The sequence below is a fragment of the Ruminococcus flavefaciens ND2009 genome (assembly GCF_000621785.1).
GTDB classification, from domain to species: domain Bacteria; phylum Bacillota; class Clostridia; order Oscillospirales; family Ruminococcaceae; genus Ruminococcus; species Ruminococcus flavefaciens_C.
Genome location: NZ_JHXI01000019.1, coordinates 1 through 44,612, shown reverse-complemented (window position 1 = coordinate 44,612; position 44,612 = coordinate 1). Strand labels below are relative to the sequence as shown.

37 protein-coding genes, 1 other RNA gene and 1 pseudogene are annotated in these 44,612 nt (G+C 40.6%); 25 read left to right on the top strand and 14 right to left on the bottom strand.

Annotation, left to right across the window (positions count from 1 at the left end; translation table 11 throughout):
• Positions 1 to 743, bottom strand: a 743-nt coding sequence (locus tag T488_RS0106350) for a cohesin domain-containing protein (RefSeq protein ID WP_028520063.1), incomplete at its 3' end; no start/stop codon positions are given.
• A gap of 12 nt (positions 744 to 755) precedes the next feature.
• On the bottom strand, positions 756 to 4,019 hold the full coding sequence (locus tag T488_RS0106345; RefSeq protein ID WP_028520062.1) for a BspA family leucine-rich repeat surface protein: 3,264 nt from the start codon (positions 4,017 to 4,019) through the stop codon (positions 756 to 758).
• Positions 4,020 to 4,710: 691 nt separating this feature from the next.
• On the opposite strand from T488_RS0106345, the gene ssrA reads away from it, so the two are divergent.
• Positions 4,711 to 5,080: a transfer-messenger RNA gene (gene ssrA / locus T488_RS19265) on the top strand.
• Positions 5,081 to 5,222: 142 nt separating this feature from the next.
• On the opposite strand, the gene T488_RS19560 is transcribed toward ssrA, so the two are convergent.
• From T488_RS19560 to T488_RS17155, 11 genes are all read right to left on the bottom strand, one after another.
• Entirely contained in the window at positions 5,223 to 5,378 is a 156-nt protein-coding gene (locus T488_RS19560) for a hypothetical protein (protein ID WP_155267172.1), read from the bottom strand.
• 17 nt (positions 5,379 to 5,395) lie between these two features.
• On the bottom strand, positions 5,396 to 5,935 hold the full coding sequence (locus T488_RS0106335) for a dockerin type I repeat-containing protein (protein ID WP_028520061.1): 540 nt from the start codon (positions 5,933 to 5,935) through the stop codon (positions 5,396 to 5,398).
• Positions 5,898 to 6,173: a hypothetical protein gene (locus T488_RS0106330; protein WP_028520060.1), complete on the bottom strand. Its 276-nt coding sequence runs from the start codon at positions 6,171 to 6,173 to the stop codon at positions 5,898 to 5,900. The genes T488_RS0106335 and T488_RS0106330 overlap by 38 nt, the downstream gene beginning before the upstream one ends.
• A gap of 209 nt (positions 6,174 to 6,382) precedes the next feature.
• On the bottom strand, positions 6,383 to 6,538 hold the full coding sequence (locus tag T488_RS19825) for a hypothetical protein (RefSeq protein WP_196243278.1): 156 nt from the start codon (positions 6,536 to 6,538) through the stop codon (positions 6,383 to 6,385).
• A gap of 17 nt (positions 6,539 to 6,555) precedes the next feature.
• Positions 6,556 to 8,430 (bottom strand): ribosomal protein L7/L12, encoded by a 1,875-nt coding sequence (locus T488_RS18665; protein ID WP_051536375.1) that lies wholly within the window; start codon positions 8,428 to 8,430, stop codon positions 6,556 to 6,558.
• Between the two features lie 203 nt (positions 8,431 to 8,633).
• Positions 8,634 to 9,905 carry a tyrosine-type recombinase/integrase gene (locus T488_RS17170; RefSeq protein WP_082320454.1) on the bottom strand — a complete coding sequence of 424 codons (1,272 nt, stop codon included), beginning with the start codon at positions 9,903 to 9,905 and terminating at the stop codon, positions 8,634 to 8,636.
• Between the two features lie 101 nt (positions 9,906 to 10,006).
• Positions 10,007 to 10,201, bottom strand: a complete 195-nt coding sequence (locus tag T488_RS0106315) for a helix-turn-helix domain-containing protein (RefSeq protein WP_028518167.1) — start codon at positions 10,199 to 10,201, stop codon at positions 10,007 to 10,009.
• A 160-nt stretch (positions 10,202 to 10,361) separates the two neighbouring features.
• The gene (locus tag T488_RS20240; protein ID WP_278245068.1) at positions 10,362 to 10,496 is read right to left on the bottom strand and encodes a hypothetical protein; all 135 of its coding nucleotides are present in this window, start codon (positions 10,494 to 10,496) and stop codon (positions 10,362 to 10,364) included.
• 258 nt (positions 10,497 to 10,754) lie between these two features.
• Complete coding sequence (locus T488_RS18660; RefSeq protein WP_051536374.1) at positions 10,755 to 12,083, bottom strand: relaxase/mobilization nuclease domain-containing protein; 1,329 nt, start codon at positions 12,081 to 12,083, stop codon at positions 10,755 to 10,757.
• Positions 12,083 to 12,394 carry a plasmid mobilization protein gene (locus T488_RS17160; RefSeq protein ID WP_051536373.1) on the bottom strand — a complete coding sequence of 104 codons (312 nt, stop codon included), beginning with the start codon at positions 12,392 to 12,394 and terminating at the stop codon, positions 12,083 to 12,085. Before T488_RS17160 ends, T488_RS18660 begins: the two co-directional genes overlap by 1 nt.
• A gap of 350 nt (positions 12,395 to 12,744) precedes the next feature.
• On the bottom strand, positions 12,745 to 13,788 hold the full coding sequence (locus T488_RS17155; RefSeq protein ID WP_051536372.1) for an AAA family ATPase: 1,044 nt from the start codon (positions 13,786 to 13,788) through the stop codon (positions 12,745 to 12,747).
• A gap of 295 nt (positions 13,789 to 14,083) precedes the next feature.
• Here T488_RS17155 and T488_RS0106290 point away from each other — a divergent pair, with 295 nt between their 5' ends.
• From T488_RS0106290 to T488_RS0106185, 24 genes and pseudogenes are all read left to right on the top strand, one after another.
• Positions 14,084 to 15,262, top strand: a complete 1,179-nt coding sequence (locus tag T488_RS0106290; protein ID WP_028520059.1) for a DUF6076 domain-containing protein — start codon at positions 14,084 to 14,086, stop codon at positions 15,260 to 15,262.
• Positions 15,255 to 16,091: a sigma-70 family RNA polymerase sigma factor gene (locus T488_RS0106285; protein ID WP_028520058.1), complete on the top strand. Its 837-nt coding sequence runs from the start codon at positions 15,255 to 15,257 to the stop codon at positions 16,089 to 16,091. The genes T488_RS0106290 and T488_RS0106285 overlap by 8 nt, the downstream gene beginning before the upstream one ends.
• 529 nt (positions 16,092 to 16,620) lie before the next feature.
• Positions 16,621 to 17,109, top strand: a complete 489-nt coding sequence (locus T488_RS18655; protein ID WP_028520057.1) for a sugar transferase — start codon at positions 16,621 to 16,623, stop codon at positions 17,107 to 17,109.
• 367 nt (positions 17,110 to 17,476) lie between these two features.
• Positions 17,477 to 18,019 (top strand): PglB, encoded by a 543-nt coding sequence (locus T488_RS17145; RefSeq protein ID WP_082320452.1) that lies wholly within the window; start codon positions 17,477 to 17,479, stop codon positions 18,017 to 18,019.
• 78 nt (positions 18,020 to 18,097) lie between these two features.
• Positions 18,098 to 19,033 carry a sugar transferase gene (locus T488_RS17140; RefSeq protein WP_242838305.1) on the top strand — a complete coding sequence of 312 codons (936 nt, stop codon included), beginning with the start codon at positions 18,098 to 18,100 and terminating at the stop codon, positions 19,031 to 19,033.
• Entirely contained in the window at positions 19,030 to 19,905 is an 876-nt protein-coding gene (locus T488_RS0106265; protein ID WP_028520056.1) for an NAD-dependent epimerase/dehydratase family protein, read from the top strand. Before T488_RS17140 ends, T488_RS0106265 begins: the two co-directional genes overlap by 4 nt.
• Entirely contained in the window at positions 19,905 to 21,107 is a 1,203-nt protein-coding gene (locus tag T488_RS0106260; RefSeq protein WP_028520055.1) for a glycosyltransferase family 4 protein, read from the top strand. Before T488_RS0106265 ends, T488_RS0106260 begins: the two co-directional genes overlap by 1 nt.
• A gap of 5 nt (positions 21,108 to 21,112) precedes the next feature.
• Positions 21,113 to 21,922, top strand: coding sequence for a glycosyltransferase family 2 protein (locus T488_RS0106255; RefSeq protein WP_028520054.1), 810 nt, complete (start codon positions 21,113 to 21,115; stop codon positions 21,920 to 21,922).
• On the top strand, positions 21,919 to 23,058 hold the full coding sequence (locus T488_RS0106250) for a glycosyltransferase family 4 protein (RefSeq protein WP_028520053.1): 1,140 nt from the start codon (positions 21,919 to 21,921) through the stop codon (positions 23,056 to 23,058). The genes T488_RS0106255 and T488_RS0106250 overlap by 4 nt, the downstream gene beginning before the upstream one ends.
• Before the next feature lie 52 nt (positions 23,059 to 23,110).
• Positions 23,111 to 23,488: a glycosyltransferase gene (locus T488_RS0106245; protein ID WP_082320451.1), complete on the top strand. Its 378-nt coding sequence runs from the start codon at positions 23,111 to 23,113 to the stop codon at positions 23,486 to 23,488.
• Between the two features lie 9 nt (positions 23,489 to 23,497).
• On the top strand, positions 23,498 to 24,424 hold the full coding sequence (locus T488_RS17135; protein WP_051536371.1) for a glycosyltransferase: 927 nt from the start codon (positions 23,498 to 23,500) through the stop codon (positions 24,422 to 24,424).
• Positions 24,412 to 25,692, top strand: coding sequence for an O-antigen ligase family protein (locus T488_RS0106235; RefSeq protein ID WP_028520051.1), 1,281 nt, complete (start codon positions 24,412 to 24,414; stop codon positions 25,690 to 25,692). The genes T488_RS17135 and T488_RS0106235 overlap by 13 nt, the downstream gene beginning before the upstream one ends.
• Positions 25,676 to 26,677, top strand: coding sequence for a glycosyltransferase family 2 protein (locus T488_RS0106230; protein WP_028520050.1), 1,002 nt, complete (start codon positions 25,676 to 25,678; stop codon positions 26,675 to 26,677). Before T488_RS0106235 ends, T488_RS0106230 begins: the two co-directional genes overlap by 17 nt.
• Positions 26,678 to 26,720: 43 nt before the next feature.
• Entirely contained in the window at positions 26,721 to 27,869 is a 1,149-nt protein-coding gene (locus tag T488_RS0106225) for a polysaccharide pyruvyl transferase family protein (RefSeq protein ID WP_028520049.1), read from the top strand.
• Positions 27,866 to 30,112, top strand: coding sequence for a polysaccharide pyruvyl transferase family protein (locus T488_RS18650; protein ID WP_051536369.1), 2,247 nt, complete (start codon positions 27,866 to 27,868; stop codon positions 30,110 to 30,112). The genes T488_RS0106225 and T488_RS18650 overlap by 4 nt, the downstream gene beginning before the upstream one ends.
• A complete protein-coding gene (locus tag T488_RS0106215) occupies positions 30,109 to 31,566 on the top strand; it encodes a lipopolysaccharide biosynthesis protein (RefSeq protein ID WP_028520048.1) in 1,458 nt (485 codons plus the stop codon). The genes T488_RS18650 and T488_RS0106215 overlap by 4 nt, the downstream gene beginning before the upstream one ends.
• Before the next feature lie 33 nt (positions 31,567 to 31,599).
• A complete protein-coding gene (locus T488_RS0106210; protein WP_028520047.1) occupies positions 31,600 to 32,643 on the top strand; it encodes a polysaccharide biosynthesis protein in 1,044 nt (347 codons plus the stop codon).
• A 1-nt stretch (position 32,644) separates the two neighbouring features.
• Positions 32,645 to 33,814 (top strand): non-hydrolyzing UDP-N-acetylglucosamine 2-epimerase, encoded by a 1,170-nt coding sequence (gene wecB, locus T488_RS0106205; protein ID WP_028520046.1) that lies wholly within the window; start codon positions 32,645 to 32,647, stop codon positions 33,812 to 33,814.
• Complete coding sequence (locus T488_RS0106200; RefSeq protein WP_028520045.1) at positions 33,811 to 35,010, top strand: NAD-dependent epimerase/dehydratase family protein; 1,200 nt, start codon at positions 33,811 to 33,813, stop codon at positions 35,008 to 35,010. Before wecB ends, T488_RS0106200 begins: the two co-directional genes overlap by 4 nt.
• 33 nt (positions 35,011 to 35,043) lie before the next feature.
• On the top strand, positions 35,044 to 35,232 hold the full coding sequence (locus tag T488_RS0106195; protein ID WP_028520044.1) for a plasmid mobilization protein: 189 nt from the start codon (positions 35,044 to 35,046) through the stop codon (positions 35,230 to 35,232).
• 365 nt (positions 35,233 to 35,597) lie between these two features.
• Positions 35,598 to 35,864, top strand: a complete 267-nt coding sequence (locus T488_RS20335) for a hypothetical protein (protein WP_196243279.1) — start codon at positions 35,598 to 35,600, stop codon at positions 35,862 to 35,864.
• A gap of 15 nt (positions 35,865 to 35,879) precedes the next feature.
• Complete coding sequence (locus T488_RS0106190) at positions 35,880 to 36,983, top strand: hypothetical protein (protein ID WP_028520043.1); 1,104 nt, start codon at positions 35,880 to 35,882, stop codon at positions 36,981 to 36,983.
• An 880-nt stretch (positions 36,984 to 37,863) separates the two neighbouring features.
• Positions 37,864 to 38,310, top strand: a pseudogene (locus T488_RS20330) (prealbumin-like fold domain-containing protein); the annotation flags it as partial.
• A 177-nt stretch (positions 38,311 to 38,487) separates the two neighbouring features.
• Positions 38,488 to 43,935: an MSCRAMM family protein gene (locus T488_RS0106185; protein WP_196243277.1), complete on the top strand. Its 5,448-nt coding sequence runs from the start codon at positions 38,488 to 38,490 to the stop codon at positions 43,933 to 43,935.
• Between the two features lie 465 nt (positions 43,936 to 44,400).
• Here the strand turns inward: T488_RS0106185 and T488_RS17125 are convergent.
• Positions 44,401 to 44,612 (bottom strand): transposase (locus T488_RS17125; RefSeq protein ID WP_037297317.1); only part of this gene is annotated, 212 nt, incomplete at its 5' end.

Genomic DNA, 44,612 nt, shown 5'->3' with positions numbered 1-44,612 from the left:
TCTGCCTCAGCCAGATTGTTTCCGAAGGCTATACGATAGCTTCCGCCGCCGATCACATCTGCCGAGCCGTTATCGGGAGCAAGGGAAGTATATTCGATCTTTTTGAGAGTAAGAGCATCAGCATTCCACTTCAGATCTGCTGTACCCGAAACAAATCCGGGGTTCTGCTTTGCAGTTACGGGAACCCTGATCTCTCCGTCACCTTTTACAGGTGCATTTACACTGCCTATCTCTAAAAGCAGGTCATTCTCTGAAGTCTCGCCTGTAAGTGTTACATTTGCAGAGCCCAGCGATACAGACAATGCTTTCAGGTCTGTATTATATATAACTGCATTTTCAAGTGCTACAAGATGGTCTCCTGCTTTAGCCGTTTCCGTTACAGTAAATGTCAGGGTAAAGAATTCGCCTGAGCCTGTAAAGTTTTCGGTCTTTAAATTCTCTCCGAATGATACCCTGTATCTGCCCTGTGAGATCTCTGCCGAGCCGTTATCGGGAGCATTATCCGTATACGCTACGGATCTGAGCTTCAGAACCGTCCTGTCCCATACTATATCCACCGTTCCCGCTATATATCCGCTGTTCACTTCTGCTGTGACAGGGATACTTATTTCTGTTCCCGGCTTGCATTCTGCTGTGACACTTTCTGCGGAAAGCATCATATCAGAAGCCGCAAATACGGCTGTCGGAAGCAGGCAAAGCGATAGTACGGCAGAGAGGAGCACTGATATGATTCTTTTTATCATGATGCTTTCTCCTTATTTTTCTATCTCTGCTATGTATGTATCATAGCCGTCCCACGCTGCAACTGCACGGGAAAGAATAATTGAATCTCTTACATCGACTGTACCGTCACGGTCAAGGTCCGCTGCATCAAGGTCTATCTCGATACCTTCCCAGCCGTTTACATAGCGTGCTATGAGTTCTGCATCCAGTGTTGTTACCGAGCCGTCGCCGTCAACATCACCGACAAGGAGCTTTTCCTTGACTTCTTCGCTCCAGAGGGCTTTCACAACTGTATCGGCTGTGATCTTCAGTGTATCGCCCGCATTATAGGTCTTGTCGCCGATCTGCCAGCCTGCAAAAACCTTGCCGTCAGGGGCAGTGAAGGAACAGGACGGGAAGGCGAATGTGCAGCCCGAAAGCAGTACAGAGTCGGCTATGCTTCCGTCGCCGCCGTTTGCATCGAACTTTACGGATACTATGCTGTAATCCCACATTGCGTAAAGGGTAATATCCTCAGTTACCGTGATCTTTTCGCCCGCCTGTCTGATCTCACCGTTGATGAACCAGCCTGCGAACTCCTTGCCCTCGGGAGCAGTGAAGCCGCACTCAGGCAGAGCAAATTCCGCAAATGCTGTAACAGAGGCATCTTCCATTGTACCGCTGCCTCCGTCGGGGGCAAATGATACTGTGATCTTATTAGTTCCCGTTGCTGTGAACTGATATGTGACTATTATAGACTTTCCGTCCTCCATAGGCTGTATCCCTGCGGGCTTGCCGTTTACTGTGGCAGTTATGTCGGTGAGATCATCAGGGAATACATATCCGTCCTCAGCCGAAACAAGCACACGGACTGTATATTTATTGCCTGCCAGGAATTTAGCCCCCGGAGGCATTACATCGCCCGAAACGTCATCATCTGCCCAGTTCATGCCGTCTGTGCCGTAGTCCGCTATATCTGAGTCAGTACAGAGGACAGCGCCCTCGCCCGAAACTGTTGCGGTTTTTACGGGGAGCTCCGGCGCATTTGGTGCGACTACATCTGTGATGTCGACCCTGTAGATAGGCTCTGCCTCCTCACTTGCGGGAGTCTTTACAGTCTTGGTATAGAATGGCTTGCGCTCACCTTTTACGAGGACATATACCGTATACTCCGTATCTGATCTGAGCTTACCGATACCTACGCCGTTTATCTCGGCAAAGGTATACCAGTTCTCCTGATCCAGGCTGTAATAGTAAGTCGGAGCGACTGTGGGCTCCTGCCACAATGCATTATACATATCCTTTATCAGAACAGTATGTGCATCAGGGGCGCTGACGCCAAGATCATTCAGATAATGTGCCGCAGCTTTACGTCCGTCGGGTGCCTCATAGCTGTAGAAAGCCGATGACTTCCTGTAATTGGAAATATAGGCTAAAAATTCAAGCGAACCGTCTTCGAGGAGCCGGGCTGTGTTCTTTTCTGCCTCACAGAATACAGTTTTACCGTCAAAGCCGTAAATATCTGTATAAGCAAGAGCATCTTCCGTGGGCTCGGCAAAAACGTAATTCTCGTTGGGTCTCAGACGTACAGAGAGTAAGTATGCTCCGCCGTACACGAAAACATCATCACCGCTCAGTTTTTTTCCTGTAACGGCGTCTATCCAGTATGTGTTACTCATGTCTACCGTGTATTCATTACTCATAGCTTTAAGGTCTGAGAGCGAATCCCATGCCGTTGTACCCGGTGTAGGGAAAGTAAGATATTTAAGGTTATAATTCTCGGCTTTTATCAGATTTCTCTTATAATAAGCAGCAGAGCCGGAGGTGGTTTTGCTTATCTCAGCAAATTCTCCGCTTCCGCTTATCTTATCTCCCTTGCCGTTGAGCCAGCCGCCACCGTTGGGAAGCCTATGAGCTGCGACAACATCGCCGAATTTTGAGCTGAGATACAGCTTGCTGAGTGACTCACAGCCGGCAAAGAAGCTGTTCATATTTTCAGCATTGACTGTATCAAGACTTCTCAGATCAAGCTCCTTTAATGCCGTACAGCCGCTGAACATACTGGCTAAGTCAGTGCAGTCTGATGATGCGAAAGCCGTACCGCTGATAGATTCGAGGGCTTCACAGCCGCCGAACATTCCAGCCATTGTCATGACCTTTTCAAAGCTGAACTTTCCGAGATCAATTTTTTTCAGAGACTGACAGCCATAGAACATATACTCCATTGTTGTGACATTCGTTGTGTCAAATCCGCTGAGATCAATGTTTTCCAGAGCTGAACAGATACCAAATGTGTAATCCATACTGTCTACCTTGCTTGTATCCACACCTGTCAGATCAAGATTTATCAATGAATAGCAGCCATAGAACATATTCGACATTGACGTCATCCTGCTTGTATCCACATTGGAAAGGTCTATATCTGTACAGTTTGTATACCCATCAAACATACATGAACAGCTGTCTACGAATTTAGTGCCTTCCTGAGCGGCTATCTTTTTTACAGAGGTTTTCTTCTCAAAGCGTCTTATTGTTTCCCTGTCAACAACGTTTTTCAGCGTCAGGAGACCTGTTGTGCTGTTGTATGTGTAACAATCCGTTGCAGGCATGAGAGCATAGTCCCTGATATAGGTGTTTTTGCCGCTGTTTGAGATAACAGCATAGGTGTCCGTTCCGCTGATTATAGTATCCGGAGCCATGACGTTTGACCAGCCAAACTCACCTTGCTGTAAGCGGGAATCAGAAGTCAATCCTGAACAGCCTTTTCCCAAAGTCAGTTTTTTAAGAGAACTACATCCATAAAACATAGCACTTTGAAAATCTGTGCCTGATTTTATGGTAAAGCTGCTCAGATCAAGCTCCTCAAGAGATTTACAGGAATCGAACATCTGCTGCATATTTACAGCACTACCGGTATCCCAGCCCAAAAGGTCAAGCTTTTTCAGAGAAGTGCAATTATTGAACATCGCTCCAAACCTCTCGCAGGAGCTCACATCAGCCTTTGAAAGATCCATTTCGGTACAATTTACAAAACTATCAAACAGAAAAGAGCCTTGAGTTATCTTCGTCCCCTCTTCTGCAACTACTTTTTTGACCTTACTTTTGTCTTTGTAATTTAAAATCTCCGATCTGACATTTAGGTTGATCAAACCTTTCAGCGAAAGCACACCCGTGCTTTCGTCAAATGTATATGCGTCCGCTGCATATACATTTGCAGGCTTTTGCAGGAACCCTCCGCCGAACCGGGGCGGCGCTGCCCCCGTCGTCAGTGCCGCTGCTATCGCCAAAGCAGCAGCCCTTTTGATGATCTTCTTCATTTTTCGTCCTCCTTTAAAAAAATAAAAACGTACACAGAACAGAATTATCCCGTGTACGAATCAAACAATGTGAATATCCGCTGTAAAGCCGTTGCTTACATAGACTGAATATGATTTACACATATGAACTGCCCCCATAATTTCACGCCATATCATGTAAAAACTATTTGATTTATTATAGCATTTTTAACATGAATTGTCAAGAATGAGTTTATATTTCCGATATGTGTAAGTTTGTATATTTGACTATTACTAAAAAGATGGACCTATGATCGCTTTCCTCTCTTTTGTATGTTTGTTTCTGCTCATATCAGCAATTTTCCGGTGATCAGCCATCTCTCTATTGACAAAGTCAATAAAATATGATATTCGGTACATCCATATCAATCGTTACATAGACGTGGACAACGGCACATATAAGCGATTGTCTGAGCTTGTAAAGGACAAGGAATACACTGCACTATGGTCAAAGTTTTTTAACACGGACTGCACATACTCTGTAATGTGAACTCCGCTCATGAACTAACGGAATGGTACTCCCCTGGCGAACTATACCTGCATTGACGCAAACAAACAGGAAATATCTCTGCTTTTACAAATAACGACACCATTTGCAGTTGACAAACGGCTGAAAACAGTGTATAATGTTATTCGGAGCATTTCGGCTCCCCACCTCACTCCCTCATTATATGGGGGCGTAAAGGTTTCGACGGGGGTCTTGAAGTGTGATAAGCGAGCGGAGAATGGCGTGATCTCCATAACCTGCGCCACGTTTAAATATAAACGCAAGAAATAACATTACAGTTTCTAGAAATAGCGAACTGGTAGCTGCTTAAGTCAGCTTCTGTCCACCGAGGGAGTACCGCGGCTCTCGCTTGGGCATCGATCAGCGGTGAACGACTGACGGAAGTGTCCGTGTCCGCCAGTTGTATACGGACTACCTGCACCCGCAGCCCGTTTATCGGCGGCTCGTACAGGGAATCATAATAGGTAAAATACGCTCGTAGAAAGTTGCATGAACGGACTTTCGGACAGGGGTTCAATTCCCCTCGCCTCCACCAGAAGCAAGGCTCGCAAACGGCTTAGAATAGCCATTTTGCGAGCTCATTTTTTTTAAAAGTGCTCCCAACCACTTATTGACCACTTATTTTTTTATTTAACAATATCAGACGCTCCGCAGAGTTTTGTCTCTGCGGAGTATTTTTATGCCATAGTCTGCTCCATATTTTCTTCTTCAAGCTCGTCCTCATCTTCGTCAATATCCGGCTCAGCTTCCTTCATAATAAGATTAACGGCTCTGAAATTGCTTTCAGAGCCGTGATATGTTCCCTTTACAGAACTTTTATTTTTGACACACATCTGTCCAGATGGCGGTATCAGTTTTTCGTTACGGTAACAGTTGCTCCTGCACCTTCAAGGTCGGCAACGAGCTGATCTGCTTCTGCTTTTGTTGCTGAATCTGTTATTTTAACAGGTGCTGCAGCGACCCTATCCCTTGCTTCTACCAGACTGCATTCCAAATACTGATGAATAATAAAAGCGACTGATGTAGGTTTCTTTCCAGCATCTTCAAGGCGTATGGTATAGGTATCTTTCTGCTCGATTATCATTTGCTTTAACAGGCAGAGGTCGAAGACATCGAGTTTATCATCTTTGCACAGATCAGCATTCTGCCAGTAAGAGAGCTGAGTATCCGGAACAGCAAGCAGCCATTTTTGCAGCAGAACAGCATCAGCTATTGTGACCTCTCCGTCACAGTTGACATCACCAGGTGGACAATCGAAATATATCTTTACCTTTTCGATCGTACAGTATGTATCACCGGTGCAGCCTGTAAGTATAACTGAATCGGCATTTAGATCAGTTATTTCAAAAACATCATCGGATAAGGCAAATTTTACCGAGACTGGTATCACTAGCTTCTACAGCAAAATGAACCCCACTAAAGTTATGCACTTCGGGTAGATATGTGATTACCAATGTTTCGGAATCATATATATATGTTTGGTAAGTTGTTGCAATTGTTTCCACTGTTTCCTTAGCGTGTGCAGTAAGCTGATAGGTAGTTCTGTCAGTAATGGCGGTGTCAGCCAGTATGACACCAATAAGTAACACAGTTGACAATACCGTTGATATAATTCTTTTGATCTTCATAGAAAAACCTCCTTTTATATCATTGTATCCGCATATATAGGGATTCTCCCCTATATTATCGCCATTATATCATATTATTTGTGGAAAGTCAACTAAACAGAAGAGCATGCCTCGTCTCTACCAGAAGCAAGGCTCGCTAATGACTTAGAACAGTCATTTTGCGAGCTCGTTCTTTTTAAAAAGTGCTCTTGATCTTGACCGCTTATTTTTTATGCCATAGTCTGCCCCATATTTTCTTCTTCAAGCTCGTCCTCATCTTCGTCAATATCCGGTTCAGCTTCCTTCCTAATAAGATTAACGGCTCTGAAATTGCTTTCAGAGCCGTGATATGTTCCCTTTACAGAACTTTTATTTTTGACACACATCTGTGCAGAGAGCGTTATCAGTTTTTGGTGACAGAAACAGTTGCTCCTGCGCCCTCAAGGTCGGCAACGAGCTGATCTGCATCTGCTTTTGTTGCTGAATCTGTTATAGTAACGGGGGCTGAATTGACAATATTCTTTGCCTCTCCAAGACCGCATCCCAGATACTTATTGATTATCGAAATGGTCGAAGTTAAGGATGTTATATCCTCTCCGACTTTTTCAAGGCGTATGGTATAGGTATCTTTCTGCTCGATTATCTGCTGCCTTAACAGGCAGAGATCAAACCCATCAAGTCTGCCATCTTCGCACAAATCAGCGTTTTTCCAGTATGGTATCTGCGTACCTGGAATGGCAAGCAGCCATTTCTGAAGCCGCACAACATCGGCTACTGTGATATCTCCGTCACAGTTGACATCGCCTTTTTTATCAAAGCCATACTGGACGTAAGTGCCGCCTGTATTCTTAAATTCGGCAAATTCTGCACTGCCGCTGATGACAGTTGAAGAGTCACTTGCATTCACCCAGCCGTTTCCGTTTGGCAGCTCATGCCCCACGGCAATATCGCCGAAATTCTTTCCAAGCGTTAATACGGAAAGGTCTGTACAGTATCGGAACATTGAATCTGCACTTTCAACGTTGCTTGTATCGAAGCTGCTCAGATCAAGTGTAGTCAGGGAAGAACAATCATAAAACATATGTCTCATATTCGTCACATTGCTAGTGTCGAAGCTGCTAAGATCAAGAGCAGTCAATCTACAACAATCTCGAAACATATCATTCATTGACTGCACATTGCTTGTTTCGAAGCTGCTAAGATCAAGCTCAGTCAATCTAGAGCAATTATAGAACATATAAGACATAAGCGTCACATTGCTTGTGTTAAAGCTGCTAAGATCAAGAGAAGTCAATCCAGAGCAACCAGAGAACATTTGATCCATATCTGTCACATTGCTTGTGTCGAAGCTACTAAGATCAAGAGCAGTCAATCCAGAGCAACCAGAGAACATATAAGCCATATCTGCCACATTGCTTGTGTCAAAGCTGCTAAAATCAAGTACAGTCAGTCCAGAACAGGAACAGAACATCAAACGCATATCCGTAACATTGCTTGTGTTAAATCTGCTCAGATCAAGTGAAGTCAGCTCAGAGCACTCAGAGAACATATAACCCATGGACGTTGCATTGCTTGTGTCAAAGCTGCTCAGATCAAGTGTCTTCAGTGAAGAACATTTTTCAAACATACTGTCAAATCTTTTCACATTGTGTGTATCGAATCCACTAAGATCAACTGATCTCAGAGATGAGCATTTCCAGAACATCTGCTGCATATTTGTTACATTGCTTGTATCACAGCCGCTCATATCTACAGATGTAAGAGCAGGACACATAGCAAACATGTAATACATTTCAGTTACATTGCTTGTATCAAAACAGCTCAGATCAACTGATGTCAGCGCAGAACATTCGGCAAACATTGATTCCATGCTCGTAACTTTGTTCTCAGCAAAGCAGCTCAGATCGACAGAAGTCAGTGCTTTGCACCCAAGGAACATCTGACTTGTTCTGGTCACATTCGAGGCATCAGCATTCGAAAGATCAACTTGTGTGCAGCTGTCCAACCCGCCAAAAAGATTGGAACAGTCTGCCGGAAGGATCGTTCCTTCCGCCGCCCTTATAGTTTTGATATCATCATAGTGTGCAAAGTCCCAGAGTTCAATGCGATCCACATTGCCTTTCAGTGTCAGCGTCTGCGTGGTGCTGTTATAGGAATAGCACTCGCCGGCAGCATCCGCTGTAATGGAATAGTCACTGACCTCCGGTGATGCGAATGTGAATGCTCCGCCCACCATGCACAGCGATAACGCCGCCGCTATTATTCTTTTGATCTTCATAGAAAAACCTCCTTTTATATCATTGTATCCGCACATATAGGGATTCTCCCCTATATTATCGCCATTATATCATATTATTTGTGGAAAGTCAACTAAAGCAGAAGAGCGTGCCTCGTCTCTACCAGAAGCAAGGCTCGCAAATGGCTTAGAATAGTCATTTTGCGAGCTCATCCTTTTTAAAAGTGCTCTTGACCGCTTATTTTTTATGCCATAGTCTGCCCCATAGTTTCTTCTTCAAGCTCGTCCTCATCTTCGTCAATGTCGGGTTCAGCCTCCTTTGCGGACTTAGGTTTAGCGTTATTCCCCTCTCGGGTAAACCTAAGTGCATTGGTTATGGCATCGCAGTTTCTCGCTCTCGCCTCCTGGAACATATGGGAGTACAGGTTCAAGGTAGTTCCTACGATACTGTGTCCCATATCCGCCGACACTGCTACTACGTCTATGCCCTCGTAGATGAGAAGCGATGCGTGAAGGTGTCTCAGTGAATGTATGCCGCGGAAGGGTATGTCAATCTTCTCGCAGTAGCTTTTCAGGTACTTGTACGGCATTTCGGGATACATGGGTGAGCCGTTCCACTTGGTGAACAGCCTGTCGTTATCCTCCCACTTCGTTCCCAGCCGACGGGCTTCTTTTCTCTGCTCCTTGCGGTATTTCTTCAGCATATCCATTACGTCCTCGGGGAATTTTGCTACTCGCTGAGACTTCTTCGTTTTCGTAGTATCGGTGTAGATGCCCTTCGCAGGTGTGTAATGTGAAGTTCTGCGAACTCTTATGGTGTTGTAGTCAAAGTCGATGTCCTTCCACTCCAGTCCCAGCATTTCGCTCCTTCGGAAGCCGCTGTATATCGCCAGTGTTATGTAGACCTGAAACCACATTGGCTCATAGCCCAGATCTTCAAACAGCTTCTTCACTTCATCAAGGGTGTATATCTCCTTTTCCTTCTGCTCCAGCTTGGGTATCACAACTCTGCTGCACGGATTGTCCGTCAGCATTCCCATACGGATAGCGTAGCTGAATATGTCACTGATGAAGCTCAGGTGATGTATAGCAGTTTTTCGTGACAGCGGCTTGCCTGTGACCATGTGCCTGCCGTTTACGATAAGGTCGGTGATGAACATTTGTATGTCTCGGGACGTTATCTTGTCCATACGCTTGTGTCCGATTGCAGCGTAGATACGCTTGGTGACCTGCCGCATTTTTGAGAATGTGGTCGGTCTCAGGTTGACCTTTGCATACTCATCAAACCACTGCTCGGCGAATGTCTCAAACTTGACCGCCGATGTTATCTGACCTTTCTTGCACTCCTCCTCGAACAGCACCGCCTGTTTGTTGACTTCTTTGTCGATCTGACGAGGTGTCATGCCGGGTTCGGGATAATAGCTCTTGTACTGATTATGCTGTCTTCCGTAAATATCGTAGCCGCATGATACCTTTATCTCGAATGAACCATTCGGTCTTTTTCTTATAGTCGCCATATATTTTCCCTCCTTCATAAATATGGCGCGTTTTTGCCAACGACATCATACCACAACTCGGTGCGGAAGTCCAGAAAAAACGCGCCATTTCCACTATTTTTTTACGCGGTCTCTCCGCGCAGATATTTCAGGAATAATTCCTTGTTGATAAGATATTTATTGCCAGCCATGATGTGCGGCACCTGACCGCTCAGGCACATCTGGCGGACTCTGTACTCGGTCAGTCCCTCTACAAGAGCTGCCGCCTGCTTTATGGTAAGCATTACGATTTTAGTCTCTGTTTTGTTTTCAGCCATTCGATCATACTCCTTCTCATTGTCTTTATCTCGTTTCCTATGTGATTTGAATTGTTCATTTTACATTTCTCCTTTAAACAAAATAGCACTTATGACTAACATAAATGTAGGTCATAAGTGCTTTTGAGAATAAGAAAACCGCCTGAGCAATCAAGCGGTTTTATATTGACATTTTTTCTTCCCAGTTTTTTCGGGTTTCTTCGTCCCACTCTTTATCTGTCCCATCGTCTGCCCATGGCTGAGCAATAAGCTCCTGCTTTTTCATTTCCCAGTATTCTTTTTCTTCCTCAGTCATTACTAATCACCTTCTAATAAATTGAATATCCTGAACTCTGTATAAATACAATTGAGTAGCAGTGCTTTGTTTTGTGTACTCCCTTAAAATACATTATAACCTTTAGCAACTCATTTGTCAACACTCTCGTATGGGACGCCCCTTGCTGAGCCTGCGATTTGCCGACTCAGGTACCGCTTCGGTAGTTGAGCTCTGAATGATAACTCACGGACGTTTTGCCCCTGAGTCATGTGACTCCCTGTATCAGGGAGTCATTGATTATCCCATATGCATACCGAGTTCTTCCTTTTTTCTGAGCTCCTTCGCGAGTGCCTTCCTGTCAATGTGCTCCCGAGCGTACTCGGTATCGTCGGCAGGCTCAGGCTCATCCTCGATTATCGAAGCCATAGCAGCAATGCCACCGACGATATCAGGTGCAGCAATTCTATCAGCACCACCAGTCGGAGCAGTCTGAAGCCGTGACTTCTGCTCTGCTCGTCTGAGCATTTCAGCTGCGATAAGGTCTGCTCGTTCAGCCTCCCAGCCTGTGATACGAGGTTCTTCGCCGTCTGATCCAGCTTCGATACCTCTGCCGTCACGTTTTGTGACGTCTGCTCCTGTATCTCCTTTCCCTGTTCCAGCAGCTGATTGTATATCGTCCGCTGATTTTGCAGGTACTGTTTCATCTGTGCATATGTCATTGTCTCGTCTGTCTGAGCCTTGACATCGAACAGCGTATCTGTCAGAAGTTTCAGCTGTGATATCAGCGCCAGCCAGTTGTGTTCCTGTACGCAGACCATAGTTGGTATGTCCTGTGTCTCCTGCATATTCTGCTTGGAGGCTTCTTTCGCTTCTTCGTATTTCGAATTCATATTCCATATTCTCCTTCCTATATTTCGCTTCGTGCAATTTATTGTCGCGGCATCTTCTGCCATTTGGGCAGGTGTATGTGATGTACTTTCGGCTGTCCTCCCACCGAACATCATAACCCATTTGCTTCATGTAGAAGCGGAATTGTTTCTTGCTCTTGGCTCTTTTCATTACCACGTCAATGGTATTGGAGAGAGCCATTTTCCAACTCTCACATCGCATTGCAACTCGATACTCGCCGTTAGTGATTCCATTACTCTGCTTGTGAATCTCAGGTTTGCTGAGCGTTGTCACTCCGTACTTTTGACAGATTTCATCGCTGAGCTGTCGCAGATCTTGCAGTGTGAACTTGTTTGAGTGGTACTTCAAACCTGTGTTAGCGTTGACTGCGTTGAGTATGAAGTGCGAGTGTATATGGTCGACATCAGTGTGAGTTGCCACTACAACTTCGTGTCCCGGGAAAGCTCTCTTCGCGAACTCAACTGCTATCTTGTGAGCAAGTGCAGGCTCAATCTTGTAGCCACTTGGGTGTGACTGGACGAAATGATAGTAGCGTATTCCGTCAGTCTTGTTGTACATCTCACGGGTATTCTTAAATTCCTGATAGGCGGTGGGCAGCGAACAATTGAGAGCAGTCACATATTTTTTGCCATCGGTCTTGTCATCGCGGCAGATGTAGTCCAGACTTTTCTTTCCGCCGCCACCGCCTTTCGTGCTTATCGCTGTGACCGTCGCCACTATTTCACCTCCCGAAGCAGCTGACCTATCAGCTCCGTGACCTTCCTGTGCTCGTCGAGGAGCGGCTGAAAATTCACGACGGTCAGCCTGTCCATGTTTGCAAGTGTAGCAATCTGGTTGAGATTACGTCCGATAGCTTTCTGCTGCCGGACTATCTCATCGATGCCGTTGGCGACAACGATTTTCTTACCGAGAGCGCACCGCAAAATGAAGTCGTTGAGCTTCAAACCATGCCTCTCAGCCTGTTCATGGATATGTCTGCTTTCTTCCTCTGTACAGCGTATCGCTATGGTCGTGTTTCGTTTTCTCATGTTATCATCCTCCTTTTTTCTATGCCAATTAAAGTGGGTTCGGGCTTCTGCCCGACAAGCAAGGCGGCAGGCGGAATGCCAGCTGCTATGCTTGCCGGCTTTTCTGAGCCGATTTCTTGGGTACCGCCACTGCTTCTGTCCTCTGCGAATAATTCCGTAACGTTTCGTTACTGTTTTATTCGCCACACTCGCTCCACGTTGCACCACAATCGCTTTTGTGGGTGCAGTTGGGATAACTACCCGATTTCTATATTGGTGGCAAATATGGGCGTTTTTGTGCGTGACAGTAACTCAGCCGTGACGGTAACTCTACCGACACGAAAAACTACTGACACGCCCCGCAGATGAAGCTATATAGACGTTTGTGAACTGTCAGGCAGTGCCTGCGTGACGGTAACATTTCTACCGTCACTACTGTCACGCTCGCCGTTGTAGTGAAGAATAATAACTCGACCTTTGTGAACTCTTTCGTACCTGAATTCAATTCCGTACTTGCTGAGCTCATATCCGTTCTGGACTAAGTCGCGGGTTACTCTGTTCGGATAAATGACTTCATCTGTAACTGTTTTCAGCTCAGCGACTAACTCAGTTGCAGTACCTTCAAAGTGGATTCGCACCTTGATGAAAAGATAAACAGCAGAGAGAACAATATTGTCGCGGCTCTTCTGTGTCGCAGGTTCATTTTCAACTATCCAACGCATGACATCAGTATCGAAATGCATTCGCAGTTCAGTGTATTCAATGTCACGCCCCTGACAATACATAATAGCTTTTCCTGAGCCGCACTTTGTTTCCTTGAGCGCAAAGTTTCCGTCAGTAGCTCCGCCGATACCTGTACTGCCTGTCATCATATTGAACGGATTATCGTCCTTAGCTTTTCGCATATGATGTATCAGCAGTATGCAGATGTTCAAGTGATACGCAAGCTGTTTGAGAGCGATCAGTTCTACGTAGTCAGCGCCATAACTTGACTCAACATTGCTGCGCACCATTTGCATTACGTCAACGACAACTATTTTCAAATCGCTGTGTTCTTTCTTGAAAGCTTCTATCTGCTCTTCAAGACCGCTGCCTATTTTGTCAGCAACTGTTGCAAAGTGAAGATTCTCAATCGGTTCGGCATTCATCTTAAACAATCTGCGCTGTAGTCGCTGATAGTTATCCTCGAGACAAAGATACAAAGCAGTTCCCTGAATAGTATCACGTCCGAGTACAGGAACTCCTGTTGCAATGCTGAGGCATATATCCATTGCCATCCACGACTTGCCTACCTTCTGTGCACCTGCAAGGACGTACAGTCCCTGCGTAAAAAGTCCGTCAATGATGAACTCCTTCGGCTTGAACACCGTTGACAGTATTTCTTCAGCGGTTTTCGTTTGTAACATATTACTCATAGCATTCCTCCTTTCCTTCAGTGTAGAAACAAAATTGCCGCAGCTGAATCAACAACTGCGGCGATCGTGTCCCTCTAATATATATTATGGGAACTTTTTTTCATTTGCATAAAATGTGGAGACATTTTTTTTTCGTTTTCGGAGACATTTTTTCTTGCCGATATATCGGGATATGAGATTTATCACATATTCATAATGCAGAAAAAGAAATTTTGTTCGGTTTGACTATTGCAAGCAGAACATATGTGTGATATAATATATAAAAACATTTGTTCTCATTGTTAGGAGGCATACCATGCAAGGATACATTGATGTGATCGTTAAGGGCAATAAAATAATTATCAAAGGACAGGAGTTCCTTCTCGGCGAGCTTTCTGTTTCTCTTATGAACGTGGACGATGATGTACTGCGGCAGATGTCAAAGCATCTTGTTGAGCTTGAACGTCTTGCGTGTATATGCAGAGAGAAGCACGTCTTTTACCGCAAACTCATAGACACTGACAAAGAACGCAAGGCTGAGCTTGCACAGGACGAGCATATTAAAATACCTACATTTGATGAGTGGATAGAAATACACGAACACGTCTGTGCAATTCAGGAGCTTATGCAGACCTTCAAGATGGGAGAGGTACTTATGTCCCCTGTCGGAAAGGACTTCATGAAGCATTTTGAAAATGCGGAATTCGGAACAGAGCAGTATAACTTCAACTGGATGTGGTATCTTGAACTGCTGGACATAACTATGGGCTTTGTCGAAGATGTATTTGCGGTATTACGCACTTTCAGAATGTTCACGGTGCATATTATCTCGTTCCTGAAAAAGTACGACATTAACCACCTTGCCGGTGCTTATCACATACTGATGTGTGATCCACGCTACAGATGGATGGTCGCAAACTTCAATGATCCGGACAAGGTGACTTACACAGACTCAGACTTTATGATCTTGCAGTATAAACCTATGTATGATCCGGTAAAAAATGAATATATCATAGCAGAGTATTTCCGAATGGACAATTTGCAGGCAATCGCTAAGACAGATATGCTCCGGGGACTTATGAAGGGACATTTCCCTCGCCGCTGTGAAAACTGCGGACGTTACTTCCTTATGACGAAAGCTTATCGGACAAGATTCTGCGATATGCCGTCGCCGGAAGATACAAAGCGTACCTGCAATCAAATGGCGTATGCAAAGAAGAAGGTCAAGGAAGAAAAAGCCGATGATCCTAAGTATCAGAGTTATCGCCGCTGCATAAAACGAATTGAAAAAGCATTTCAGAGAGAAGCTCTTACCGAAGTGCAGAAGGAGCTTCTGCTGTCAAAAGCGGAGGAGTTATACACAGAAGCTATGATGTCTCCTGAATACAGCAACGAGGAATTTGAAGCAATGCTGCAATCTAAGAATTTGTATAAGAGCTGCGGAATTAACATTCCGAGGAAAGGCAGACCTAAGAAAGGAACGGACAATGACTAACGAGGAACTGTTAAAACAGTTTTATGACGGAGACAAGGCTGCACTCCACGCACTTTACGGACAGAATACCGGTTTTATACATGAAACAGTGAATGCAGTTGCGAAACGTTATCGCTCATTTATCCATTCGCAGGATACGCTTGATGACTTGTTTCAGATTGCTTCTCTCGAGTTTATTGAGAGACTTATGTCGAAGCTTTATGTTCCGGATACAAGTTCTTTTCTCACCTATATCAAGCCTTTTATGGAAGCAAGTATCCGCAATCATATCATCGACTCCAGTTCACTTTTCAAGCTGTCCCACAAAAGCTTCAGCCTTATCAATAAATGCAAGCGGCTGCATAAGAACGGCAAGTCTGAAAAAGAGATAGCTGAGGAGCTCGGTATAAGTCTCTCGGTAGTCAGCAGGTGTTTACAGTACTCCTTCGTGTACTCCGTTATCATATATGGCAGTGAAGAGGATAACTTTGGCTTCGACTATATCACCGAGGATAGGCTCGGTGAGAACGAGCTTCACCCTGACAACGATGTATATATAAAGCTCTGCTGTGAATACTTAAAGCCGCTGTTTGATCAGCTGTCAAAGAAGGAACAGGAGATCCTCGGCAGGTACTTCGGAGTTTTCGGCTATGAGGAGATGTCCGCTAATGATATATCTGCGCTAATGCTCATGACGCCGAATGCGGTAAATAAATCCGTAAATACCTCACTGAACAAGCTGAAAGAGCTATACTACAAGGACAGCAAGCTATTTTACTGGCGGAATGCTAATTGGGGATTTAAGGACCGATATGTGGTCTATTTAGATGAAGGATCCAAGCAGCTCTGAGAGTGTAATGCTCTCGGAGCTGTTTCTTTTCCTAATGAGTAATGTCACAACGTCCAATCGACCAAACGGAGCCATGTTTCGTTGGTTTGCTCCATAAGAAAAGCTCTTCGGAAATATACTTTCTGTACTATACAAGCCAAATATAAATTTTCGTAAAGAAGGCATAAAGAAAATATATATACAACCTATGACGGTCAACGGTTTCTTTGTTTGTTATGCCTAAAAACAGTCCGCTCTGCTTGACACTTATGACAAATAATGATATAATTAAAGTTGCGAAATAATATGATATTTCCGAGAATTGCGAGCTATCGGAATACATTTGCATATAAATATAGACGGCTTTTCAGTTGGACATTCATTGGCAGTATATCAATGTGAGGCTTGTTATAACTGGAACGTCTTATTTTATTTGAATCATCGGCGACAACAAAACTATTCGTGAGTTATTATTCTCAGCTGTTATTTCCGTAGATGCAGTCATCTATAGAAATTGTTTTTAGAATGAATTATTTAGGGTGAGTAGGAAATGAAAGAATTGAAAAAAGCATTGGCAATAACTGGAGCTATTCTCGGTACTGCATATGTAGTTATGAATTTTGCAGCTAAAAGCCAGAAGACAAAAGCAACTTATCAGGATAAACCAGAGGAAAAGAATCCTATGGAGGGCAAAAAGGTAGTTTTCATCGAAGATGAAAATGATCTTGTGAATGCAGATGGCCTTAACGGACATCTTGAATCTGTCGGAGATTCGTCACACCTTCCTACGGTTTATGAGTCATGCGTTAAGCGTGGAATTGATAAGTTGCTTTCTTTTTTTGGCATGGTAACTCTCGCACCTGTATATGCTGTTACCGCACTTGCTATCAAGTCTGATGACCCAGGTCCTGTTTTATTCAAACAGAAAAGAGTCGGTCAGAACAAGCAGTACTTCGAACTGCTTAAATTCCGTTCTATGTCAGTGAATACGCCTAACCTCTTATTTATAAAAGGTGAAAAGATGGCGAAAACAGCGTAAAATCGAGGGGAATGTACATTAAAATCCATCATAGTTTCGTTACATTTTCGTGGTAATATCATTGCATTATCAGGTATGAACACTTCCGACGCATCGGCGGAGAATTTACCTTTTGAGCTGAAGAAGGTCATTGGTATGTCAATTGTTGGTAGTATGTACATAAGAAGCTGTTATAGATTAAAGTTGGCGGGTTGATATAAGCTGCTCAATATGTTAGCGGTTGATATGAGCTTGTTAATGAACATAGTGTGTTAGGAGCACACGGTTGGTTCTTATATATAGTATTTCCGAGACCAAGAGTTTTTTGGTCTCTAAAAGTCGTATTAATCCACCTTGACATTGTTATAATCTTTTAGGGGGCGTGTTTATGAAGAACTTACTTATCATAGGTGCCGGACAATATGGTATGGTCGCCAAGGAAATCGCAGAATCGATGAAGTACTTTGAGAAAATCGATTTTGTTGATGATGTATATCCGTCTGCCGTCGGAAAGATCTGTGATATTGATAAGTTGATTCATGAATACGATTCGGCGGTTGTTGCGATTGGAAATACTGAGCTCCGCCTGAATCTGATAAAAGGATTATGTGAGATCGGTTATGAAGTGCCGACTCTCATTCATGAAAAAGCATATGTTAGTCCGTCGGCAAAAATCGGCATAGGTTGCTTCATAGAGCCTATGGTTGTTGTTCATACCGCAGTGACCGTTGAAACAGGATGCATACTTTCCGCCGGAGTGATCTTAAACCACAACAGTGTTGTTCACGAAGGCTGCCATATTAACTGCGGCTCTGTTGTTAAAGCAAGAGCAGAGATCAAGGCTGGTACGCAGACAGGCTATAATGAAGTATGTGATACCGAGAAGGTTGAACATATGAAACAGCATGAGAAATTGCCTGTTGCTGTGTGAGTGGATAAAGCTTGATGAATCATTTGTGTGGAACACAGTAATGATATGAGATATAAAAATAAGGTGAGGTAAGAGATTGTGAAAGAGCAGACTAAGAAAAATCTGAAAACAGCAGCTGCGGTAACCGGTTTGGCTTTGGGTGCTACATATCTTGTAATGCGTCATATTGCCAAGAAACAATATCCCGACTCTGTTTACGCTAATCAGCCGGAAGAGCAGAATCCGGTACAGGGTAGAAAAGTAGTGTTTGTCGAGAATGCGGATGATCCTGTAAACGCAGACGGAAAGCAGGGGCACCTTGAGGCTGTTGGAAACAGCACACATATCCCGACATTCTATGAGAAGTACATCAAGCGTGGATTTGATGTTATTCTTTCCTTCGGCGGCCTTGTTGTTTTAGCACCTGTTTACGCTGTTACAGCTCTTGCTATTAAGGCTGACGATCCCGGTCCCGTGTTCTTTAAGCAGAAGCGTGTGGGAACGGATAAGTCTTACTTCGAGTTGCTTAAATTCCGTTCTATGTCCGTCAATACGCCGAAGGACGTTCCGACGCACATGCTGAAGAACGGCGGTATCACAAAGGTTGGCGGTTTTATCCGCAAAGCTAGTATTGACGAACTGCCGCAGCTTTGGAATATCTTCCTCGGCAATATGAGTGTGATTGGCCCGCGCCCCGCTCTTTGGAATCAGGATTATCTGACGGCTGAGCGTGATAAATATGGCGCGAATGATGTGAAGCCTGGTTTGACTGGGTTGGCTCAGATTAGTGGTAGAGATGAGTTGGAGATAGAAGAAAAGGCTAAACTGGATGGTGTGTATGCGAAAGCTCTTAGAAGCAGTAGCTTATCTGGCTTTCTCATGGATTGCAAGATGTTCTTCGGTTCGGTTACCGCTACACTGAGAAGCAAGGGCGTTGTTGAAGGTGGCACAGGAGCTATTGCAAAAGAGATTGATAAAGCGCAGACCATTACTGAAGATACAGAGATTGATAAGGATAGAACGGTAGAGGTATGAAGAAGATTTTAATCACAGGTGCAGGTTCATATATTGGCACCTCGTTTGAAGAATATATGAAGCAATGGTCTGAAAAGTATCAGGTGGACACACTGGACATGATCGGCGATAGTTGGATGAAGTACGATTTCTCCGGCTATGACAGTGTTTATCATGTAGCAGGTATTGCCCATTCTGATAATGGTAAGATTAGTAAAGAGAAAGCAAAGCAGTACTATGAGGTCAACACAAAGCTGACCATCAGAACTGCTATGAGGGCAAAGAAAGCAGGAGTTAAGCAGTTTATCTTCATGTCGTCAGCTATTGTTTATGGTGACAGCGCACCGATTGGTCATAAAAGAATGATTACGAAGGATACACCTGTAAGTCCGGCAAACTGCTATGGTGATAGTAAGGTTAGAGCTGAGAAAGGTCTCAGGAGACTTGAAGATGAGAACTTCAAGGTGGTCATCTTACGTCCGCCGATGATCTACGGAAAAGGCAGCAAAGGAAACTATCCTCTGATGTCTAAGTTGGCACAAAAGCTGCCTGTGTTCCCTTATGTGGACAATTGTCGTTCAATGCTTTACATTGAGAACCTCATGGGATTTGTAAGGCTGATGATTGAGAATGAAGAAAGAGGAACATTTTGGCCACAGAATGCTGAGTACAGCAATACGAGTGAGCTTGTTAGAATGATAGGAAAGGCTCATGGTAAAAGAATTGTATTACTGAGAGGATGCACTATACCGCTTAAGATAGTAGGTTTAGGAACAGGACTTGTTGATAAGGCTTTCGGTAATCTAGCTTATGATCAGTCCCTTAGTAATTATAAGGAAGAGTATAGGAATTGCTCGCTAAAAGAAAGTATAAGAAGAACAGAGAGAGGTTAATGAGTAAGAAACATATTTTGGTCATCAGCCAGTATTTCTATCCTGAACAATTTCGCATAAATGATATGTGTGCAGAATGGGTAAAGCGTGGGTATAAAGTAACTGTATTAACAGGATATCCTAATTATCCAGAAGGAAAATACTACGATGGGTATGGTTGGTTTAAAAGAACAAGGCAACGCTGGAATGGCGTTAACATAATCCGTATTCCCTTAACTGCAAGAGGACAAGGCTCTGTTAAGTTGGCTTTGAATTATTTCTCTTTCGTTATTTCTGGTTTTCTTTGGGCTTGGACTACTCATATTAAAGCAGATTATGTGTTCACGTTTGAAGTATCACCAATGACGCAAGCTTTAATTGGCACTTGGTACTCAAAGCGTAGAAAGATACCAAACTATTTGTATGTCCAAGACCTATGGCCAGAGAATGTTGAAATAGTCACAGGCATTCACAGTCCTCTTGTAATCAAGCCGATAGAGGCGATGGTAAATCACATCTATAAACATTGTGATGTGATTTTTGCTACATCCCCAAGCTTTGTAAAAGAGATACAAAAAAGAGTTAAACATAACAAGCAGAAGGTTAAGTATCTTCCGCAATATGCTGAGGAATTCTACAAGCCAGTTGAGCGAAAACCAGTACCTGAAATCCCAGACGATGATTCATTCAAGATAATCTTCACAGGAAATATCGGAAAGGCACAGGGACTTGATATTCTCCCCAAAACCGCTAAATTGCTCAAAGGCAAGGAGAAAGTAAAGTTTGTAATCGTCGGTGATGGCAGAGATAAGGATAACTTTCTGAAACAGATCGCTGACAATGGTGTTCAGGATATGTTCATCATGATCGACAGGCAACCGCCTGAGCGCATCCCAGAACTGCTGGCAGCTTGTGATGCGGCGTTCATTTCGTTTATGCCAGATCCGCTGTTTGAGAAAACGATACCGGCTAAGTTGCAGTCTTATATGGCTTGCGGAATGCCGATTATTGCCGCGGCAACTGGTGAGACAAAGAGGATTGTTGAAGGATCAAAATGTGGTTTGTGTTCTGATATTGGTAATGTTGCAGAGCTTGAAAAAAATATAAAACAATTGATACACTCGTGTGATATGGATCAAATGAGTAAAGTATCCGGACAGTACTACATTTCTCACTTTAACAAGAATAAGATCATGTCTTATATAGATTCTTATTATAGGTGATTTACATGAACGATATTACGGTTATCATTCTTACAAAAAACGAACAGAAAAACATAAAAAAATGCATTTTATCCGCAAAACAAATTTCAAATAGGATTATTATTGTTGACTGCGGTAGTGATGATCAAACAATTTCTATTGCAAAACATTGCGGTGCAGAAGTCTATTACCATGCATGGGAAGGACATGCAAAACAGTTTAATTGGGCATTAGATAATTGCCAAATAGCTACTGAATGGGTATTTCGACTTGATGCAGACGAAAGAATATCCGAAGAACTTGCGAAAGAGATAAATCATAAACTTGCTTCTAAGCTGTCGAAGCATATTGACGGATATGAAATGAGATGGCGAGTTTATTTTATGGGAAAGTGGATAAAACATGGCGGAACCCATAAACCATATTTCCTTCGTTTATTCAGAACTGGAAAAGGCCGTGTGGAAGAGAAGCTTATGGACGAGCACATTATTGTTAAAGGCGCGGTGCATAGGTTAACTAACGATTTGATTCACTACGATTATAAAGGCTTGGATGCCTGGTTAAACAAGCACATTTGGTATAGCAATCTTGAATTGAAGATGTATGAGGAACAAGGTGAACTAACCGGTGGGAATGTATTGCAAAAGAAAAAAAGAGGTTTTTATTATAGACTTCCGCTCTTTCTAAGAGCAAGGCTATATTACTGGTATAGATATTATGGGCAGCTTGGCTTTCTTGATGGAACTGAGGGAAAGGTATTTATATATCTTCAAGCATATTGGTTCAGATTTTTGGTCGATGCGAAAATTTACGAAAAAGGAACATTAAAGGAATGAAAAAAAGAATTGCTATTTTTATCGGTGGCTATCTGCCTGCAAAAAAGTATGGTGGCCCCGTAACCAGTATAGCGAATTTAGTAGAGAATCTATGTGATGACTTTGATTTTTATATCATATCGAATGATCATGAGTTTCAAGAAACTGAACGGCTATCCGGAATTAAACAGGGTTGGAATAAAGTTGGAAACGGAAAAGTTCTCTATTTAAGAGAAAGTGAGTATTCCTACAGAAGATTCATATCTATTCTGGATAAAGTAAAGGCAGATATGGTGTATCTATCTAGCGTGTTCTATTATCAAATGAACTTTCCTGCAATTCGCGCAGCTAATAGATTAGGAATTCCTATTATTTTGGCTCCACGAGGCGAACTGTGTGAAGGTGCAATGAAAATTGGTAAAACTAAGAAAGAGATATTTCTGTGTATTGAAAGAGCGTCAAAAATCTTTAAGAATACGTATTTCCAAGCAACAAGCGAAGACGAAGAAACGGCAATAAAAAAATACTTGAAAATAAGTAATGACAGAATATTTAATTTGCCTAACATGGCTTGTAAAGTTTCCCTTAGCAACATGGAACCGAAATCAGATGATTGCTTGAGATTGGTGTATATTTCAAGACTTGTTAGAAAGAAAAATGTTCTTTTTGCGATACAACAAATAAAAAAATGTAAAACTAAGATTAGATTTGATATTTATGGTCCGATTGAAGATAAGGAATACTGGGAAGAATGTAAATTTGAATTAGCAGATTGCCCAGATAATGTCATCATTGAGTACCGAGGCGCGATTAGTCCAGGCGAATCAGTGAGTGTTTTCAAAAAATACAATATATTTGTTTTCCCAACATTGAGTGAGAACTATGGTCATGTTATAGCTGAGGCGCTTGCCGCCGGATGTCATCTAATTGTGAGTAAGGGAACTACTCCGTGGGATGATATTCACGATCATGGTGGATATGCTCTATCACTTAACGATGGTGATAGTTGGAGCAAAACTATAGATTTTGTTTCGAGGATGAATGAAGACGATTATCTGAGTTTTAATCAGACTCTTCATAAATATGTTGAAACTAAATTGCTTAATGATGACCTAAATAACTCATATATTGATATGTTCAGCAAAGTGATGGGATAATATGAAAAAGGTTTACACGTTAACGTTTTGTGATACACCTAACTAAGAAGCAATAAAGCTTCTCCCTCCAAATGTTAAGTGTGAATATAAAGGACTTGTTTCGCATGAACAGGTTCATGCTGTGTTTAGCCAATATGATGCATTCCTTTTTCCGACATTGAGTGCTAACTATGGCCACGTTATAGTTGAGAGCCTAATTGTAGGTACAAAGGTGATAATTAGTGATCAGACACCATGGAATGATGTCGAAGAGAATAACGCTGGATTTGTCTGCCCATTAAATGACAACGATGGCTTTGTTAAGGCTATTATGTATGTAGTCAATAACACCAATGATGAAGCTAATGAGGCAGAGGCGTATATCGCGAAAAAAGTCCGATTAGAAGAACTTAAACGGAAATATGAGTCTGCTCTAAATAGCGGAAGATAGAGGATTGAAATGTTTGTTAAATCTGTATACAACTTTGAAAAAGCAATCGAACGATTCAATATACACAGATTATCTGTTGCGGTGTGGTATTCGCTGAAGTATTATCTTAATTTTACTGTGCCAATTTATTATAGAATTACTAAACGGAAAGAGCAGCAAAGTGTTCGTAAGTATACTAACAAAATAGTAATTGTTTCATTTACTACTTTTCCTGCTCGAATGAAAACTTTACCTGTTGTAATTGAGTCTCTATTAAGACAAACTGTAAAACCTGATCGTATTATACTGTGGCTTGCGGACACGCAATACCCTGATAAAGAAAAGGTAACAGCTCTACTAAAACCATTTATTAATCAGGGATTAGAGGTGAAATACTGTGACGATCTTCGGTCCCACAAAAAATATTACTATTCTATGAAGAATAATCCTGAGGCTATTGTTGTGACAGTGGACGATGATATCATTTATCCAGAAGATATGCTTGAAAAACTTTTAAAAGCACATAAGAGATACCCCAATTGTATTGTGGCTAATAGAGTACATAGGATGAAATTCAATAATAATGGTCCGCTTCCATATTCAAAATGGGATACTAAGATTTGCAAGTCTGCTAAACCGGATCTAGCGCTATGTCCTACTGGTTGTGGCGGAGTACTTTATCCTCCACACAGTTTAGATCAAAGAGTTTTTGATACAACTGTGTTCAAAAAAATATGTATTTATGCTGATGACTTATGGCTGAAATGTATGTCATTCATGAAAGGAACTCAAATAGTTCTTTCAGAGAGTGATATTCCAGAAATAATTGATGTAATTGGAAATAAGAAAAATGGTTTGGCAAAGGTTAATGTTGAACAAGATCTGAATACAACTCAGCTGAATAATATTACTAAGCATTATTCTATCGACTGGAGTGCAATTAAATGTATGCGATAAACAAAACCAGTGAAAGCGCAAATAATATGAATGCTATCGGGGAGAAAATTCTATTATTCATATTGTTTATATACTTTATAATCGGAAAGTTCAAAATTTTCACTGTTTTCGGTATAAGCATGGATTATCTATTTTGGATAATTATATCTTCTTTTCTTATAATCGAAGTATTATTACAGCGATGGGAAAAAAATAACAACAGAATCATTCCTGCGGTTTTGTATTTGGTGTATCAATATTTTGAATTGCTAAATAGTGATTATCGTGATAAGGCGACAGTTGTGTTTGTTTTTAACGTTATAGCAATTTTGGTTTTTACATATTTTATAAATAAGAAACGGGCTTACGAAACATTTTTTTCTTATCTCAATAAAGGGGGATTGTTTTATTCAATTACAATTATTTTACAGAGTATAATCCCAAATATTATTAATAATTTGAGAAAAATTATACTATCTGATGCAGACTATTTAATTAGTCAAAGAGGCTATGAAAACACAACACATTACATGGCAGGTTTAGCGCCAAATGTAGCAACTGCTGCTTTTTTTATATCTATAATGCTTTCCATAACAATTTCAAGATTATTACTCCAAAAAAACATGATTAAAAATAGCGGAATAACGTTTATTGGATTGATAGCACTATTACTTACACAAAAGCGATCTTTCATGATTGGGATATTTTTCTCAACTGCAATTACCGTATTATTATTCAATAAAAATCTAAAGAAAAAAATTCGAGTTTTACTATTGACCTTAATATCAGGAAGCATACTTATATATATTCTATATTTGTGTTTGCCTGCTATGACTATTTTTCTTGAGCGCATTTTTGAGAATGATGATGTGTTAAGTGGAAGAGAGGCATATTATGATGTGATGAAAAATTGGATTTCAGAAAGTATGCTATTGGGAAAGGGAATAGGGACTTGTAATGGTACATTTGGAGTAGGAGGTCATAATTGTTACCTTCAGTTACTGTCGGAAACTGGAATCATAGGTTGCATTCTATTTGCAAATTTAACAGTTCCATGTGTTATAAAAGCCGTAAAAATGCTTTTAATATACTGGAATGATCCCTCATATTATCAAAAGAATATCGAAAATGTTGAATATCTATTATCTTCTGTTATTTCAATTGTTTTGATATTATTTTATGCTTTCTTTGGTAATCCCTTTTATGATTTTACGTTCTGTCTTACGTTTTATGTATTGCTAACTATTCCAACACAATTATACGAGGTTAATAATGGTGATAAAATATAAATTTAGTGTAATAATTCCAGCTTATAATGCTGAAACTGTATTGGAGTGTGCTGTAAAAAGTGTTTTGGCACAAACATATCAGAACTATGAAGTGATAATTATAGATGATGGATCAACTGATGGCACACCAGTTTTGTGTGAATATTTTAAAGGAACAAATAATAATGTAAAAATAATACGACAAAAGAATGCCGGTCCGAGTAAGGCAAGACAAAGAGGAATTGATGTAGCTCAAGGAGAGTATATTGTATTTTTAGATGCAGATGATTATTTTTTTAGTGATGCTTTTTCAACGCTTAATATGATAATTGAATTAAAAAAGTGTGATATTCTACAATTCAGCTATCAAATGGTTAATAACGATGGCAGTGTCATTTGTAAGAAACGAATGAAAAGAGAATCTTTTGATAATAATTATGATTCATTTCGAAGCTTTATCAAGCAAGAAAATTGTACAAATTATTTGTGGAATAAGATTTATAAGCGATCGATTTTTGATAATCTCGAATGGCCAAAATTATTCTATAGTGAAGACTATTTTTTGTTAGTTCAGTTGTATGGTCGAGCAAAAAATGTATTTACTATTTCTGATGTGTTATACTGCTATGTACAAAATGAACAAAGTGCAGTACATCAATCATTTAACATGAAGTTCCTTGACCAAATTAAGGCTGGAGAATATGCCGTTCGGTTTACTAAGCAGTATTTTCCGGATTTTGTGCCAGAGGCACTCTTCTATTTAGCAACACATAGTGCTCGATTAACAGTAATGGCTTACTTGTCTTCAATAGAAAATAAAAACGAAGTGATGCGGTTTACTAAGGAAATCTTTAAGAAATCATATAAAGAACTTCGAGCAACGTTGAGAAACCAAAAAAGAAAAATACAGCTTGATCGTATGACACGACTATTCGCCATGTCCCCCACATTTGTGTTGTGTTTGAAAAAAATCCAGTTTAAGAACCAAACTAAAATCGGGAGATAATAAATTGCCGTATCCTATAAGAAGAACGAAAGGACGACATTATATGAGCAAAAAGATAGGGATAATGACTTATAGCAGGTCTATAAACTATGGTTCTGCACTACAAGCATTTGCGTTAGCATATTGTTTAAAGGACTTAGGATATGACGTTGAGATTATTGATTATGTTCAACGCAATTATGGACTGAATTACAGTCTATTTAAAGCACCTTTTTCATTGAATGATATTAAATACGATATTATTCATCTTCTCTTTCTCAACACTTTGAAAAGACGTGAAGCAAAGTTTTCGCATTTTAGAAAATCTGTCCTTCCAATGAGCAAGAAACAATATAAGTTTGGAGATGATTTGTCAGAATTGGATAGTGAATATGATCTTATGATTTGCGGAAGTGATCAAATATGGAATCCTAAAGCAACAGATTTTGACACCAACTATTTTCTTCCTTTCATAAAGCATTCGCCTAAGATATCTTATGCTGTCAGTATTAACGGCGGAGAATTAAATAATAATACAAGTAAAGAAAAAATAATAACAGATATTCTAAGATTCCACGCTTTATCGGTTAGAGAAGAAACTGGAAAAATTGCTTTAGACAACCTTCTGACTGGCAAAAAAGGTATTACTGTTTCCTTAGATCCAACGTTGCTTAATCCTGTACAAGTCTATGACGATATTTCTTCATCAAGAATAGCTAAAGAGCCTTATATATTTCTTTATTCAGTAAATTTCAAACAAGATGTTGTCGAAGCAGCTGTAGCATTATCTGAACGGACAGGGTTACCTGTCTATACTCTATTCACTGGTGGAAATAGAACTGTTTTGAAAGTAAAAAAGCGATTTATTTTTGCAACTAAATCAGTAGGTGTAGAGGATTTTATAAGTTTCGTTAAATATGCCGACTATGTTGTTACTAATTCTTTTCATGGTACAGCGTTTTCTGTTATTTATGAAAAGAAATTTTACTCAATTGGTTTAGTAGATGACGATGGTTGCCTTATCCCTGATGCACGTATATGTCATTTATTGGGATTACTTGGAATTGAGTGTCGTTATGTATCTAAAGATATGATAAAAACGATCAATCTTGGTGAACCTATTGATTATACACAAGTTAATGAGCGCAAACAAGAAGCTATTATGAAATCAATATCATATTTAAAAGAATCAATAGGAGGTATACAGAATTGAAGATTGTTGTAGTAACGCCCTTTGATTCAGCAAATTTTGGAGCTTACCTTCAGGCGTATTGTTTAAAGTATTTTTTAGAATCAAAGGGACATGAAGTAGTTCATATTCCTACACGTTCGTATGAATACGTTCGTAATTTATATTATAGAGATAAACCTGTTTCAAAGAGAGATAAGTTATTTATTAAAGAATTTAAAGAGAGAAACGCATTCGGAAGAAAAAAGTGGGAATTGTTTGTAGAAGCACAAAAGCACTTTAAGATTGATAACTCAGGCTCAACAAACGCTGATTTATTCATTTTAGGCAGTGATGAGATATGGAATGTGCGTCAAGCTGCCTTCAGGCGTGATGTATTTTGGGGAATTGACTTGTCTCCCGTAATTTCATATGCGGCAAGTATCGGAAGCTCCACGCCAGAAGAAATAAAAATGTATCCGGAACAAATAAATGCTGTGAGAAACCTAAGTAAAGTATTAGTCAGAGATATGAGGACAAAAGAATTTGTTGAAAATGTTTGTTCTGTTGAAGCGAGTATAGTTTGCGATCCTACACTCTTGGTTTCGGTGGGAGAATATGGAGATACTTATAGCGATGAGTTTGTAAAGAACAATGACTGTTTGCTGATTTACTCTTATTCACTTACTAAAAAGGAAATTACGTCAATAAAAGAATTTGCTGCTGCAAATGGATTGAAAACTGTTTCTTGTTGCTTTTATCATAAATGGTGCGATCATGTTTGTCATTGCAGCCCGCTTCAATTTTCCGATTTAATAAGGCAATGTAAAGCAGTTGTCACTACCACATTTCATGGTTCTATTTTTAGTATAGTTAATCACATGAAATTCATCAGCATAACTTCAAACCCTAAGACCGTACAACTGCTTCGAGAGGTTGAACTTGATGATCATTTAATTAATCCCGATGAGGTCGATTGCAAAAAACTACAAGACATTTATAGATTAGATATAGATTATAAGCATATCGAGGATTTGATAAGTATTTCTCGCAGAAAATCATCAGACTGTTTAGAACAAGCAATTTACGATGCTGTATGCCAACAGCGCAAGTTTAACTATCAAATTTGTCGCAGCGATGACTGTACTGGTTGTTTTGCGTGTATGAATAAATGCCCGCAGAATGCTATATCGGTTATTAATGATAAGGTTGGACGCACTGTTCCGTTAATTGATATAAAAAAATGTGTAAAGTGTGGACTATGCAAAAAAGTATGCCCAGTTAATAATCCCCCTAAACTCGTTGAACCGCTTTCGTGTTTTGCGGCACAAATTTCCAATCAGAAGGAGAGATTGCTATCTTCATCAGGTGGAATTAGTGCTGCTCTAACTGAATATTTTGTGACAAATGGAGGAGTTGCATACGGAAGTGTTGCAACAAAAGGCGGTTATGTAAAACATCAACGTGCAGATAACATAGAGGAAGCAAAGAAGTTCCGTGGTTCAAAATATGTACAAAGCTATATCGGCTTTGCGTATCAAAGCGTTCTAAAAGATTTAAAATCCGGAAAGATGGTGCTTTTTACCGGAACACCATGTCAAATTGCCGGACTATACGGCTTTTTGGGTAGAGATTATGATAATCTATATACTATAGATATTATTTGTCACGGCGTTCCTCCTATGCAGTATCTAAAGAAACATATTGAATCTATTTCAAAAAGCGACAATGTAACCTCACTGTCATTTAGAGGTGGAAAAACAGATTATATTTTTAAATTGTATTCTGATAATCAAGTTATATATAGTGCATCACGGTTTGAGGATACATATTATTGGGCTTTTATGAAAATGCTTACTTTCCGTGATAACTGTTACGCTTGCAGATACGCTGATCGACTTCGAGTTGGAGATATAACTTTAGGTGATTTTTGGGGTATAAATAGAGATACATTAAAAGAAAAAATGAGCGGACGTATTTCTGCAATCATGGTCAATAGTAGTAAAGGAGTAAATTTACTGGATTTTATAAAAGATAGAATAATAATTGAACGTCGAAATTATGATGAAGCAGTACAAGGAAATGCACAACTACGCAATCCATCAACAAAACACATTGGAAGACAAGCATTTATCACATCTTATGAACAGAATGGTGATATTGTCATTGCTATGAAACGAGCTGGAATTAATAAGCAAATTCAAAGTTATAAATTGAGAATGACATTTCCTGTCAGAGTTTTGAGAAAAGTAAAAAATGTAATGTTTAGGGAGAAACGTAAATCATGAATGCGGTAAAGAAGATATTAAAAAAATACAATGATATACCCATTGCCGCAAAAGCAACATTATGGTTTATGTTTTGCACAATTGTCCAAAAATGTATCTCGTTGATTACTACACCAATATTCACACGAATTATGTCAACAACTCAGTATGGACAGTTTACAGTTTACAATTCGTGGCTACAAATATTTACGATAATAACTACCCTACGATTAAATTATGCTGTTTTTAATAAAGGTATGAGTAAATACAAGGATGATCGAGATGGATACACATCTACTATGCAATCCTTAACTTTTGTTATAACAGCTATTTGTTTTATCATCTACTTGATTTTTCACCGCTTTATTGATGATTTTGTTGAATTACCTGAATTTATTATGGTAGCAGTTTTTGCTGAGTTATTTGTTACACCCGCTATTGATTTCTGGACAATTAGAAAGCGATATGAATACCTTTATAAGCCTGTTGTTGTTCGCACTCTTGTGATGGCTGTATTAAATGCAGGCATTGGCGTTGTAGCAGTTTTATTATCTGATGAGAAAGGATACACCCGAATTTTAACGTGCGTATTTGTTAATTTGGTTTTTGGTATTCCATTATTCATTCACAATAGAAGAGTGGGCAAGACTTGGTTCAAAAAAGAATACGCTCAATTCGCTTTGATGTTTAATTTTCCTTTGTTACTCCATTATGTCTCTCAGTATATATTAGATCAATTTGATAGAATAATGGTTCAAAAAATGATTAGCATTGAAGCCGCTGGTTTATATGGTGTTGCATATAGTGCCGGACTAATTATGAAAATTGTAACTCAAAGCATAAATAATGCTTTCGTCCCATGGCAATATGACAAGCTTGAAAAGAAACAGTTTAAAGAACTTGACAATGTATGTTTTATTATTTTTATAATTGTATCTGGATGTGCGTTGGTTTTTTCGGCCTTTGCTCCTGAAATAATGATGGTTCTTGCAGATGAAAAGTATAGTGAAGCTGTTTATGTCATTCCACCTGTTGCTCTTGGTTTAGTTTTCTCTTTTATGTACACCACATTTGCAAATGTTGAGTTTTTTTATGACCAGAATAAATTTACCATGTATATATCCATGATAGGCGCAACATTAAATATTCTTTTTAACTATATTGGAATTAAACTATTTGGCTATATTGCTGCGGCTTATACCACTTTGTTTTGTTATGCAGTGTTTGCGCTATCTCATTACATTTATATGACCTTCACTATTAAACGTAATCTTTCATTTAAAAGTATTTTTAATGGGAGAAGATTGTTGCTGTTGTCCTGCATAGTATTGATTTTTGGCACTTGCATCATTTTCTTTTATGATAAAGCAATTATTAGATATGCTATTGTTGGGGGCATATTGATAATTGCATTTGTTAAAAGAGAACAGTTGTATTCTGCAAGCATTGGAAAAATAAAGAAAAAGAATGAGTGATTTAGATTAGAATTTGCTGGAGGAAAATATATTATGTCATTATTTAAAAATGCAACCCTAATGATTACTGGCGGCACAGGCAGCTTCGGCAATGCCGTCCTCAACCGCTTTCTGAAAACCGACATTGGTGAAATCAGAATATTCAGCCGCGATGAAAAGAAACAAGATGATATGCGTCATCACTTCCAGGCTACTATGCCGGAAGTTGCAGACAAGATTAAGTTCTACATCGGCGATGTAAGATCTTTGGAATCTGTTCGTGGTGCCATGGTTGGCGTAGATTATATCTTTCACGCAGCCGCTTTGAAGCAAGTGCCGTCTTGCGAGTTTTTCCCGATGGAAGCTGTCAGAACGAATGTTGTTGGAACGGACAATGTACTGACCGCCGCTGTTGAAGCTGGTGTTAAGTCTGTTATCTGCCTTTCAACCGATAAGGCTGCTTACCCAATCAATGCAATGGGGATTTCCAAGGCACTTGAGGAGAAGGTTGCGATTGCAAAGTCCAGAACGTCTGGTAAAACAAAAATCTGTTGCACACGTTACGGAAATGTTATGTGTAGCCGCGGTTCTGTTATTCCGCTTTGGATTGATCAGATTCAGAACGGTCAGTCTATCACTTTGACAGAGCCTACTATGACTCGTTTTATCATGTCGCTTGAAGAAGCAGTTGACCTCGTTCTGTTTGCTTTTGAAAATGGTGAGAACGGTGACCTTCTTATTCAGAAAGCACCCGCTTGTACCATTCAAACTCAGGCTGAAGCTGTTTGTGAGCTGTTTGGTGGCAAGAAAGAGGATATCAAAGTTATTGGTATTCGTCATGGTGAGAAGATGTATGAAACACTGCTCACCAATGAAGAATGTGCCAAGGCAATTGACATGGGTGACTTCTATCGTGTTCCCGCCGACAATCGTGGTTTGAATTATGATAAGTATTTTAAGGAAGGCGACAGCAAACGAGCGACTCTCACTGAGTTTAATTCTAATAATACAAAGCTTTTAAATGTTGAAGAAACAAAGGCTAAGATAGCATCGCTCGCTTACATACAGGAAAGACTTGAAGAAATGAGGAACAAGTAAAATGGCACAGTGGAAAGAAAACGGAAAAATCAAGTTGATGATAATTGTAGGCACTCGCCCAGAGATCATCAGACTTGCAGCGGTCATAAAAAAATGCCGTAAATACTTTGATACTATCCTCGTTCACACAGGTCAGAACTATGACTACAATCTAAACGGTGTGTTCTTCAAAGATTTAGGACTTGATGATCCTGAATTATATCTTGATGCAGTTGGTAACGACCTCGGCGAGACAATGGGAAATATCATTTCTGCATCATATAAGGCAATGGTTGAGTTAAAACCTGATGCTGTTCTTGTTCTCGGTGACACAAATTCTTGCCTGTCCGTTATCGGTGCCAAGCGTCTGCACATTCCGATCTTTCACATGGAAGCAGGAAACCGTTGCAAGGACGAGTGCCTGCCAGAGGAGACTAACCGCAGGATCGTAGACATTATCTCCGATGTTAATATGGCTTATTCCGAGCACGCAAGAAGATATCTTGCTGACTGCGGACTGCCGAAGGAGCGTACCTATGTAACCGGTTCTCCTATGGCTGAGGTACTTACAGATAACCTCGATGCTATCAAGGCATCAGATGTTCATACACGTTTAGGACTGGAAAAGGGCAAGTATATCCTGCTTTCAGCTCACCGTGAGGAGAACATCGATACTGAAAAGAACTTCACAAGCCTGTTTACTGCAATCAATCAGATGGCTGAGAAGTACGATATGCCGATTCTCTATAGCTGTCACCCAAGAAGCAAGAAACGTTTGGAGGCATCTGGATTCAAACTCGATTCTCGTGTGATTCAGCATGAGCCGCTTGGCTTCCACGATTACAACTGCCTCCAGATGAACGCTTTTGCTGTTGTATCCGATTCTGGGACACTACCGGAAGAGTCCAGTTTCTTCACAAGCATTGGGCATCCGATTCCTGCTGTGTGCATCAGAACAAGCACCGAACGTCCAGAAGCTCTTGATAAGGCTTGCTTTATCCTCTCCGGTATTGACACCAAGGGACTGCTACAGGCGGTTGATACTGCTGTCGAGATGGTCAAGATGGAGAAGAATGGCGGAGCAATTCCTGTTCCCGATTATACTGATATCAATGTATCTGATAAGGTCGTGAAGATCATTCAGTCCTATGTTGGTGTGGTCAATAAGATGGTTTGGAGAAAAGATGTATGAAGATTTTAGTTACCGGAGCTAAAGGCTTCGCAGGCAGAAATTTAGTCGAGAATCTGAAAAACATCCGTGACGGCAAGAATAAGACTCGTCCGAATATTCAGATTGATGAAATCTATGAATATGATATCGACTCAACCCCAGAGCAACTTGATGAATACTGCTCTAAGGCTGATTTCGTTTTCAACCTTGCCGGTGTGAACCGTCCGACTGATCCGGCTGACTTTAAGAAGGGCAACCGTGACTTCGCAGAACTACTCCTCGAAACATTAAAGAAGCACAACAGCAAAGCACCTGTAATGGTTTCTTCTTCGATACAGGCTACACTGTCAGGCCGCTTCGGAACTTCTAAGTACGGACTTAGTAAGAAAGCCGGAGAAGAACTGTTCTTTGCTTACGCAGCCGAAACAGGCAACAGAGTAATGGTTTACCGTTTCCCTAATCTTGTGGGTAAGTGGGTTAGACCTAACTACAACAGTGCTGTCGGTACTTTCTGCAACAACATAGCCAATGATCTGCCGATCACAGTAAACGATCCGAGCGTAGAGCTTGAGATGCTCTTCATCGATGATTTGGTTGAGGAGATGTTTGATGCTATTGAAGGCAAGGAACATCACTGCGAGTTTGACGGAGTGAATGCTGTGATGCAGGAGAACGGCAGATACTGCTATGCTCCTATAACACACAAGGCTACATTAGGCCATATCGTAGAACTTCTCCATCTTTACCACAACCAGCCAAAAACTCTCGTGATGCCTGAGATTCCTGATGGCAGTTTTGAGAAGAAACTGTATTCGATGTACCTCTCATATCTCCCGAAGGAGAAAACCATCTTCGACCTTGATATGAAGTGCGATGACAGAGGCAGCTTTACTGAGCTGTTGAAGACCGTTAACTGTGGTCAGGTTTCTGTAAATATTAGTAAGCCCGGCATCACCAAAGGACAGCACTGGCACAACAGCAAGTGGGAGTTCTTCATTGTTGTGTCTGGACATGGTCTGATTCAGGAACGTAAGATCGGCACGGATGAAGTCATTGAGTTTGAGGTAAGCGGAGATAAGATTCAGGCGGTTCATATGCTCCCAGGTTACACACACAACATCATCAACCTGTCAGCGACAGAGAATCTGGTAACCGTCATGTGGGCAAACGAGCAGTTTGATCCGAATCATCCGGATACTTTCTTTGAGAAGGTTTGAAATTCCTTATGCCCAAAAAGGAGGCCAAAATCAATGAGAACAAAAACACCGGATCCATCCACCGTACGTTCAACAGTAATACGCCTCCGGGTAACGGAGGCAGAAGCGGAGTTGTTCAAAAGAAAAGCCAGAGAAGCAGGCTGTAAGTCTGTCAGTGAGTACATCAGATTACGATGTATTGATGGTATTGGAACGATGCTGGAAAACAATACTAAGGAATAAAAAATAATCCTCGGAGAGAAATGTGAAAACTCACAACTCTTCGAGGATTATCTTTAGCGGCCACACTTTAGAGATTAAAACCGTAACGGTTTACAGGGCGAAATTTAACGTGAATCATACCGTGTTTGGTAATGCTATTCATTTCTGATCCACGGGCTTTTGCCCACGATGGAGGATAGGGCAACGCTGGGGAGCGACCCGAGCGCCTCGTGGGATTTTGCCGGGAGCATTTGCTCTCTTATATCTGAAACTGACATCTCTGGGAGGGGTGTCAGTTTGTTTTTCACCACCCTATCCACCCTGACCTTGACAAAATACAGTGCCTACCCTTGACAAAATACGCTCACTTTTGGATGACAGAATAGATTGAGCCAAAATGGTGTAAAGGATCTGCCATTAGATATTTTGATACACCTGCTGGTGTTCTGAAAGGCATTGATGGCGTTGAGAAAGCAAAGAGTATTCCGGGTGTTGAAGAAATATCCTTCGTACATGATATCGGTGAAACGCTTGGTGAAATCGGCAGTAGCGTTGATAGGATTGGTTTCGTGATTGCACAAGGCGAAACTATCAATGATGCAATTGAGATATGCGAAAAAGCTCAGTCCTTAATTAATATTAAAATCGATTAGAAGGGAGATGGCTATATGTTTGACGAATTAAAGGGGAAAAGGCTTCTTGTCCTTGGCGGAACAGCATGGGCTGATATTCTTTTTGCATTTGCAGCAGAAAATGATATTCAACTTGTGACAACTGGTAAGAATCCCAATAAAAAGTTTAAAGAATATTACTTTGTTGATTCGACTGATCACGAAGGAATGAAGAATCTGATTAAAGAGAAAAATATTGATGGTGTATATGTAGGTAGTCATGAAGGAGTAATTCGCCAAGCCACACAGTATCTCGCTGAATTGGGGTTACCTTGCTATTGTACGCTTCAACAGTGGGACACCTTAATGAATAAAAGAAAATTCAAAGAGCTGTGCCAAAAATTTGATATTCCTGTAGCACCAAAGTATAATTGGTCACCTGATAGTCCTTGTGAGATTCAATTCCCGGTAATAGTAAAGCCGGCAGATGGCTGTGCAAGCGTTGGTATTAAGATTTGCCATAATGAAACCGACCTAAAAGAAGGTTATCAGCTTGCATATGACCATTCGGATTCTCATGAAGTATTAATAGAGAAATTGGTAAACAATTCCGGAATGGATGTGTTCTTTCAGATAACGAACTCACAAATCGAGTTTTGTGGTCTTGGTGATAAATATCCAGTTCAGTTAGCCGAAGGAGCAGGTTCAGTGGCAGGCGCTCGAATTCTGCCAAGCATTTATACAGAAGATTTTCGGGCAAGATTTGAAGATAAGATTAAAGCGATGTTCTCGTCGGTTAATCTGACACAAGGGCTAATTTGGATGGAAGTGTTCCATGTACTTAATGAATATGTTGATGTTGAGGAACTAAAAAATAAACTTGAAGAGATTAGCGACTCATTATCTACATATTATCAAAACACCAAGGTTAATTTTGCTAAAGCACCCACAATTACGTGGAATAATCCAGACGGGGTAATCACGCTTTTAGCAAAAAGAATATACTTTACTAGAAATGCTTTGGTTCATAGCAAAAGCGGGAAGAATTCTGAAAGATATAGACCTTATAAAGATGATTCAGAATTACAAAAAGAACTACCCTTGATAAAATCAATCGCAGAAATGATTATAATTGGTTCTAGTACGACTGTAATGAACTAATTTTAATAAGGATTTCCCTTATGAGTTATAATAATTATAAAGAATTATAAAAACATTTGTCTCCGAGACGAAATCAAAAGCAAACTGTTCAGAACTAATAAACTGATACTTGTCGCTGAAGCGTTAGTGACTACACAATTCTCTTATCAACGATGATGTTGGCCTGCCAATTTGCATCATAAACTCTCCCCTATCCGACATACTATACTGGATAACAATTCGTGACAAAAAGCTGACTTTGGCATACAATATTTTGAAGAAAATTGTGACGATTTGGATTCGTTTTTTCAGGAAAAAACGTATTCCAACCACTTGTTTACCACTTATTTGTACCAAAAGCTGCCAAAAAACACTTGAAGCTGCTAAAAGTGAATTCGTAAAATACCGCGAAATACAGCCATTTTCGCAATTTAGCAAAAATCACTAAAAGTGCTTCTACTTTTTCAATTCCCCTCGTCTAAAAATCAGGGCTCACAAATGGCTTAAAACAGGCATTTGTGGGCTCGTTTTTTTGACAAAAAACTGTCAACCACTTGTTTTATTTAACAATTAAAATGCTACGCTGAATTTCTTCGCTGAAGAGAGCTTTAAAGCCTTATCACAAGAGCAGTCACAAAAGGATGCTTCCGTAATATGAAGCTGTACCTGCATCAAACTGGCCAATTATTGGAGAAGGTCTATTTGACGCTTACGATACATCAACGCACAGTAGATTTTCAGGTATAAGAGTTACGCAAAATTCTTTTTGATTTTTGTCACTTTAAAGTATTGCAAAACAGCCTGCAGTTGTGCTATAATTAATATTAGATTCTGTAAAAAATCATACACACAAACAAGTATATGATAATACAGAACTATAATATCTATATGAAAAGGACGAATGCACATGAAGAAATCTTTAACAAAGCGTCTTATAAGCTGTCTGACCTCAGGTCTGCTGACTGTTATTTATGCATTACCAAATACCGCATATTCCGGTGCATTAACTAACACATTTGCTACAGGCGCTATCGCTGACACACAAAGCCCACCGCTAAATCAGGAGCCGGTTTTGAACTCTAATGAGGATACAGCAATAAGCACCTATGACATAAGCTGCATGCTTGACGTTCTTATACAGGACGACGATAATGCTTTTTTGGCTGGTTCAGTACTTGGCCTTTATCCTGTGACCGACGGTATTCTCGGAACGGAGCCTGAACTTACGCTCACTTCGGCAGGATCAGGACAAGATATCCTTTATACAAAAGCAGGGAGATACGTTCTTAAAGAAATATCAGCACCTGACGGATATGCAGTTTCTGATAACGAATACTGTTTCGAGATTGTTGAAGGAAATATAGGCACTTACATTGATCCGTCAGATAACGAAAATAGTATTGATTATTGTAAAACTGTTATCTTTAACCTTTATAAAGACAACACTTTTTCTGATGTCATTGAAACTGTAAAGCTTTCACCGCTTTCTGTTGCCCAAAACACTTACAAAGCCGGCGGTAATGAATTGGATTTCGACGTCGATGCTGAAGGCAATATCATAAAGGCTTATGTAAATGGTATTGCCGTATCTGATGATGAACTTGCAGATGACTTTGAATTTATCGAAATCGATACTGATGACAAAGTATACACCGTAGTCTATAACGGCACATCTGTAAAACCTGTAAACGGTTATTATGAACTTGACGGAGACAGATACAGTATTGAGATAAACGAGAACGATGGTACTATAAACAGTGTCATAAAGCTTGGAAATGAGTTGGATCCCAGTGGATTTTCATTTGTTGAAGATGAGCTTTATTACGATTCATCCTTATCTCCGCTCACTGAAAATGATGACGGCACTTTTACATATAATGATAAAAAGATCATAGTAACAGTAAATAATGATACTGAAAGAACAATTACTGCTGTAAGATATGCTGATGAAGAAGCTGATGCAAGCATAAAAGATGCTATACAGCCTGTCTCTGCTAACTACATCGTTAAGTATAAGGGAGATGTGGCAAGCACAGTTCTTAATATAAGCTGCAGTCTTAAAACAAAACTTGAGTTCATTGATGAACAGGCATTCACAGTGAACAAGGTCGATTCCAAAGGAGTGCCTCTCATAGGAGCCAATATCGGTTTCGTAGAAGAAATATACACCTACAACGGTGCTTCTATCCACATCTACAGCAAGATGCCGAAAGATGGTGAAATTGCAAAGAGCGTATCATCATGGAAATGGGACTCTGCTGAGACTGTAAAGGCAACTTTCCGTTCAAGTGATATGGAATTAGCTCTTCCTTATGCAGTAAATGCATCGGATAAGTTAAAGGTATACAGGATCATCGAAACAGAAGCTCCTGAAGGATATGATATCACTTCAAGTGATATCGTTATCATAAAGGGCTATGCTGACGACAAGGAAGTGTTCTACAAGCGTTCGATCGCTCACGGAGAGCCTATAAGAGATCTCCCGTTTGAAATAGACGCTGCTGAAAACGGCTATCGTCTCGGCGACGAAAAAGCAAATACGGGCGAATGGGAAAAAATAAATGCTGATTCTCCAAGTGGAAGAGTCATAAACATTGTAAACAAGAATGACGAGTGCAGGATACGTATTGCAAAGGTAGATCAGGACAACAACTTTATAAGCGGTGCTGTTCTCCAGATCTTCAAGGAAGACGATAAAACTCCTTACATCGACAATATCAGACCTGACATGACCGGTTCTGTTGGACTTAGCAAATCTTTTGCTCCTGGTACTTATTATATAGTAGAGAAATATGCTCCTGATAATTGCAGCAAGGAGCGTGAAGGTGTTAAGCAGTACTTCACCGTTACAGAAGAGCTTACACCTATTCTTGGCAGAAATGCTTTTGAAATGGGAATAGGCCGTGATCTTGACGGCGGTAAGCATAGATACAGCGTAGATGACAGCAATGGAAATACTCTTATTTCATATGATAATTTTGACGGTACTATAGGTTATGCAAATGTAAAGAAGATAATCGCTTCAATGACCGCAGCACCTTCAAATGTTGAATATAAGATCAATTCTTCTGCACCTACGGGCGCTCACGTTTCAGGCGGCAAGTTCCAGGACGAAATGTGCAGCTTTGTATATGATGACGCATCCAAGACAGCGACTATCACTTTCAAGGAAGCTGTTGATATCAACAATCTTCTCTTTGCTAAATATGACGGCGTATTTGAAGTTACCGATGTTAAGTTCATAACAGATGGCATAGCTGATTCTGCTGAATATGAATGGCTGTCTCTTGATAATACAAGCGGCGCAAACGTTATCAGCTTCATTAACGAAGTTATTGAAGTCAAGAATGACGTTACATTCAGAAAAATAAATGACACAACACACATCGAAGAGACAACAGGTTCAGAATATAATGTAGAGAGCAACGATGAAAGAGTGCTCGACGCACAGCTTAAGCTCACACTTGTTGAACCTGAAAAAACTGATGCTGATCTCCTCGGAGTCACATCAAACTTTGAAGGAAAAGAATTTAGTGAAGGCAATCCTGATATCTCAGAGACTGAGATACTGTGGGAGACAGTTGAAGAAGACCTTAAACTTTATGGCCTCCCGAACGGTAAGTATGAACTCTCTGAGGTATATGCTCCTGACGGACACCAGAAGATTAAGAAGACAGAGCTTTCTATCTTCAACGGTGAAGTTACTTCCGACAATCCTGAATATGTCTTTACTGCAAACAAGTCAGACTGGGAAGATGCTTCGGTAACAGCTGTTGATGAACTCTTCACAGTTACTGTACGCAAGACAAGCAAATCAAACGATTCAGTTGAGATACCTGTCGTTGGGGCTAAGCTCAGACTTACAGGTGTGAGCGACGGTATTCCTACTGATATGTCCAATGTCCGTGCTAAGAACGAAGTATTCTTCAGAGAGGACGGAAGCAGCATACAGCCAGGTATTGCAGATGCAAAGCTTTCTCCTTACAAGTTGGATATAAACAATATCCAGAATGTGGCAGAAGATCCGTCAACAGCATTTGAATTTTATTCCACAGGCGACACCGTAATATTTACAGGTCTTCCATGTGGTGAATACAAACTTGAAGAAGTAGAGACTCCATTAGGTATGTCAACTGCTGACTCAAGAGTATTCTATGTAGATCTTGAAGATGATGAAGACGGAAACGAGAGACTTGTTCTCAAGGGCGGCGATGAAGGAACTACTGAAAATGTAATTACACTTTATGACGACATCCATACAGTTAAGATCAGCAAGGCTGACATAGGCAGAAACATTATCGAGGGTGCTGAGTTCGAGCTTTCAAGATTAGACGGCAAGGCACTGGACAATATTTCAGTTGTCGGCACAAATGATAATGCGAAGAGCAGGATCAAGGCTTTTGTTGATGATAATTACGACATTGAAGATAACAATGACAAGTCTGTTGAAATCACTCTCGACGGTAATCAGTCGTTCACATTGAGCGGTAAGACACTCAATCATATAACAGTAAATGATGAGTGGATAAACTACATCACTGAACAGAACGTTTACACATACAGTGGTACAGCAGAAGATAAGCTTGTTATATGCGGTATGTATGACGGTATCTACGTTGTCACACTTGATGACGGAACAGAGTACACTATCCGCTGCGACAAGGGTAACGAAGAGATCACACAGATCGACGCTAAAATAAAACCCAAGACTACAGACGACAAGGCTGTACTAAATGAAAATACAGCAATTCTCTCAACGGATAAGACGACACTCTCATTTACAGGCGGAAGTGTTGATATCTCAAGCCTTGCTGATGGTGAGTATGTTCTCAGAGAGACAGCTTCTCCTAACGGATATACAAAGGTCGAATCCGAATTTGTATTTGTTGTAGAGAACGGCAAGGTATCAGTAAACGAAGCTTACACAACAGGCGCTTCAGTAAAGAACGGTAATGAGATCATCATTAAGGACGACGTTTCCGAGATAGATTTCTACAAGTTCTATGACGTTGAAGAAAATACAACTCCCGATGACACACATGAGGGAGCTGAGATGAAGCTGACATTCAAGAAGGCTTCTGACAAGGCAGCAACAGTTATAGAGGGTGCAGATACTCTTGAAGTTGGTGAGTCCGTAACATGGAACACTAATGACGAGAATCCTAAGACACTCAGAGGACTCATGGACGGTGAGTATATCCTTGAAGAAGTAAAAGCACCTACTATTTACGAAAAAGCTGAACCAAGGACAATATACATAGAAAACGGTGCTGTTGCATTGAAGAACGGCGACCGCACGATAGGCACAAGACCTTACACTCATCTCCTTAATGTTAAGAAGGGCTCTATCGTTATCGATAAGAAGGCTCTTGGTGCAAAGGAGATACCTGAGGAAGCTGGCAAAGCTAAGTTTACTCTCATTGCAAACGATGAGGGCACTGATCTGAAGGGTATTGTCGTTAACAGCAGCGAAATTACAGAAAGTACTGACAGAATAACATTTGACGGAAATACAGTAACACTTATCGGACTTGCAGACGGCGAATACACACTTATTGAGGACACAGCTCCTATCGGATATTCAGTCGTAAGCGAGTTTACATTCGTTATAAAAGGTGGTATGATATTCGGAGTTGAAGCGGTCTCAAACGGAAGGACCTACGTTGATGACAAAGTCGTAGATTCAAACGGAAGAGCGATCGGATTCATGACTATGGTCATTGAAGATGCTCCGATAATCACAATCGACAAGAAGGCACTGGGCGCTAAGGAAATTCCTGAGGAATCAGGTCATGCAGAGTTCACGCTCACAGCAATGAACGAAAATAGAAATCTCACGGGTGTAGTTATCGGTGAGGGCGAGGATGCTATCAGAGTTGAGAACGGCGCGAAATCTGTAAGCTTTGAAGGCAACAGTGCTAAGTTCACAGGTCTGAAAGACGGTGCTTATAAACTCGTTGAGGACACAGCTCCATTAGGGTATTCAGTAATATCTGAATTTACATTTGAGATCAAAGATGGTCTTGTTGAGAACGTTCAGACTGTAACAAACGGCAGAACTTACACAGAAGATGACGGAAAGACACTCGTTGTTGAGGACGACCATCTCAAATATATTAATAATATTTCGTTAACTCTCAGCGACACTCTTGGTCTGAATTTCTATCTTAATGAATCGATCCCAGCATATGAAGCTGCTGATTACAAGGTCTTGCTGACCGGCAATTGTCTTGAAAACGGACAGATGGTTGAATTCACCGAGAAGAACGGCAAATATTGTGTGACCGCCCATGTTTACGCAAAAGACCTGAACGAAAAAATAGTCGCTGAGGTGGTAAAAAAAGATAAAGTGATCTATACTTCTGAGCCTTATTCAGTTTCTGATTATCTTGAATCCGCTCTCAAAACTGTGACTGAGCCTGAAGCTCTTACTCTTATAAAAGCAACAATAGTTTTTGGCTCTGCATCCGCTGATTATTTCTATGAGGGAGACCATGGATTTGCTGAATCACTTGAGGCTTACCTTAAACAGACCGATATCTCAGAAGATGATCTTATCAGACTCGGAATGCTTGATCAATATGCTCCGAATTTTGATTCGAATGAAGCTAAGATCTCTCTTGTTCTTGATTCGAGAACGGCTATACGTCTGTACATAAAAGGTGTTGCTGCTAAAACAAAATCAGGCAGTTTAATTTCGGAAGCAAGTACAAAAGTAAATAAAACGACTTATCCGTCTTATTTTGAGATCACAGAAATAACACCTGATCAGCTTGCGAAAAACTATACTATCACTTTAAAAGACAAAAACTATTCACTCTCCGCACTTTCATGGGTTTACCGTGTCATGAACAATTACATAAGTGACGAAGACAGCGTATCTGACAAAAATCTGAAAATGGCGAAGGCTATCACAGCATATTATATCGCTGCAAATGAGTATGTTAATGCAGATCACGCTACAACTTCCTGAACAGATAATATCAGAATAACACAAAGGAGGTCTATTGATGGATAAGTATTCACCACCCGAGATAGAGATCGTTGTTTTCGACTGCGAAGATGTCATAACAACAAGTCAAAATGAGCTTGATCAGATGTAAAATCTGAAAAAAACAGAAAGCTCCGGCAGAACTATCATAAATCATAAGTTGACCGAGCGGCAGACAGCCGCTCGGTTTGATGTTTTCAAGTATTTTGAGCTGATTCTCACTGTACTAAAAAGTTGGGAGTTTCATAGATATTTCCTTTCTTACTGATAATGTAGAAAACGGCAGGCCAGCGTAACCGCTGCCTGCCGTTAAAAACTGAGTCAATCCCAAATTCTGTGTAAACGAAAAATAGTGCAATAAAAGAGTATATGATGAGACCGATTGTGAAAGCAGTCGGTCTTATCTGCATATTAGCACATGATTATTTGATTGTCAAGATGAAAATGTTATTCGGATATCCTGTCACCATAGTAGATCACAAGCTGAGCATAGATACGGCTCCAGTCCTGTCGGCGACCGGTCCACTTTTTCGTGATGTCCTTCATAGCCAGATACAGCATTTTGAAAAGGCTGTCATCAGTGGGAAATACAGACTTTGCCTTAGTTACTTTTTTCAGTTGACGGTTGAAGCCTTCTATGGTATTGGTCGTATATATCA

Excerpts from the sequence above, each read along its gene's own strand:
- T488_RS0106345 (WP_028520062.1), bottom strand. The coding sequence starts at position 4,019 with ATGAAGAAGATCATCAAAAGGGCTGCTGCTTTGGCGATAGCAGCGGCA.
- T488_RS19560 (WP_155267172.1), bottom strand. The coding sequence starts at position 5,378 with ATGTGTGTCAAAAATAAAAGTTCTGTAAAGGGAACATATCACGGCTCT.
- T488_RS0106330 (WP_028520060.1), bottom strand. The coding sequence starts at position 6,173 with ATGAAGATCAAAAGAATTATATCAACGGTATTGTCAACTGTGTTACTT.
- T488_RS19825 (WP_196243278.1), bottom strand. The coding sequence starts at position 6,538 with ATGTGTGTCAAAAATAAAAGTTCTGTAAAGGGAACATATCACGGCTCT.
- T488_RS18665 (WP_051536375.1), bottom strand. The coding sequence starts at position 8,430 with ATGAAGATCAAAAGAATAATAGCGGCGGCGTTATCGCTGTGCATGGTG.
- T488_RS17170 (WP_082320454.1), bottom strand. The coding sequence starts at position 9,905 with ATGGCGACTATAAGAAAAAGACCGAATGGTTCATTCGAGATAAAGGTA.
- T488_RS0106315 (WP_028518167.1), bottom strand. The coding sequence starts at position 10,201 with ATGGCTGAAAACAAAACAGAGACTAAAATCGTAATGCTTACCATAAAG.
- T488_RS20240 (WP_278245068.1), bottom strand. The coding sequence starts at position 10,496 with ATGACTGAGGAAGAAAAAGAATACTGGGAAATGAAAAAGCAGGAGCTT.
- T488_RS17160 (WP_051536373.1), bottom strand. The coding sequence starts at position 12,394 with ATGAGAAAACGAAACACGACCATAGCGATACGCTGTACAGAGGAAGAA.
- T488_RS17155 (WP_051536372.1), bottom strand. The coding sequence starts at position 13,788 with ATGAGTAATATGTTACAAACGAAAACCGCTGAAGAAATACTGTCAACG.
- T488_RS0106290 (WP_028520059.1), top strand. The coding sequence starts at position 14,084 with ATGCAAGGATACATTGATGTGATCGTTAAGGGCAATAAAATAATTATC.
- T488_RS0106285 (WP_028520058.1), top strand. The coding sequence starts at position 15,255 with ATGACTAACGAGGAACTGTTAAAACAGTTTTATGACGGAGACAAGGCT.
- T488_RS18655 (WP_028520057.1), top strand. The coding sequence starts at position 16,621 with ATGAAAGAATTGAAAAAAGCATTGGCAATAACTGGAGCTATTCTCGGT.
- T488_RS17145 (WP_082320452.1), top strand. The coding sequence starts at position 17,477 with ATGAAGAACTTACTTATCATAGGTGCCGGACAATATGGTATGGTCGCC.
- T488_RS0106265 (WP_028520056.1), top strand. The coding sequence starts at position 19,030 with ATGAAGAAGATTTTAATCACAGGTGCAGGTTCATATATTGGCACCTCG.
- T488_RS0106260 (WP_028520055.1), top strand. The coding sequence starts at position 19,905 with ATGAGTAAGAAACATATTTTGGTCATCAGCCAGTATTTCTATCCTGAA.
- T488_RS0106255 (WP_028520054.1), top strand. The coding sequence starts at position 21,113 with ATGAACGATATTACGGTTATCATTCTTACAAAAAACGAACAGAAAAAC.
- T488_RS0106250 (WP_028520053.1), top strand. The coding sequence starts at position 21,919 with ATGAAAAAAAGAATTGCTATTTTTATCGGTGGCTATCTGCCTGCAAAA.
- T488_RS17135 (WP_051536371.1), top strand. The coding sequence starts at position 23,498 with ATGTTTGTTAAATCTGTATACAACTTTGAAAAAGCAATCGAACGATTC.
- T488_RS0106235 (WP_028520051.1), top strand. The coding sequence starts at position 24,412 with ATGTATGCGATAAACAAAACCAGTGAAAGCGCAAATAATATGAATGCT.
- T488_RS0106230 (WP_028520050.1), top strand. The coding sequence starts at position 25,676 with ATGGTGATAAAATATAAATTTAGTGTAATAATTCCAGCTTATAATGCT.
- T488_RS0106225 (WP_028520049.1), top strand. The coding sequence starts at position 26,721 with ATGAGCAAAAAGATAGGGATAATGACTTATAGCAGGTCTATAAACTAT.
- T488_RS0106215 (WP_028520048.1), top strand. The coding sequence starts at position 30,109 with ATGAATGCGGTAAAGAAGATATTAAAAAAATACAATGATATACCCATT.
- T488_RS0106210 (WP_028520047.1), top strand. The coding sequence starts at position 31,600 with ATGTCATTATTTAAAAATGCAACCCTAATGATTACTGGCGGCACAGGC.
- wecB (WP_028520046.1), top strand. The coding sequence starts at position 32,645 with ATGGCACAGTGGAAAGAAAACGGAAAAATCAAGTTGATGATAATTGTA.
- T488_RS0106200 (WP_028520045.1), top strand. The coding sequence starts at position 33,811 with ATGAAGATTTTAGTTACCGGAGCTAAAGGCTTCGCAGGCAGAAATTTA.
- T488_RS0106195 (WP_028520044.1), top strand. The coding sequence starts at position 35,044 with ATGAGAACAAAAACACCGGATCCATCCACCGTACGTTCAACAGTAATA.
- T488_RS0106190 (WP_028520043.1), top strand. The coding sequence starts at position 35,880 with ATGTTTGACGAATTAAAGGGGAAAAGGCTTCTTGTCCTTGGCGGAACA.